The sequence below is a fragment of the Psychrobacter sp. T6-4 genome (assembly GCF_052258425.1).
In the GTDB taxonomy this organism is placed as follows: domain Bacteria; phylum Pseudomonadota; class Gammaproteobacteria; order Pseudomonadales; family Moraxellaceae; genus Psychrobacter.
This window is the reverse complement of the sequence record NZ_JBQQEZ010000006.1, coordinates 115,344-173,014: the sequence shown is the minus strand read 5'-3', so window position 1 is coordinate 173,014 and position 57,671 is coordinate 115,344. Positions and strand designations below refer to the sequence as shown.

The following is a 57,671-nucleotide window of genomic DNA, read 5'->3' as shown; positions in this document are numbered from 1 at the left end:
CCTGACCTTGTCGCACAAAAGGGTGAATTTACAAGCGCCGATATTTATCAGCGCTTGTATTAACCACACAGATTGATATTTACAGTGATTGATGTTCACGATGAATAATATTACCACGATGACCGTTTTTGAGCATCAGCGTTTAACAGCGCGTGACTTTGCGTGGACGACAGATTTTGATTGGTTGCTCGGTGAAGAGCTAACGGTGTTTACTATCAAGCGCAAACAGGGACAATGGCAGCTCAAAGTTGGGCATTATATCGGTATTATCTTGTTGCCAAGCGGGAGTATGCTGGAGATTTTACCTAAACCTATTCACATAGACGATGAGAGCGCAAGCAGTACAGATCATAGCCTTGAGCAGACGCGGCGCTGGGTGCACAATATGCTCGCCGCTCTAAGCCCTTCGTCAATTAGTAGCAAAAACTTTGGTCATATCAGCACCTATGTAGCACCTATATCAGACTATGTGCCGCCAGCAAAGCCTCCGTTATCAGAATGGTTAATCGCGCAGTTTGTTCAATATTTATCGCAATATCGGCCTAGTAGTCGTTATCAGCCGCAAACTCGTAATGATACGGTGATGCAAGGCAAGCTCATTATCAAAGAGCAGCTTAAACGTAATCGTCATCAGCCGCACAAGTTTGTCTGCGAGATAAGCCAATTAAATCAAGAGATTATCGCCAATCGCTTAATCAAAAGTGCGCTTATACTACTTGCGCCTTTGTTAGATCAGCAAGTTTGGGCCTTACTACCTTGGCAAGCTATAACCGCACTCAATCATCAAGAGCGGCGTCAGTTAGAGGCAGTATATCAGCAAGCAAAATATCAGCTTACCAGTCAACCGCTAAGCCTGCATCAACGCCGCGGAGCCGAGCAGCTGCTAGATTTGGCATATTGGCTGCTTAAACAGTCAAACATTGAGGCAGGTCATGGCCTTAATGTACAACCTGTGTCAGCGCCAAAGATGCGCTTGTGCGTTCTTTTGAATATGAATCAAATGTTTGAGCAGTGGGCGAGTATAAGTATCGCAGCTACCCTTAAAACTATCGACTCAGATTATCAGCCCCTGTACCAAGCACAAAGTATTTGGCTTAGTGACGACACTGGACAGACGCAGCTCTCTATGCGTCCAGATCTGTTAATCCTTCATCACAAATCACCACTGTCCACTAGTACACAAACCAATTACAGCCACGTCATCGATATAAAATGGAAGTCGCTCACGCAAGCAGGTGCGATCACCTCTAGTGACGCCTATCAGCTCAGTAGTTACGCGCAGGCTTATCAAGCTGAGCACGTATGGCTGGTATATCCTGTCCTAAATAGTCGTCGGCCTGTTGCCCTCAAGCCGCAAGGGAATATAGCACTGAGTCAACCGAGTGCATCGCCGCGTAAGCTATGGCTGATGCCATTTAATGTGTTAGAGGGTACGCTTAACCTTAATACTTAACGTAAACGCTGGCAATAAAGCGCATACCACATCCATAATCAATGAGTGCCATCGATAAGTATTATTCTATAGGTTAACAAGACGCCAAGCCCCTATTTATAAAATACTTATAAATAGGTGTTGACACTATCCGCCTTAGCGCTTAATATATGCACCTCGATAGCGATGATCATTAATGAGTTAGCAGCTTTGCTGGTAGTGCATTAAAGAGAGTCTTATCGTAGCAAAGATAGAGTTTATCGGAGTGTGGCGCAGTTTGGTAGCGCATCTGGTTTGGGACCAGAGGGTCGTAGGTTCGAATCCTATCACTCCGACCATCTATTTTGAGAGCCTTACAGGCTTTTTTTTATGTATAATGGTTTAGTTACTTACAAACCTAAGTAGATAAAAAGCCCTTAAGAGCGCCTGTAGCTCAGCTGGATAGAGCATCTCCCTTCTAAGGAGGTGGCCGCAGGTTCGAATCCTGCCAGGCGCACCATTTAGCCTGCAAATCTTGCCTATCATAGGCATCAGTTATGGCGGTTGTAGCTCAGTTGGTAGAGCCCCGGGTTGTGATCCTGGTGGTCGTGGGTTCGAGTCCCATCAGTCGCCCCAATTATCTCTGTACTATCCTCTTCAAATAATGCTTAAAACGCTTGCCTCTTGTGGCAATTTTTTGCGTCTGCTTTTTATTCCCTCCTTAGTATTTGATATCGTTTTTGTAGCACTCTTTTAATGCTAAGCTTTATGGCGCAAGGTGCAAAACTACTTTCTTCTTAAACAATATTTTTAGTCAGCTAAGATAAAGTGATTATGTGCTCAACGTATTTATATTTTTAGTCTCTATCCACTCGAATTGATTTATATGGTTTAATATCAGCTCGTTGGTTATCTTAATGGGCTTATTTACTAACTGCTGAACCACTAAGGGATAAATAGATGGACGCACTCAGTGTGTTGTTACAAAATGTGCATTTGTTTGAAACTAAATATTATCGCCTCAATGGCACGGGTGACTGGTCCTTTTCTATGGATAGACAGGACTGTATCTTGTTCTACGTTGTGCTATCAGGTAGTTTTTGTATTGATGTCGGAGACGAGATTCGACAGGCAAAAACTGGCGATACGATCATGCTATCAAACTCTCATCATCATAGAAGCTATGCTGTTAACCATAACGGTAATTCGGCAACGTCATTAGATGATAGGCTCGCTAATTGTATCAATAACACACTTGATCTCGATAGTGGCGGCGATGCCAACGTCTCTGTGATCTTGATTGAATGCAAGTACGATAAAGAGATGGTACGTCCGATACTCTCTGTATTGCCCTCTATATTGCCAGAGCTCAACGCAAGCTCTGATGCTAGGTTTGAAGTCGTCGATGTCGAGATTAGACTGCTGACTTTAGAATCACAGCGCGAGCGTATGGGCAAAACAGCCGTTATCAATCATTGGGCGAGCATTATGATGATTGAATGTCTGCGCACTTATATAGAGAGCCTACCCGAGGCGACCGACAGTTGGCTTGGGGCTATGAAAGATCCGTTTTTGACTAAAGCGTTAACCGTTATGCATGACGCGCCAGATTACAATTGGACTATCCATGGCCTCGCTGAAGTGGCGGGTATGTCGCGCTCAAGTTTTGCTCAGCGCTTCAAAGACGTCGTAGGCATGCCGCCTTTGACTTATCTAACAGATTATCGTCTACGTTTGGCGGCGCGCTATTTGCGCCTGCAACAACACAGTATTAGCCGCATCGGCGAGCTGGTAGGCTACGCGTCGGACTCCACCTTTAGTCAAGCGTTCAAGCGCATTTATGGGATATCACCAAAGGCTTATCGTCAGGAACACTTTAGAAAACTAATTAATAAGAGTTAAGCAGACACGAACAAGAATGCCAAGATAGATTATCTTGGCATTCTTGTTTGTGTCTTTAGATAGTGACACTCAAAACGCTTGCCGCTTTGATATTAGACTATGACAATCTGCCGAGCTTGAGGTACTATAAGACATAGAGTTCTTTTGCTTTATAGACTGACGCTTATTCAATTTTGCTACAAATGGTGTGTTATGATCCAATCAACTTCTAGACCTGATAATGAAAGTTTGCATCAAAAGTCAAGCTCTAGCGCAGCAGAGCACAATCAGCAAATGGTCAGTGAGGATACGATTGACAAGGCAGCTTTACTAGCGTTGTTTACAGTAAATGATGGCGATGACCATAACGATGAATACAACGTTGTCACTCGTACAGACGTTACTGTAGCTGATGCGCGCCTAGCGCTTTATCGCACTCAGTATCAGCGCACGCAGCTACTATATACTGTTGCAGCCAGTACGCGTCCGACGTATCTAGTACAGACACTCAAGTCACAGTTTGCTGAATATCAGCAACATCTGCTTGCACAAAATCTCGATAAACGCGGTCTTATCGATACCCAGCCTTTAGAGCGGCTATGGCAGCAGTTGCACGTGGTTGATGATATTATTGCCGATATTGTGCGTCACATGCCTGCCCAGCAGCCCGCAGGATGGCAGCTGACTTCGCAAGATGGTCAAAACCCGTTACGTCTGCCCACTATCGGCAAGCTCAAAAGCTCCAAACCGATAGCTGACAAGGCAAGTCTTAACAATTATGTCCTCAGTCACTTTGGTGTCAGCAGCTTTAGCTATGATCGCGGTTATTACATCGGTCATGTGGTCGGATATTTATTCAGCTGTTACTTTTGCGCGCACTTATCTGTTAGCTACAATGTGACCGCACTTGATGAGCACGCGGTGAGCGGTTATGACTACGCTAGCCTTGAGACGCCATATATGGTGAGATTGCTGCAAGGATTGGATGGCTATTGCAAAAAACGTATCTATCAGTTGGCTGTTATTTGCGCGCGCCTAAGCGTTTATGCCTCAGATAAACGTATTGAAAAAATGCTCATCGCTGAGGTCAATGATTTTGACAAAAAACTGCAGCAGCAGCATCTAGATGTTTTATTGCTCCAAGGCATGATGCCTGAGAGTAATGATTCCACTCCGCTATTTTAATTCACCTGTATTTTTGATGCTCGCTTAGGATACTGCTGTTATGCCCGCTTATCATTACAAGGCGCTTGATGATCAAGGCAGTATGAAAAAAGGCTTGTTAGAAGGCGACTCTGCACGCCAAGTACGTCAGCAACTGCGGGACAAAGCCTGGACACCAGTCGAAGTCAACGCCGTCAATGATAGGCAACAAAGCAAGAGCCGCTACAAAAAACCCTCTGCCTATGAGCTTGCACTGTTGACCCGCCAGCTCTCTGTCTTGCTCGCCGCCGGTATCCCGCTTGAGGAGACTTTAGCCGCTGTTGCCAAGCAATCCCCAAAAACCCATATCAAATCCTTGATGCTTGCCGTGCGCGCGCATGTGCTTGAGGGTTTGAGTCTGGCGCGTGCGCTACAGCAAGCGGCGAGCTTTCCGCCGCTGTATATCGCCACTATCGCAGCAGGGGAGAAGTCTGGTCACTTAGATCTGATTCTCAATCAATTGGCCGATTACACCGAAAACCGCTTTGCCCTACAAAAGAAAATCCAAGGCGCTATGGTCTATCCCATTGTGCTGATGGTGATGGCGGTCGCGGTTATTATGGGACTTATGAGTTTTGTAGTACCCAAAATTGTCAAAGTGTTTGAACAATCAGAGCAAGCGCTACCTCTTATTACCCAAGTCGTTCTGACCCTATCGAATGTTATTACTCAGTGGTGGTGGCTGATGCTACTGGTATTAGCGGGCGCCTCCTTTTTGTTTTACCGCTTTGCGCAGACGCAGGCGGGTAAGCTTACGATAGATAGTATTGTACTTAAGTTACCTATCTTAGCGCGGTTGTCCAAAGGCCTAAATGCGGCGCGCTTTGCTAGCACCTTAGCGATATTAGTGCGCTCAGGGGTGCCGCTGATAGAAGCGCTGCATATTGGCGCGGCAGTGGCGACCAACCTACATATCCAGCAAACCATTATCACTGCTGCCGACAGAGTGACCGAGGGCGCCAGTCTCTCAAGCCAGTTAGAAAAGTCTGCTTATTTTCCACCGATGATGGTACAAATGATCAAAAGTGGAGAGAATTCAGGCGAGCTTGAGAATATGCTCAGCCGCGCCGCCAACATGCAAGAGGCAGAAGCGACCAACTTTATCAGTACTTTGTTATCTTTACTTGAGCCGTTGATGCTGGTATTTATGGGCGTAATCGTCATGATTATCGTTATGGCGGTGATGCTACCTATCGTCAATATGAACGATTTAGCAGGCTAATTTAGCGCCGCGCTTTTGCTAAATGACATATCACTTAACTCTATCTAAGGTTTCGCAAGTTTTGCCCGCTGTTGTCTATTGACAGCGATTAATGTCGTTAAAGGAGTAGGTGGGCTATAGTAGATAGCACTGATGTCGTCGTTGAGATATTGGATAAGCGGCGGTTTGTGATGATAATTTGTTTGTCTTAGACAACTGTACTATAGTAACGTTAATTTAATCCAAGCTATAACCGCTTAATGAGGCTTTACTCTTTGCAAATTAAGCAACGACTACAACTGAGACCACACCTATGGCTGATACCCTACAGATGACTAAAACCAACAATACGGCAATCTTAGCGCCGCTTAATAATGATAATTTACCCTTAGCAAAAACGACGCCAGTTGTAAGGCGTCAATCAGGCTTTACCTTGATTGAGATCATGGTCGTCATTGTTATCTTGGCTATTTTGGCAGGCTTAGTCGTACCTAGAGTGGTTGGACAAAGCGATAAAGCTCGCGTCAAAACCACAGAAACAGCGCTCGCTACGGTATCGAACGCCCTTGACATGTATAAAGTGGACAACTCTCGCTATCCGACGACGGCGCAAGGTTTAGAGGCGCTAACAACGCCGCCCGCCGACGCCAAAAACTATCCAGAAGGCGGCTATATAAAAGGCGGCTATCCGACTGATGGCTGGGAGAACGAGCTGCAATATGTCGCCCCAGGCAGTGAGAATCGACCTTATGACTTGTTCTCATTAGGCGGCGACGGTCAGCAAGGCGGTGAAGGCTTAGATGCTGATATTTATGCCCAGCTATAAGTGTATTTAGTTATATTATTACTTAGTGCATAAGTAAATATAGCCATACCGATAGTAATAGCACGACATATCAATCAATAAGGTTTTATTGGTTGATATTTTTTATATTTAGATGTAATGGATAGATCGCTTTTTATTTATGACAATAAAAACAAACAAAGCGCAAATTATAGGTCAACGTTTATGTCATTAAAGAGTACCACGACCAAAAGCCAAACGACGAAAAAGTCCTATGCGCTTGCTATCGTATTGGCTAGCAGCTCGGTCGTGGGTGCGCTTGCTATGAGCGCGGCGCCGACCCAAGCCGCCAGTTTGAGCGATTTATTCGGTAATAAAAGCGCCGCCCAGAGCAGCTTTTTGCCAGTAGATGAAGCGTTTCAAGTCAATAGCACTAGCCAGGCTAAGACAATAGGTACGCGCTTAGCAATAAACTTTGATATCACCCCTGAGCATTACGTCTACAAAGATCAGATCAAGCTCACGTTGCCTGCAGGCATAAGCGCGGCGCCATTTACTTACAGTCAATCGCCAAAATCTATCGACGATCCTACCTTTGGGCAAGTACCTGTATTTGATCAGCGCAATATGGTGGCAACGACGACTTTGACAAATGCCACAGGTCAACCTATCGATAATGCAAAAATTGTCATCGGTTGGCAAGGCTGCGCTAAAGCAGGTCTATGCTACCCACCAGAAACAATTAATACGACCGTCAGCGTTGCGGTGACTCCGCAAAAAGCGCCGGCTAAACCAGCGGTGAGTGCAGCTACCAAAGCCGCTACTGACAAAAAAGTTGTTGATAATACTGATACTAAAAGTCCTGCTACGCCAGCTAAGACTGTAGCCGCGCCAGCTGATAATGAGACTGATACTGAGCAAAGCAATCTGAACACCAATGCGGCTATATCTGAAGCAGAGGCGACGGCGAATGATAAAGCGGTTTTTGTAGATGGGCAGATACTTACAGACGAAAACGAAGTATTAGACAGTAGCGCAGAGCCGATTGATAATAATGCTACGAGTACCCCTTTAGTCTCAAATAGCAGTACTAATGATGCTAGTTCAGAGACCATAAATAACGCAGATCCTAATGCTTTGGTTGATAGTGATCCATTTGGTTTGGCGACGCATCCTTGGCTGGCACTGATGCTATTGTTTGTGGCAGGGCTGGGTTTGGCATTGACCCCTTGTGTACTTCCTATGCTCCCTATTGTCGCTAATATTGTCGCTCGCCAAGAAAACCCAAGCGTCAAAAAGGGCGTGATATTGACGACCAGTTATGCGTTAGGCGTAGCAATAGCCTACGGGTTATTGGGCGCGGTTATCGCCATCTTTGGGGAGTCGCTCGGTATCATAGGCTGGCTACAAAACCCAGTTATCTTACTGAGCTTTGCCCTAGTGTTTGTGCTACTTGCCTTGCATATGCTCGGTGTCTTTAGTATGCGTATGCCGCGATTTGTCAGTCAAAAGATGCAAGGCTTGAGTCAGGCAGGTGATAGTAAGCTGGGGAGTACGGGCGGCAGCTTGGTTGCAGGGTTTTTGTCAGCGCTGGTAGTATCGCCTTGTGTATCAGCGCCACTATTTGGTGCGCTGCTGGCGGTCTCAACGATCGGTAGTCCAGGGCTCGGCTTTGCTGCGCTATTTATGCTGGGCTTTGGCTTGTCCGCACCGCTTATTCTTATCGGTGCTACTCAAGGCAAGATCATGCCAAAGGCCGGCGTGTGGATGGATTGGATCAAGCAAGGCTTTGCGCTGCTGTTATTTGCAGTCGCTTTGTTACTGATTGAGCGCGTGTTTGTCTCATCAGTGATGCTACTGGTATGGGCGTTGTGGTTTATGGTGGTGGCGATATGGGCATGGCGCTGGATCGGTCGCGGGCGCATGCTTACTCAAGCACTAGCACTCACTACTGGAGTTTGGGCGGCTTGTCTCATCATAGGTGCCGCTTTGGGTAATGAGGATAGCTTATATCCGCTAGCGTCTTTGAGTGCGACATCTGCCACCAGTGCAAGCATCGTTAATAGCACTGCTCGTGATGATAAAATGATTACCACACTGGCGCAATTGGATGCTATTACTGCTGCTAACCCCAAAGTTATCGTCGATCTCACCGCCGACTGGTGCGTCGAGTGCCGCATTATGGACAAAAACTTATTTCAAAACCGCCCCGCGCAAATGCAAGATTGGCAACTGGTACGCTTAGATATTACACAGACCACTGAGGACTCCAAAGCGATCTTGGCACGTTACCAACTCTTTGGCCCTCCTGCGCTCTTGTATTATCAAGATGGTCAACTGGTGACCCAGCAAGTAGGTGAAATTGGCCGTCAAGAGTTTGAACAGACGCTGACCACATTGAACACTCAGCTTTGATTTTCATTAAAGCCGCCCGCGATAATTTATTTATCGCGGGCTTCTTTAACTGGTTTGATATAAGACAATACAGCGAGATTAAAATAGTTTTTTGCAGCATCAAGCAGCGTAAGCGCAGCCCGTAAGAAAAAACTATTTCAATCGCGCTACAACGCGATGTCTCTGTTTTATTTGAAAGCTAAAAACTACCACATCAAATCATCTGGAATCACATAAGCGGCATAAGGATCGTCTTCGTCAAGCTCGGTATCAGACTTGTCATTTGAGACGACGATGAAACCTTCAAGCTTGGCATTGATACGATCCGCCAGAGGCCTTGGCAGCAAGGCATAACTGTCCTCAAGTCGTGCTATCACCACGTGACCGGCGACGATTTGCTCATAGAACTTTTGGGTCACGTGAATCTTTTTAATCTTAGCGTGATCAACGAACTGGTAGTCCACTTCTCCCTGCGTATCATGGATCTGATGCTGCTTAATCATCTGTACAATATTGGCTCTTAGCATCTTATCTTCTAACGCTTGTTGTTTTTCTTGATTGAGTTTTTGGTCTTTTTCTACTTTTTTTGCTTGCGCTGCAGCGAGTGCTTTTTTGCTCTCTGCATTTAAATCGTCGCCAGTACGTTTGGCATGCTCAGACTGTTTGCTTATTTTTTTGGCCTTTTTACTATCGACCAGTCCTGCTTTTAACAGCTGTGCTTGGAGAGCGTTTTTAGCCATATCTGATCACCTAAGTCTTTTATATAAAACGTAGATAGTAACAAATTTTGCAATAGCCTGTCACAAATGCCTGTAAACCCTAAGAGCGCTATCGTCTATATAAAGAATAAACAGGCTTAGAAAGTTTCGACTTATTAGTATTAATACTGGTATATCGTCAGCAATTTCATTACACTAAAGCAACAATATTAATGCATAGCAATAAAGACATCTCATATATAGTCTTTGGCGTTTATTAGCAGCTCTAATTTAAGTGTCACCTTTATTATCTATATCTTAATTATCTCAACCTTCTACTGGCAGCACCTTTAGGTTTATTGCCATAAATAAAGGACATCTATGCTTGCCCATTCATCTTCATCCTATCTGCATACTGATTCAAGCGAGCACCACCTTATGACCTCTAAGCGCCGACTGCCTACAACCTTAAGTGTCGCTATCACGCTAGCTTTAAGTGGCTTTACCATGCAAGCTTATGCACAAACTTATAATGAGCTATCCGTTGACGATGCATCAGTTGAGTACCCAAGCACGCGTACGTCACCCGTGATGGACGAGGTTTTGGGCAGCTCAAGCGCCCCTGCTGAGCGCAAAACCTTTGTAGCAAACCAAACCCAATTGTTCTTAGAATGTCAGGACTTGCAAGTGAGCGCCGCGCGGTTAGCCTGTTATGACAAGGTGGCATCGCAAGGCAAAACGCCTACCTATACAGAGACCAAGCAGCCTGTCGATCTGGCAAAGACGATTAAATCTACCATATCAGGCAATCCGCAAGTGGTACTGGCAAAGGATAACGGCGTAAGCAAAGTCAGCGAGGATACAGCAGCCTCCACTGAGTCCTTGGATACAGTGGGACTTACGCAAAGAGAAGCTGAAGTACTAGAAAACATAGGGGTGACGCAAGATGATATCGAAAAATATAGTCCGCTAAGTCTTGCCTATGATTTAGACCAAAACAGCGAGCGCGGCACTTGGACAGTCAGACCTTATCGTCCCAACTACGTATTGCCATTGTTTTATAGCTTTGATCCTAACTTGAATCCAACCTCGAGCAATCCAGATGAGCCAGGAGAAGAGTACACTTCAAACGATATCCGTAACACTGAGCTAAAGTTTCAGTTGTCGCTCAAGACCAAGGTGGGCGAGGATCTGTTCGATACCAACGCTGACCTCTGGTTTGGTTACACCCAGCAAGCGCACTGGCAGGTCTACAATGAGGACAACTCTAGACCATTTCGTGGTACCGATTATCAGCCAGAGATTTTTTTGACGCAACCTGTCACAGCCAACTTGCCGTTTGATGGGCGTTTGCGCATGCTTGGCGCAGGATTGGTGCATCATTCCAACGGACGCTCTGATCCTATCTCGCGCTCATGGAACCGCGCTTATCTAATGGCGGGCGCTGAATGGGGCAAATTCTCAATCGTGCCACGCGTTTGGGCGCGTATCAATAACGAAAGTGATAGTAGTGAGGACAACCCAGATATCGAAGATTTCTTAGGATATGGTGATATCAAATTCTTATATGATTTGCCAAAACAGCAAAGCCTCAGCGGTACGCTACGCTACAATCCGAGTACCAATAAGGGTGCGGCGCAAATTGACTATATCTATCCGCTATCAGAAAATGTCAATGGCTATGTGCAGCTGTTCCAAGGCTATGGCGAGTCGATCATAGATTATGATCACGAGAATACTGCGATCGGTTTTGGTATTGTCCTCAACGATTGGAAAGGGTTCTAATACGGGTGAATAAACCAAAGAGTGCCTTATGCATGCCCTAGCGTCTTATTTAAAGGCGCTTTATCCAAAAGTATCTTATTTAAAAGCACCTTACCAAAGTGGCTTGTGGCTGGCAGAGTATCTAAGCGTACACTGCCAGCTTTGTCGTCTTTATCCTAGTACATCAAAGCACCATCTAGATTATAATCATTCAAACTCACAGACCCTCAACAAGCGCTTTAGTCGTGGTCTACTATGCACGCACTGTCATCACGATATTGTCTGGCTACCAGCGCCATTTTTTGTAGATATCGCACCTAGTATGACGCTATCTATTCAGGCGGCGACCTATTACGACTATCCTATACGTCAAGCCATTCGCGCTTTTAAGCATCATGAGGATATGACAAAACTTGCTATCCTCGTCCATGTCTTACGTCAACTGCCGCGCCCGCATGGCTGTCATTATGCCAACAGCGTTATCATACCTATGCCAACGACTAATGCACGCCTAGTCAAGCGCGGTTTTGATCCTGTGAGTATCTTGTCGATACAACTCTCCAAACACTGGAACATACCGCTGTGGCATGGCGCCAAGCGTATCGACAGTACCAGTACCCAGCAAGGCCTGACCCGTAGCGAGCGTTTAAGTAACCTAGACAATGCCTTTGCGTTAACTCAGATGCCGCCAGTCAAACGCCTTATTTTATTCGATGATGTCGCAACGACAGGGGCAAGTCTACAAGCGCTTGCACGTACCTTTTATGAGCAAGTACCGCGCTCACATGCATCTACGTCCTCTAATGATAGCTATCAAATCCTAGCTTATGCCTTGGCACATGGCAGCCAATAGCAGATTTATCATTCCTAATTATTTTGTTGCTTATATGTTACCTTGTCGTTATATTAAATGCTCAGTTCACGTTATTAATGAAGTAGTTAACAGATATAACAAGACTCAGGCAGTATCAGCTCGTAGGCATGATGGAACAAAAATTGCACTGATATAAGCTATACCATTTTAGTCATCAAAATAGATGATAATAAAACAAGTGCTTATCAATAGGAATCAAGTGTGAACGTCTCTACAACACAGTTAGCACTTAAGCAGTCAGGATTTACTTTGATTGAGCTGATGGTCACCATCGCCGTCCTCGCTATTATTGTCAGTATCGCCGCGCCCAATATCAGCACGCAATTGGCCAATCAGCGAGTGAAGTCGACAGCTGCAACGCTTGAGAGTGCATTAAAAGAGGCAAAGGTTGAGAGTATTATTCGTCGGCAGAACATTACAGTTGCGTATAATAGTGCTTTGAAGACAATTACTGTAACTGATAGAAGTAATAGTGTTATAGCTAGTTATAACGTTAATAGGCAGAGTACTGTCAGTCAATCTATTACGCCTGCTAGTACTACTCAGGTCGTATTTCAACCGAATAAAGTGATAAGCGGGGCAGGCACTGAAGTTGTCTATACTATCTGCGATGATAGTTCTACTAACGAGACCTCAAGACATGTCACAGTTAACAAAATCGCTAATATCAGTGTTACAAACACTGGGAGCTGTTAATGAACAGTAATACTACACAGACAGGGGTAGGTTTAGTAGAAGTAATGGTTGCTCTGCTTTTATTAGCAGTAGCCGTATTAGGTTATAGTGCGTTACAAGGCCGAGCTATAAAAGCAACCAATGAGTCTTTTGAGCGTTCGCAGTCACTGGTCATGATGCGTAATATAGCAGAAAAGATTCATGCCAATCCTTTTGCTATCGAAACTTATGAAACTCAAATTAATGATATCGATTCTGTCACTGCGCCTAGTACTCAGTGTGGTCTTGATGGTGCGGCAGTAACGACTTTGTGTACCTCTGTCCAGCTTGCAGAGGCCGAAAGTTATAAATTTAAACTTGATCTACAGAATTATGATTTTCAGATACAGATGCATCCTTGTCCTAATACGGGTGGTAATGGCACTGATCCAACAACTAATATTATGTATTCATACTGTCTAATTTCCGCATGGGGTGATACTACAGCGACTATTGGTAGTGATGATGAGACAAACTGTTTAACGGCGCAAGTGGCCGCTACCGAAGATGTAGCCGAACAAGCGGGTGGCAATTATCATTCTGCAGCTACCTGTATGATGATGGAGATATAAGATGAATTCAAAGCATCATAACTCTATACACTCATGCGCTTCAAATAATAGTGTACCTACTATGCAAATTCTAGCTTTTACTAGAGTAAAAGGCTTTACTTTAGTAGAATTAATGATCTCTTTAGTACTAGGTTTGCTCGTTTCCGCTGCAGCATTGCAGATATTCTATACCAGTTCAGTCAACAGTCGTAGACAAGAAGCCAGCTCTCAGATTCAAGATAATGCTATTTTTGGCTTTTCTCAAATGCAGCAACACCTGAGACGTACTAACTATGGTGCCAAATCAACAGGGGCTTTTAATGAGTTTTTTATGAATCATTTGACCCCGCAGGGCGGAGTGGTACTCACAGCGCCAACGGGGGTCGCTCCTGTTACGACTCCTCCTACACCAGTCAGTTGGTTACAAGGTAATTTATCTGGATTAACACTAGATGGTGCCGCTATTCCAGTAGCTTTGTTATCTAGCAATGCCTCTGCTAACAGTACTAGCAATCTAAAAGGTATCGCCAATAGTGATCAGCTAACGATTCAATATCGATCGGATAGAGAAGGTACTTTTGACTGTGAAGGTGATGTGATACCACAAGGGTTCTATGTCATTGAACGCTATTTTGTGCGAACGGATACGACAGTTACTCCTAATGCACCAGGGTTAGCCTGTGCTTCAGCTATTTATAGTTATAACGAGACAACTGCTGGAGGCGCAACTGGTATAGATATAGCCAGTTACATCGTACCTGGTGAAACAGATGCCACAGCAAACAACTTAGCAGGTACAGGCACTATCATTATTCCTAATGTTGATTATTTTAGAGCAACGCTAGGGATATCCTCTAGCAGAGACTTCGCTACTGATCCTGCAAATTTAGATATAGCTTACGTACAGATTCCCGCAGCGGCAAATCTGGCAACAGTACTCGACACTAGGCGTATTGTCAGCTTGCAGATAGGTATATTAGCGCGTTCAAATAATCCAACCGCGACTGCGCAAAACAATAGTGATTTGACGTTCACAGTGTTGGATAAAGTCGATGCAGAGCTTAGTGACACTGTCGCAGCTGGGCCAACCTACTTACGTAATATTTACGAGACGACTATTTTGTTACGTAATGCTAGAGGAGGTCTATAATGAAACCTGAAACTATGAACTACCCTAAAGTGTCCACAAGTTTGCATAATCAATCTGGTGTCGCGCTAATTGTGGTTTTGTTAGTGCTTATTTTAATTATGATAGTAGGAGCAATCGCTGTTAGGCAGAGCACCACCGATCTCAAAGTGGCAACGGCTGATCAGGTTAATAAGTTACTGTTTCAAGCCAATGATGCTGCTCTATTAAAAGTTGAAAAAGAAGATCGCATCTTGAGTGCTGCTAGCCGCGAAAAGAACGATACTCTCAAAGGCTATATATCGAGTAGTGAGCGTGAAGGTCATAAGATCAGCTTTTGTGTTAGACCGCGTAGTACTAAGCTATTTAGTATTCTTGAGATTAGCGAACTCAATGAAAGTAATGCTTTATTGACTGACAAAAATAATGGCTACTGCAATCCTAATGATAGTAATGACTATGTTAGTGAAGGTCGGGTGATTACTCAGATGACCTTTGTACGACCTGAGAGCAGTGGTATTTTCTCTCAAGAAGGCTCAGGCACCTCGTCTAACAATGTTGAGCCTGCGACAACTGGGGTCAATGCCGCTATTGGCTGCACTACCTTTATCGGTTACGTCACTTCAGTCATACCAGCATTATCTAGTGCCACATTAGGCAATGCGAGTAGCAACGATACTACCTCTATCGCGGGCTGCTTTAAGCAGATGCGTACAGGATCTACTACTGTAGACAGCTGTCTAGCCGCACTGAGCGTGCCGTATCAGACCCAGCAACAGACTTATATCAACCAGCCGGTTGGAGTGACCTGTGTTTCTGGTAACTAGAATTATTTAAGCGACTGCTACTTTTAGCATGTCAGCTTAGAAGTAATAGATGACTAGCAGTTTATTTATAACAGCAATCAATATTTAGGGATGATTACTATGAGAGTCTTGAACAGAATCACAACTGATAGAGTCCACCCTATTATGAAAGGCTGGCCTATCAAAGTATTATCGACAGTCGTTTTGGCCTGTATGGCAACGAGTGCTGGTCATACTAGTGATCGTGAGATCTATCAAGCGGCGCAAGGGGGTAATGCCTCTATTCTGATGATGCTCGATAATTCTATAAGTATGAATAACAATAGTATTCTTGAAGACTATCCAGATATTAGGTTTCGCTTTAGTGGTAGTGATGAGATAAGAGAGCGTTTCTATAATGATGATGGTACGGATATTGGATACATTCCATACTCAGTAGAGTACTATAGACCATCAATAAATGGTGACAAATACTACAGTCGAATATCACGGCTAAAAATGGCACTAATTCCATTATTTGCCAATCCTAAAAGCTCTTCAGGATTTGGTGCAGACATTGATTTGACTAAATATAAAATTGGTTTAGGTAGCTTTTTTGGAGGAGCTCGGCAAGGTGGTGGTCAAGTTGATGCTCCAATATCAGATTTGACTCAAGCAAACAGAATATCACTAATTTATAAGATTGCAGGGTTAACGCCATCGACCTATACACCAATAGCGAATGCCTATGCTGCAGCAGGGGCATATATGTTAAAAGGCAATACCTCTTATTCATCTCCTATGCCTACGACGCCAGCCCAGTGCGATGGCTACGGGGTATACTTCTTGACCGATGGTGAGCCCAACAGTGTTTATTCAGAAAACACTACTCGTAATTTGATGAATAGCAGTCTATCGGGCAGTTCGCTGTCTGTTAGTAATATTAGTGATCCCAAGCTTCCCTCTGCAAGAACATATTACGCGTCAGGCGTAGACGCCCCTACTGGAGCATATGTCGGTACGCCTGGATGGGAGCTAATCGGACAATATGCAAAAGCATTAAACAATGACAATAACTCCAAAAAAGATGCCATCGCAACTGCAACTGTAGGTTTTGGTAGTGTATACAAAGAGTTATACGACAGACGGACGATAGTAGGAGGAAAAGATAACTACAACTGTAATGATCCTAGTGTCGAGAGTCAAGATGCCAAAAACTTATGTAATTTTGGCAAAAAAGATCAAGGCTTTGGTGAAGGTGGGTTTTATTACACTGCAGAGTCTGAAGATATTGCCAAGAGTGTCAAGTCATTCATAAAAGAAGTTGGTGAAACTGAGATTGAACCAATATCAGCAGGCACGATGTCTGTACCTCTTGACAGTCTAGGGGGACTAGAATCGCGTCAATTTGCTTATCTACCTATACTTGAACCTGTTCCTGGATCATCACAGCTATGGAACGGTAATCTCAAAAAATACAAGGTTAGAAATGCCACTTTGCTCGGTGGTAATAATAATTTTGTCTTCTCTGATAACAGTGGTCTGTTTGCAAAAAATACTTATGATTTATGGAATACTGTTGCTGCCTCAAGACCTGACCGAGGTTTGCCGCAAGTGGGCGGTGCTTACCAAAAGGTATTTGAAAATACAGGTGCAACCGCATCAGGCAGTCGCAATCTATTCGTAAATAACGGCAGTAGTTTAGTCAATCTAAAAGTCACCGCAGACAAGAAACCTGTAAACTTTAATAATTTGACGACGGCCAATGGATATACCAACCCCAAAAAAATCGCGCTACTAAATTTTATGGGATATGGTGAATCTACAAGCACGACAGTAACTGATGGCACCGCAATAACTGCCTCATTAAATACTGATCTGAAGAATGTCGGTGGTGTGCTGCACTCTATACCGCAGCTGATCACCAAAAAAGTAGCTGTCGATGCTACGGGCAAGTTTGATACTAGTCAACGTGAAGATTACGTAATATATGGTTCTATGGATGGCGCTCTGCATATGCTCGATGATAGCACGGGTAAGGAGGTCTTTACCTTTGTGCCCAAGCAGATCCTTGACTTACAACCCAAAGCACTTGCTGGCAATGGTACTGCCGAAGATGGCAGCTATCCTTATGGTGTCGATGCGCCTTGGCTAACGTACGCCTCTTACACTACAAAGTCTAATACGACAGGTACGGGCGATGCAGCTACCACTACGAATACTTTTGAAGCGGAGCAGAGCTTTGCATTAGGTGGTCTACGCATGGGCGGCTCTATGTATTATGCCCTAGATGTCTCAACTCCTAGTACTCCTAAGATGATATATAGCGTCGGTTCTAACTACGCTAATAAGCTACAAGATCAACTTGGAGCCACTCCAACAGTGCTAGCAGGTACTACAAGTAGCACCGTAGCAGCAGAAAAGCTAGCCTTCGCAAAAATGGGTCAATCATGGGGCAAGCCTGCTCTAGGCTACGTTAAAAGCGGCGGTAAACGCGTCATGGTGAGCTTCTTACCTGGTGGTTATGATACCTGCTACGAAGATCCAAAGTTTAAGCTTGGTTCTACTGTCACAACCAATACGGTTACAGGCTGTAATGGTAAAACGACAGCTCAAGGTAATGGCGTCTATATGGTGCAGATGGGTGAAGTTGAAACCAAAGCCAATAACGAAGAAAAAGTAAATGTCTCAACTGGTAATGGCAAGTTGTTATGGTGGGCTAATAATAGTGATACTAGTGTTACCGCTGCTTCTACTGCTACTAGTGCCTCATTACAGTATTCAAAAGCAGACGATCTTAAGCATAGCGTCGTGACTCAGATTAGAACCTTAGACCGCAACTATGATGGTCTGACTGATCATATCTACTTTGCTGATTTAGGCGGACAAGTTTGGCGCGCTGATATCAATAACAATGCAGATACCAATAACTTTAAAGTAGATCGAGTCGTTAAAGTGCTCGATGTCAGTGACCAAGTGGGTACTGGCGATGCGCCACCACGTATTTACGAGCGCCCGCTAATCACTTTTTATAATGGCAGGTACGGTTATATCGATGCGGACAATCAGTCAGGCACTGCTAGTGGTGTACAAGCTATGGTGACAGTAGGCACAGGAGATCGTAGTAATCCAGTAACTGCAACAAGGAGTGTTCCTAATGCGCTATACAGCGTCATCGATAAGGACGTGTCTCGTAGTGATCTATTCTTCTATGGAACAGGAACAGCGCCGACAATCAGTTTACGCACACCAATTAACAAGGTAGCAGGTACGACTTCTAGAAACGACAAACTACAAAAACTGACATTTTCTGCCGCTGATATTAGTGCAGCAGCGGTAACAGGAGGCGCACCTGCTAGGGCAGGCATTAAAGAAAACATGGAGAGAGGTATTGTCCAAGGCTGGTATATGCCGTTTGATACTTGGTTAAATGAGGCAAAGCAGACTACAGGCCCTTACAAGATGAAAATGTTCAATGAGCCTGATGCACTAGCTGGTATATTAGTGTCCTCTTCGTATAACCCTGATAAAGGTCAAGCTGTTCAAGCTTGTAGCGCTGGTGTCAAAGGGGCGACTCAACGCGAACGCACTTGTTTGCCCTTCGGTACCTGCCTAGATAGTAGTGGTAATGCAGTAGTAACTGCTCGCTCTACCTTCAATGCAGGTTCAGGTATTGTCGACAATATTGTCACCCAGTTTAATGATACCAGTATATTTAGTGGACTAGTGAACCGCTGTGAGGGTGACGACTGCACACCCAAACTCATCTGCCCAAATGGTGACTGTGATCCTGAGCCGCCTGCGTGTACGGGTATAGATTGTGACCCTCTAGCTGGCTTCAATACGGACAAACGCATCAACCCATTAAGCTGGATTGAGCATTGATATGGCTATACAAATGAATGATAAGAGCACACGACAAATAGGCTTTACGCTTATAGAACTTATGATTACTGTCGCCATACTCGCTATATTGGCAGCCATCGCAATACCAAGCTATCGCGCCTATATCATTCGTAATGCGGAGGCCGATGTGCAGAGCAAGATGCTCGCACTGAGTAATGAGCTTGAACAGTGGCGAGCCAAAGCCTTAACCTATAAAGGTTTTAAGCCTAATACTATTGCCGATACTACGGGCGCGATAAACTCACCGACTACTAATCCGCGTTATGTGATCACGCTGGGACATCTGACAGGACCGACGACTTTTAGCACCTTGCATCAAGGCGGCGGGCGCGCTAATAATTGGGTTATGATAGCAACGCCCATCGATATGGTAGGTGCAGACAACTTCATGCTAACCAGCCAAGGCGTACGCTGCGCTAACAGTGCTGATTTTGAGATCACGGATGCCGATTGTGGTACGGGACAGACGACATGGTAATTTACTATAGTACTACTACACATAGCTCGTCGATCAAGGCGGCGCCGCAGACAGGCTTTACCTTAATAGAGCTAATGATCGTCGTTGCCATCATTGGTATATTGGCAGCCATTGCCTATCCTAGTTATCAGGGCTACGTTGAGCGTACAAATCGCGCGGATATGATGAGTGAGATGCAGCAGATTGCAACCCGCATAGAGTCGAGTAAAACCAACTATAAGCGTTACGATAGAATTCCACTATCCTCTGTATTGTCAGGTACACCTGCTACGGATGGTAGCGTGAATTTTCCATCATCGGGTACAGCTTTATATATTGTTACTGTCACGCCTAATGATGCAACTACCCTTACTAGTAAAGATTGGACAGTTACGGCGGCCCCTATAACAGGTACACGCATGGCAGGCGATAGTAGCCTGACTTTAGATAGCACTGGAGAGAAATGTAGAGGGACTTATTGCGGGTCAGGTAGCGAATGGCAATAATGAATAAGTCATTGACAAAAAACGTCAGTAAATAGGATGCAAAACACAAGACAACTATCCGTACTGACAATTTTGAGTAAGTAATGGGTAACATAGGGTAGTATTTCGATGTTACTAGACTTAAATTTTTGATTTAACGACTATTTAAGAGCGTTCAAGACAAATACATATATACATAGAAGAGCATAGAGCTATAACTTGGCACGCTACATGCAACTATTATAATAAGAAAGCATTACCCCTATAACTGAAGATAAAGATATCTTCGTACTATCCCTAAAGGAGTTCCTATGAACGCTCAAAAAGGTTTTACCCTAATCGAACTAATGATCGTGGTTGCTATTATCGGTATCTTGGCTGCTATCGCTATTCCTGCTTATCAGAATTATACTAAACGTTCTGTTGATACTCAGTGCTTGGCAACTACTAAAAATTATACTGGTCAGTTGAACTTATATCTCAACGATCCAGCTCCAACAGATGATACCAAAGTAAGTAAAAAGCCTGCTATATTAAACTTCAATACAGCTAACTGCATCATTGCTGAACCAGCAGCTAATGCTACAGCAGTATTTGCTGAAGTTAAGAACGGTGAAAATAAAGAGGTGGAATGCACTTTAGCTTCAGGTCAATGTAAATTAAATGCAACAGCTACAACTTAATCTATGCAACTCATTATGAAGAAACCAAACGCCTTGTTTGGTTTTTTTATGCCCAAACCTGAAGTACAAAGTGTGGAACGATTATTATAAGGTGTTTGCGGTGATAGCAAATGCAGTAGCTAAACGAACATAATAGAGTTTGTCATTCATATGTATCCAACTTCAAGTTATTATACAGAAAAACAATCAGGCTTTACCTTAATCGAGTTGATGATTGTTGTTGCTGTTATTGGTATTTTGGCAGCTATTGCTATTCCTGCCTATCAAAGTTATGTAGGCAGAGCGTACAGTAATGCTTGTTTGTCAGAAGCGAGGAGCTATAGTATACAAGTTTATCTCGCTATTAACGATCCAAGGGTAGGTACATTGCCAGGAGCACCAGTTATTAGTTCTTGTCAGTCTATTACTAACGGTATTGGCTGGACGTCAGTTACACAACAAAAAATTATAGCTATTGCAAAATCTCCTTCTAATGCTCGTATAGAGTGCGATATCCCCAATGGGTCACCTTGTCGAGTTATCCCTTAATTCAAATCTCAAATAACTCTGTTCATCTCTACAAAATCACTCACCGTCCCATCTCACACAGAATAGTGTAAAATCATCACAAAATATTGTGCTGATGAGTCGTGCTATGCAAAACAAAGTCTTGGGTATCTGTCTAGTCATAGCGCTACTAGAGGGCTTTGCCGGTCTCGGTATCGAGATCTATGCCATTCGTATTTCCGCGACCTATATCGGCTCGTCGATCTCGATCACTGGTGTCATCCTCGCAATGGTGCTAATCGCTATCGCGGTGGGCTACTGGTATGGCGGACGCCTGTCACAAGATATCCATACACCAAGACAAGCGCTACTCAAGGCAGGACACGTCTTATCCTTGTCTGCCATTTCACACGCGATTGCTTGTATTATTCAATTACCACTACTGGCAGTGATGACTGCTAGCACGGATAGTCCCATCATAGCCGCTATCGGCGTCGGGTTATTATTCGGGGTAGGGTTAGCGTTTGGCTCGACCGCGATTCCACTGATTACCCAGTTTTTATCATTGAAATATAAAAGCTTGGACAATAATGGCAGTGTCGATGCAGGCAAGAACGCGGGGATGATGGTAGCGATTACCACCATCGGTAGTGTGCTTGGCTCGACGCTGACGCCGATTATACTACTGCCTTATATTGGCCTGATGAGTAGCTTGGCGCTATTTATCGCCGCCCTTGCGATCAGTAGCTATCTATGTACCAAGCTCGCTATACATATACATAGCGACGAGTCTACGAGCCCATCCGCGCCGACGCTCAACTATATGTTAGCGCTATCGGCGTTTGTAATGACCGCTGGCTTTATACTGTTGAACAAAACCGATACAGGCTATCAGACCGCGACGGGCGCTTGGTTTATCAACCAGACGGTTATCGATCATCAGCTGGCAGTGACCATCACTGATAAACCTGGACTGTCAACGAGTAGCTGCTGGATATATTTGCCCAAAAAGAACTGTCACTGGTATGGCAAGGTTACCGTAGAGGCTATCGATGAGATTGCACCCGAGACGCTTGTGTTCTTAGGCGGCGCGGGTATGGGGACACCTAGTGAGGTGGCGCATCATAATCCAGATATGGCGCTGACCGTTATCGATATTGACAAAGGCTTACCTAAGATTATCGAAGAACACTTTTTAAAAGCACCGATTGCGTCCAATATCAAGTTCATCGGCGATGATGCGCGCGGCTATTTGACGCGTAACGCGCAAGCACGTTATGACTTTATGCTGATTGATGCCTTTCAAGGGCGATTTGTCGCGAGTAACTTATATACCCTAGAGGCGCTGACTGGGTTTAAAGCCAATAGCCAATACATTATGGCAAACGTCATTGGCATGCCCAATAGCGAGCACGGCTACACCCAAACCATCTTAAAGAACTGGGTTGAAGTGTTTGGCGATTCCGCTTATATCCTGACTCAAAACGACAGCAGCAATTTACAAAACCTGATACTTTGTAATTTTGCTTGTCCAGATAGTCAAAAGCTTGCGCAAGCTGAGTTTTTAAATAAACATCAACATGTCCATACTGATGACGTACCGAGACTCGATCGATATTTATATCGCTCTATTGAGCGGTTGTGAGATATTTGACTAAAGGAACGTGTAGGGTGGACGATAGCGTATAAGTCTATTCGTTGAATGGCGGGTTACGTTTTATAAAAACTCTCGTTCAGAGTTTGGTAAAACTAACCCACCCTACGAAAAACTAACTTTGAAATATATCTGTCGTAGGGTGGGTTAGCGCAAGCGTAACCCGCCTATTAAGTATTATTAAAGGGTAGGTTACACTCTATCGAAATTTTCGTTAAGAATTTGATAAAACTAATCCACCCTACAAAAAATTAACTTTGACAATATAGCTATCGTAGGGTGGGTTAGCAACAGCGTAACCCGCCTTTATTGACGATAACAGGAGTATTTGATAAAGCTTTGGCTATTCTCCAATATCGCTATCATCGAACGCATTTGTAGCCCAATCTTTAGCATACCTCCCTTTTTTTACCTCACGTAAAAAACTAGAATATTCCCAATCAGCGGCACAACTTACTAGCTTGTGTTTGACAGGGTTAAAATGAATATAATCCATATGGTTATTAAAATCTAACTCATCACGTATAGTATGTTCCCAATATCGACGTTGCCAAACGCCAGTTTCTTTACGATTGATGCGACTGATACTGCCCGTCTGCTTTACCGATTGAGGGAGTTGACGACTAAAGTGACTTTTAAAAAGCCTGATACGGGCAGGATAATTATCATCATTGTCAGGCATCGTCCATAGCGCATGGATATGATCAGGCAGTATTACCATGGCTTCACTAGTAAAAGGTAGTTTTGATTGGGTCTTACTATAAGCCTGTCTTAATTCATCGATGTAGTCGGTCAAAAGGCAGCGGCGTCTATCATTTAAACAAAACGTGAAAAAGTAAGTTGCACCGACTTGTCTATTTCTACGATAGTTTTTCATAGATTCTACAAAAAAGTTAATGATAATAAAACAATATCATTACGATCGAAATTTATCTATGTCTATAATTTCATTTTGAATAACGTTTGGCGGGTTACGCTTTGCTAACCCACCCTACAATACAATATGGCTTATCAAAAGTTTCTCAATAAAAAAAGGCTGTAGCAAAAGCCACAGCCTAATGAATACCGAATGGATTATCTATAGCAAAACACGCTATTTTTCAAGATACTGAATCTTGCCTTCAACGCCGTCCCATTTTTCGGCGTCTTCCATTGGCGGCTTCATCTCTGTGATGTTTGGCCACTTTTGTGCCAGCTCAGCGTTAAGCTCAATAAAGACCTCTTGACCCTTAGGTACTTCGTCCTCTGAAAAGATTGCATTGGCAGGACATTCAGGCTCGCATAGCGCGCAGTCAATGCACTCATCAGGATCGATCACCAAAAAGTTAGGACCTTCATAAAAGCAGTCCACCGGGCAGACTTCCACGCAGTCCGTATGTTTACAAAGAATACAATTATCTGCAACGACAAAGGTCATAGGAAATCCTGTTATTGATTCGGCTTAAATAAAGAAGTAAAAGGAAATAAAATAAAGCGTATTTTAGCGCTTTTATCCTCATTTAACAATTGTCTTTAGCGACTACTGCGTTGTTTGAGCTCATAGAGTAAGTCATGTGCTTGTTTGGGCGTGAGGCTATCAGGATCGATCGCATCAAGCTCGTCATAAAGGCTAAATAACTGATTTTGTTGTTGATTGTGCTGAGTTTGATCGTGATTGGGTAAGGGTGCGTCATAAGCGTTATCAAGGTAGCTGCGGGCGCGTTTGTCGGTTACAGACTTAGCTAAGTCATTTTTGTCATCAGCACCTTGAGTGTTGCCTTTAGTGTTGTCAGGCATACTTTGAGAAGAGGGCTTATGAGGCGTCAAGCTATTGGCTAAATAACGTTTGGCATCTTCTAATACTGCCGTAGGAATACCTGCCATCTTGGCCACATGTAATCCAAAGCTGGAGCTGGCAGCGCCCTCGCGGATTTGATGTAATAGCAAAAGCTGCCCATCGACTTCGCTGGCAGCAACATGAACGTTACGAATGCCAGATTGATTGGTATCTTTATGGCTCTCATCACTAGTCTTGCCAGCCTCGATAGCCAATTGCGTCAGCTCAAAATAATGGGTGGCAAATAAGGTCAAACAGCCGATATCCAGCAGCTTATTGACGCAAGCATGAGCAATCGCTAGGCCATCTGTCGTCGCGGTGCCGCGGCCGACTTCATCCATCAGCACTAGTGACTTGTTAGTGGCTTGATTAAGAATAGTCGCGGTTTCGATCATCTCAACCATAAAGGTCGATTTGCCGCCTGCTAGATCATCAGCGGAGCCAATACGAGTAAAGATACGATCAATATCACCGATATACGCGCTTGTGGCGGGTACAAAACTGCCGCAATGCGCAAGGAGTACAATCAGCGCAGTCTGGCGCATATAGGTTGATTTGCCTCCCATGTTGGGCCCAGTGATCATCAGTAATCGCTCAGGATGATCAAAGGTACCAAGCGTACAGTCGTTGGCGACAAAATGGCTGGCTTGTTCCGTACTCGCGCCGTTTTTTTGACTCAGTGCGGCTTCGACGACGACGTGCCGTCCTTGAGAGATATTGATACGGGTTGTATTTTCATTGGTACTGGTTAAGCTTGCATTAGTATCACATTTGCCATCAGGGTTCATGATCGGGCGCTGCCACTGATAAGTTATCGCTAGATGCGCCCAGTTAGTGAGCACATCGAGCTGCGCGATGGCGGCGCTCAGCTGTTGCAGCTCTGGCAAATGCGAGCTCAGCGTTGTGAGCAGGGCTTGATATAGCTGCTTTTCGCGTGCCAGCGCTAAAGTTTGCGCGCTGAGATATTCGGTTTCGAGCGTCTTTAGCTCGTCTGTGATAAAGCGCTCGCTGTTTTTGAGCGTTTGCCTGCGGATAAAATGCGCGGGTGCTTGTAGCGCTTGTACTTTTGGCAACTCAAAATAAAAGCCACTAACTTTGTTATAGCCGACCTTTAGGCTCGGTAGTTTGTTCTCAATACGGGCGCGCGCCACCATGTCATCGAGCGTCGTTTGAATATTGTCATGCAGATGCGTGAGCCTATCGAACTCCTCATCAAAGCCTGCTTTTATCATACCGCCATCACGAATATGAGCGGGCGGCTCTGTAATGATAGCGCGTTCAATCAAGGCTGCAACCTCTTGTACGCTTGGTAGATGTGCGGGCAATTGTTGTATGAGCATAGCGAGCAGACCTGCCTCCTCATGATGAATACTGGCATCACTTAGCAGACCAGTTAGCTCAGCGCTACTGTTGATGCCATCCACTAGCTTACGTAAATCACGCGGCTTGGCACTCATCAAACCAATACGGCTACTGATGCGTTCGATATCGCCAATACTGTTTAATGTCTCACGTAGAGCGATGACGAGAGGTTTTTTAAAGCGTGATTGCTCGGTCGTTCGTTCATTATTAACCAATAGCTTGTCTATGGCCTCAAGGCGCATATTGATACGCGCGTGCTGACGTAGGGGGCGCTTCATCTGCTGCACCAGCAATCTGCGTCCCATCGGTGTTTGACAGTGGTTAAGTACAGATATAAGAGAGGTGCCGTTACTACTGACGGGAGTGAACAGCTCAAGATTTTGTTGGCTGCCTGCATCAATAATCAAATAGTCATCAATGTATTCAACAATGAGCTGGTTGACCTGCGGTACATGGCGCTGCTGCGTTTGCCGAGCATAATGAATGAGCGCCGCGCAGCTGGACTGCGCCAGTGGCGCGTCACCGATGCCCAAACCATCCAAGCTTTGAACCGCAAACTGCTGGCACAAGGTTGCTGGTGCATGTTGCTTATGAAAGTCAGCGGCAGCAACTTCGATAATGGGACAATCAAGGCGTGCGCGCAGCCATGCCAGCCACGTCTCATCGATAGCCTCACTGATGATACATTCGCTGGGTGCAAAACGTGCCAAGATGGTTAGCATCTGTGTTTGTAGCTCATCGAGGTTGTCTTTATCAACATCAATGGTTTGCGTGGTCAATGTTCCAGCCGCTAAGTCCAGTTGACTGATCGCAGCTTGCATAGGCTGAGCGCTGTTCTTTATTTTAGCGATATCGATAGCAACGACCGCTGGCGTATGATTAGGTGCGATGAGGGCGTCATCAGTGATTGTCCCTGCGGTGAGAGTTTTGACTACTTCGCGGCGCATAATGCCGCCGCCTTTGGCCTTATTTTTTTTACTTTTATCACCGACGCTTGGTAGGTTTGATCCACTACTATCTTTTGAGCCATTACTATTTTTTAAGCCCTGACTATCAGCCGCCTCATCAATTTGCTCGCAGACGACGACCGTTTGCCCTGCTGCAATCAGCCGCGCCATATAGCTATCTGCGGCATGAAAAGGCACACCTGCCATGGCAATGGTGTTGCCCGCTTTGTCGGTGCCGCGGCGAGTCAAAGTGATATCTAGTATCTGCGCGGCGCGTTTGGCATCGTCAAAGAATAGCTCATAAAAGTCGCCCATACGGTAGAGGAGGAGCGCATGCGGATACTGGGCTTTCATTGTTAGGTATTGAACCATCATTGGCGTGTGATGCGCCAAATCAAAGACGCTATCCCCTATGATAAGGGGCTCGGTCATGCTTGAATTTGAGTCATTGGTGTGATTAAACGGCGCAGCAGGCATAGCGTATCTCTTAGTTTTGTATTTCTTAATTAAATAGTATTTGTTATATATTGGGCGCTATTTTACCATGACAAGCGCACCTTTCGCGTTGCCAAATCTACGCTCCACCCTTGTATCCATCGTCAGCATAACCATATATAATGACGGCACACTTAATTGGGTGGTACTTATATTGAATCGTACTTAAATTAGGTCGTACTTAGTCAGGCAAAGCATACTCAGGTAAAATTAAGCCAAGTAGCGATAGAGCACCCATTTGTTTGCGCTGATTATCGAATATTTCCATAGGTCAAAAATTATGTTATCAAAGATTGTAGGCAGTGTGGTTGGCACCAAAAATGATCGTGAGCTCAAGCGTATGCGCCGCGTGGTTAGCAAAATAAATGCGCACGAGGCGAGCATTCAAGCCTTGTCTGATGAAGAGCTACAACAAAAAACAGAAGAATTCAAAGCGCGATTTTTGAAGGGTGAGAGCTTAGATGCGCTATTGCCTGAAGCGTTTGCGGTTTGCCGTGAGGCATCCTTACGTATTACAGGTATGCGTCACTATGATGTGCAGCTGATCGGTGGTATCACCTTGCACGAAGGCAAAATCGCTGAGATGAAAACCGGTGAGGGTAAAACCTTAATGGCGACTTTAGCCATTTATCTTAACGGTATTAGTGGTAAAGGCGTGCACGTAGTTACGGTCAACGACTACCTAGCTGCCCGTGATGCCGATTTAAACCGTCCCTTGTTTAATTTTTTGGGTCTAAAAGTTGGCGTCATCTACTCACAGCAGCCGCCGCAAGAAAAGGTCGATGCTTATCAAGCTGATATCACTTATGGTACCAATAACGAATACGGTTTTGACTATCTTCGCGATAACATGGTGTTTAGTCTAGGCGAGAAAAAACAACGTCCGCTCAATTTTTGTATTATCGATGAGATCGATTCTATCTTGATCGATGAGGCGCGTACGCCACTGATTATCTCAGGTCAGGCCGAGGACTCCTCACGCATGTATGCGCTGATCAACACGATTATTCCCGTACTCATTCGCTCAAAAAATGAAGAAGCGAACAAGAACAATGAAGAAGAGGACTTTTGGATTGACGAAAAAAACCGTCAAATTGAGATTAGCGAAAAAGGCTATGAGAAAATTGAGCGCTTTTTAATCGAAGTGGGCGAGCTAGGACCTGAAGAGAGTCTGTATAGTCCAAGTCGTCTGCCGCTGCTCGCGCACGTACAAGCCGCTATTCGCGCCCATCATATCTTTGTCAAAAACGTGCATTACATCGTCGATGAAGGCGAGGTAGTCATCGTTGATGAAAACACGGGGCGTACCATGCCTGGTCGCCGCTGGTCAGAGGGTCTGCATCAAGCGGTAGAGGCCAAAGAAAACGTCGAAATCCAAGCTGAGAACCAAACGCTGGCGACGACGACTTTTCAGAATTTTTTCCGCTTGTATGACAAATTATCTGGTATGACAGGTACCGCTGATACTGAGGCGGCAGAATTTAAATCCACTTACGATCTTGATGTTATCGTTATCCCAACCCATAAGCCGATTGCGCGGGTGGATATGGATGATCAGATATTTTTGACCAAACTGGGTAAGTACCAAGGCATTATCCGTGAGATTAAAGGCATTCAAGAAAAAGGCGCGCCAGTACTGGTCGGTACGGCAACGATTGAGGCCAGTGAAGAGTTGTCCTACTTGCTTGATCAAGAAGGCGTCAAACACAACGTTCTAAACGCCAAGCAGCATGAGCGCGAAGCTGAAATCATCGCGCAGGCAGGTAGTCCTAAGTCGGTCACTATCGCGACCAACATGGCAGGTCGTGGTACTGATATTATCTTGGGCGGTAACTGGCAGTCGTTTATTGAGGACATCGACAACGTCAGCCCTGATGAGATGAAACGTCTAAAAGAGCAGTGGCAGGTCAAGCACGATCAAGTGGTCGCAGCAGGCGGCTTGCACATTGTAGGCTCTGAGCGTCACGAATCACGCCGTATCGATAACCAGCTACGAGGCCGTGCCGGTCGTCAAGGAGATCCTGGCATGTCACGTTTCTTCTTATCGCTTGAGGATGATCTGATGCGTATCTTCGCAGGCGATCGCGTGGTCAACATGATGAAGGCTATGGGCCTCAAAGAAGATGAAGCCATCGAGCATAAGATGGTGTCAAAATCTATTGAAAATGCTCAAGGTAAGGTTGAGAGCCGCGATTTTGATGCGCGTAAAAACTTGCTCAAATACGATGATGTCGCCAATGAGCAGCGTAAGGTTATCTATAGCCAGCGTGATGATTTGCTTGCAGATATGGATTTGCAAGAGGCGATTGAGGCGATGCATTACGACGTGTACAACGCTATGATCAGTCAATTCATTCCGCCAGGCTCTATTGATGATCAGTGGAATATTGACGGGCTTGAGGATGAGCTTGAAGATGAGTTCAAGCTTTATATGCCAATCAATGACTGGCTGGATGAGGATCGCCGCCTTGATGAAGAGGCGTTACGTGAAAAAATCATTCAAACTGCGCTGGATCATTACCGTGGTCGACGCGCGCAAATGGGCGAACAAAGCGCCGCTCAGCTCGAGCGTCATTTTATGCTCCAGAGCCTAGATAAGCACTGGAAAGAGCATTTAACGCAAATGGATCAGCTGCGTAAAGGCATTCACTTGCGTGGTTATGCCCAAAAAAATCCAGAGCAAGAGTATAAGCGAGAATCGTTTGAGCTGTTTCAAATGATGCTAGGGGCGATCAAATCTGAGACTGTACAAGACTTATCACGTGTCCATATCCCAACCAAAGAGGAGCTTGAGGCACTAGAGGCGCAAAAGCGGGCGGACGCTGAACGCATGCAGATGCAGTTTGAGCACGATGACGCAGGCGGCATCGGTGGCGGTGAGCGCAGAGCGACCAATGAGCAAAATCAGGTCAATCAAGGCGCACGCGCCAATGGTCAAATGCGCGTCAATCTAGGCGGTACTGCGGCGGCTAGTGCTGTAAGCGGTGCTGAGGCAGAGCCAAATCCTTACGCAGGTATGAATGTTAGTCGTAACGCGCCTTGTCCTTGCGGCTCAGGTCTCAAATATAAGCAATGTCATGGCAAGATTTGATCGCCCCTTGCTTGGGTGATACGGTCTGTTCAGCTGACATACTCTGATTGTTATTTAAACGAGAGTGCCTGTTTATTAGTGCCCATCATTTCATTAGTGCCTATCATTTTAATAGTGTCTATAGTTTATTAGCTATGGGCATTTTGCGTTTTGCAATAGCTATAAAGTACAAGGATCAAAGAGCGGTCGTGCTTTTGAAACATAATCTTTGTATTTATTACTTACAAATTGCGTATAGGCGTAGATATGCGGACACGCTATAGTATTTAGCATACAAAATCAGGAGCAAATCATGAAGTTTCAGTCATTAAAAAAGAGCCGTACCTCCTTTGTTGTCACAGGTCTATTAGCAGCTATGCTAAGTCTCAGTGCTTGCCAGCAAGATCCTGAGCCTGAACCTAGTTTAGAGGATACTATTAGCGAAGAGCAGGCAGCTCCTATGTCCGCAGAACCTGCTGAGCCAAACGATGCAGTCGTTGCAGATGCTACTTTAAACGAAGTAGAAGGGGATACAGTAGCAACGGTTGATGACAATATCATGCAAAGAACATACCTATGTGCTCCTACGCTAAAGGTTGAAGCGACCTATCTAGAAGAAGACAATCAAGTGGTGTTAGAGACAGACAAGGGCACAGTAACACTAAACAAAACTAATGAAGGCACCAATCCTGAAGCCTATGAAGTTAGTACAGATCTAAGTGGCAATCAGGGTTATACCCAGTGGCGTACTGCTCACCAGACCCGTGAAACCGGTGTGCTGCGCACCAACAGTAGCAGTGATGAAGCGAGCATCGATACTTACGAGTGTAATGACTCTGAATAAAACGAACTATCTTTAACCAATAAAAAAGCAACGTCTCGTTGCTTTTTTTGTGCGCAGGTTTAAATTTGTGCGCAGGTTTAAATAAGTAATTTACGACGACTTATGATTAACACGTGAACTCTCATGCGCCAAAAACCCTTCTTCAGTGACATCTAGCTCTTCATGCTTAAGCTCAACCTGAATATTGTCAGTATGCGTATGAATGGTCTTTTTGACGTCTACTTCTTGGATCGCATAAGTGTCTTTGGTAATCGTTGCCACCTGACGAGAGATTATAATCTCAGTGGGCGCGTCACCGAGCTCCACTTGTGTGCCATTGATCGTAATGACCGCCTTACTATCTAATGAAGGCTCAACGTGGCGCAATATATCTTTGTCATCATAACTGCCTGATAGCAAGTCTTGGCTTTGCGCGTCATGATGTTGGGTCTCGATAGTGATGTACTCTTCAACCAGCTCAATAGGGACATCGATAGTTTTGGTACGAGTGTGCTTAGTCACGGTAACTTTGCCGACATCCAGACGCTCTTTATTGACGACTGGGCGCTCCTCTAAAAGCTCTAAATGTCCAACGCCTTGTCTAACGACTGCATCATCTTGCGTATCTAAAACATCGTTTTGATCTGTGTATTGATCATTTATAGCAGGATCAGCTGCGTCGTTTATTTGTCCAGTTTTGCTATTGTTGTTGTCCATAATCGTAGTCCTTATCGAGTAATAATTTATATCGTCGTTAGTAGTTACTACTATACCTTAGATTTGGTTGTATGCTTTGGCACAAAAAAGGCCAGAGACAAGCTCTGACCTTAATGACTAAGCAAATATACTTAGCTGCTTGTTATTATAGTTTATAACGATAAAACTATAATTATTCTGCGTATTACATGCCACGAGCACGGCGTACATCGTCAGCAGTAACGTCATTGCCTTCGTACAAGTTACCTTTACCGTCTACAACATTACCGTCACGGTCAATGTCTAACTCTTCACGTTGAATAGTCTCAACGATAGTCTCTGTATGACGCTCAGTTGTTTTACCAACGTTAACTTCTTCAGTGACGTACGTCTCTTTACCAACGCGAGCACGCTCAGCTTCTAGCTCTACAGCGATAGTCTCTGTTGTGCCAGTTTCGCCGATACGGCGATCTGTTGGACGATCTACGTTAGTGCGTTCGATATGAGCATGCTCTTCTTCTAGCTCTACGTCAACGTTACGCTCTTCAGTCACAACATGCTTACCGACTTTAACTAGACCTGCTACGATACGATCTTTATTGACTGTCAGACGCTCTTCTAATAGCTCTAGGGTGTCTGGAGCATTGTAAGCCGTTTCATTTATTTCCATACGCTCTTCGGTAGGAATAGTATCTGCAACAAATGCTTGACGGTCTTTCTCGTTTTGCTCTTTATAGCTATACTGATAGTCATGATCATAAACTTCCATAGCTTCAACTTGAGATTTCGTTAAGCTATCGAAAAAGACATCATCACCAACAATACGAGCTAAACCTGCTGGAATTAATACTTCTTTTGAGCTAAACCAGCCGCCTACATCAGCAATTAAGTAGCGAATGCGACCCGTAGTATCTTCTACTAGAGCACCGTCGATTTTACCGATTTTTTCTTCATTGACGCCGTAGGCTGTTTTGCCTGTTGGGTCATAGTAATCATCACCGATGACGTCACGATGAGTTGCTTGGATATCTTGTAAACGAATTAGTTGGCTCATTATTATCTTCCTTTAGTATGAGTGATTAAATTAAAGTGTGCTGATAGCTTTAGTACTAAAATTAGTCATAAGCTAAAAACATCAATATATACCTGCTGTTAATGCTTACCGTTTTATTAAATACGATAATAGCAGTATGGTTTTTCTTATCTTTATTGCTAATTGGCTGATAAATAATGCGATATATTAGATGTACAAATTAACGTAACTCTAATAGGTCAGCCTTTGCATCAACCTGTAAATAGAGTACCAATAGGCCTAAGCTTATGATATATAAATGAAGTAGCAAAGTGTGCACTCAAGGTAAAAGCGTGTAATAGGCTGTAAAAGCTATAACAAGGTTAGGGTATAAATTAACGCTTTTTTACAACAATAGACAAATGCAAGTATTCTGAGGAGTTTGACCACAAAAAACCGCATGAGCTTATAGCCCATGCGGTTTTTAATTTGACATTAAATTTTAAAGTAGCTTACGTTATGCCATTTCGATAGCGACTGCAACAGACTCACCACCGCCAATACATAAAGTAGCGACGCCTTTTTTGCCACCAGTACGTTTTAGAGAATTGATAAGTGTTACTAAAATACGTGCTCCTGATGATCCTACAGGGTGACCAAGTGCACAAGCGCCGCCTTCAATGTTAACCTTGGCATGGTCAAGATTGAACTCGTCCATAGTGGCCATCGTCACCATAGCAAAGGCTTCATTGATCTCCCAAAGATCGACATCTTCAACGCTCCAGCCAGCCTTTGGTAGTAGATTTTTAATTGCGCCGATATTTGCGATAGTAAATTCACTCGGATGGCGTGAGTGAGAAGCGGTCGCTACAATACGAGCTTGAAAGTCTAAACCTTCAGATTGCGCTTGTGACTCTTTCATTAGCACCACAGCTGCCGCACCGTCTGAGATAGAGCTTGAGTTAGCGGCGGTAATCGTACCATCTTTAGCAAAGGCAGGGCGCAAGGTAGGAATACGTTCTGCATTGGCAAGACCTGGCTCTTCATCGGTATCGACCGTTTGCTCGCCTTTACGGGTCTCAAAAGTCACTGGCGTGATCTCATCTTTAAAATGACCGTCTTTAATGGCTGTAAGCGCGCGATTGAGCGATTCAATAGCAAATTCATCCATCTGCTCACGAGTATAGCCTTTCTCATTTGCCATTTCTTGCGCAAAATGTCCCATCAATTTGCCCGTTTCGGCATCTTCTAGGCCATCGATAAAGATATGATCTTTGACTTCTTTATGCCCCATACGATAGCCGCTACGAGATCCAGACATGACATAGGGCGCATTCGTCATTGATTCAAGACCGCCTGCAACTGCAATATCGATACTGCCAGCCTTGATACCATCATGCGCCTGCATGACTGCTTTTAGACCAGATCCACATAGCTTGTTAATAGTAATGGCACCAGTAGCATCAGGTAGACCTGCTTTGCGCATCGCTTGACGAGCAGGGCCTTGACCCAAACCTGCGCTTAGAATACAACCCATGATGACTTCATCAACTTTATCAGGGCTAATACCAGCACGCTCAACCGCCGCTTTGATGACAGCTGCGCCTAGATCTGGAGCGCTTACGTCTTTTAATGCGCCTTGAAAACCGCCCATTGGGGTGCGCGCACCGTTTACAATTACAATCGAGTCATTTGACATTTTATTTATCCTATACTTATATTATTAAAAAAACGGTACCATTATAATGCGTACCGCTTGAGTGTAAATCAAGTAAGCTGACTATCTAGTGGGCTAAATGGTACTGATCTTGACCAAAAGCCTCAGCCACAAAACTAATTTAATTATTTATGATAATTCATCAAGGCGAATACGAACCACTTTATCTGTGATAGATTCAAGCTGTTCTATTTTTTCAATCGCGACGTTCATTTGCGACTCAACGACAGGCAAAGTCAAGATGATAACAGGCACTTGACCTAACTTATGCGCAGGCTTTTGCAAGATAGCATCGATATTGATACCAGCATCACTAAGTATGCGAGTGATATCGGCCAACACGCCTGGGTGATCAAAAGCATGGACACGCAAGTAGTAGCCTGTTGTCATCTGCTCTGCACGTAGTATTGTCGTATCAGAGAGCTGTTCTGGAATAAAGGCCAAATGCGGAACATATTGGCTGTTGTTAGCGCTATTTGAGTCATCATTACTGCCCAAAACGCGTACCAAATCCATAACGTCTGCCATCACCGCAGAGGCTGTCGCGCCTGCGCCTGCGCCATCACCACAGTACAAGGTTTGCCCCAGCGGGTGCGAGTTGACTAGCACGGCATTTTTGACGCCATTGACATTGGCAAGTAAGGCATCTTGTGGAATGAGTGTTGGGTGTACGCGCAGCTCAATACCGGCATTATCTTCATCTGCATTGCCCTGACTTGCATTGTCTTGCTCGCCTGTACGGCGTACTGCAAAACCTAAATGTTTGATACGGTAACCGAGCTCTTCGGCGTAATTAACATCTTGTAAGGTGATACCTGTGATGCCCTCACAGTATACTTTGTCAAACTGTAGCGGAATACCAAAGGCGATGGAGGCAAGTAGCGCCAATTTGTGCGCAGCATCGATACCTTCAACATCAAAGGTCGGATCCGCTTCTGCATAACCTAGTGCTTGTGCTTCTGCTAATACGTCATCAAAGGGGCGGCCCTTATCGCGCATTTCAGTCATAATAAAGTTGCCTGTACCATTGATGATACCTGCAAGCCAATCTACTCTATTAGCGGCGAGCGCCTCGCGCATAACTTTGATAATCGGTATACCGCCTGCGACTGCGGCTTCATAAGCGACATGTACGCCGTTTGCTTCTGCTAAAGCAAAAATCTCGTTGCCGTGTTCTGCGAGCAGCGCCTTGTTAGCGGTCACTACATGCTTGCCGTTTTTGATCGCATGCATAATGACGTCTTTGGCAAGGGTAGTACCGCCGATGAGCTCTATGACGATATCAACATTATCGCTACTAGCGACCGTCATCAGATCAGCATTTTGCGTAATGCTGCTATCTATATCATCACGCTGACGGCGCGTACCGACCTCGGTAATAATAATGTCGCGACCGCTGCGGCGTTTAAGCTCGTTTAGGTTGTCGTTGATTAGGTGGACTACGCCAGTGCCTACAGTCCCTAGGCCAAGTATCGCTAATTTGATGGGTTTACTCACAGTATCCTCAAGAGGTAGGTTTAGGTTATTAAACAGAACTAAATAATGCTACTAAAAAAAGTATTATTTTAGCGCGATTAGCGGCTCTATCGTATCATACCGACGAGCGCTAATAACGCCTATTGTATACCATTTATAGATGATGATTAATTGGCAGCGGCAACCGCTTGCGCTAACTGATCGGCGGGCAAGTAGCCACCCACTTGTTGACCTGATTCGGTAAAGATAGCGGGCGTTCCACGTACGCCAAGTCTTGCGCCAAGTGCCATTTGATCGGCTACAGGGTTAGTACAGCTTGGCGCTTGTACATTAGCGCCCATCTTTGCCTGATTCATTGCCGCTTTGCGATCTTGACTACACCATACAGACTCCATCTTGGGGACTGACTCCTGACTACGCGGCCATGCTAGGTAGCGCACCTCAATACCGCGCGCATTGATATCTGCCATCTCTTCATGTAGCTTGCGGCAATAGCCACAATCAGCGTCAGTAAAAGCATAAACGACAGATTTTGTCTCCCCAGTAGCAGGGAATATAACCATATCTTTTTTATCGACTGCGGCTAATGCCTGTTTTGCTGAATTGGCAATGAGAGCGCCGCTAATGTCGATAGGTTCAGCGCCGCCCACAGCGACAATCTGCCCTTGAATGATATGCTTGCCCGCCTTATCGGTAAAAAATGCTGGCAAGCCTTCAGCTGTCACCCAATAGATGTCGTCCATATCTGTAGGGATAGCCGATATAATAGTGCCTTCAATACCAGAGGTCTGTAAGTTGCTTTGTAGTGCTTGCACGACTGAGGCGTCGCTATCGGTTGCAATAGGCGTTTGACTCTCTTGCGCTTGTGCGCTACTAATGATGCTAGAATTATTAGTAGTATCAGCCGTATTGTTTGAACAACCCGTGATAGCGACTGTCAAAAGCGCCGCCACCATAGCGGCAGGTAGATTTTTTTGAGCAAAAGATTTTTGAGTCATAGATGGCTTAGCTTTGATAAGAGTTGATAAAGAAAATAGGCTCATAGAGATGTCCTGTAGGTCTATAGACCTAGGCGATTAAGTATAAAACAGTCGTAAATAGTTATGAGAACAAGGGGTTGTAGCGATTATTACAGCCGCCCCAGTACTTGCAAAAGACAGCGCTTGCAAAAAACAAAATAGAGGGAATATATTAGCATAGTTTAATCTATTGAAACTAAAGGCTATTGTATTTTGCCTGCAAGTATCGTACCCAGTGTCTCGCTTTAGTTACCGCTATTAGATACATTTATACTATGTCATATCGCTTTGTGCCTAGGTAATCTGTTGCAAACAGCGATGTGGTTGTAGTACAAAGGATTAAAAAGCACCATATCAGTAAAAGTGTATGTCGTGAGTGTTGCGCTGCTACAGCACTTTTAATTCTAATCTAACTCTCATATTTTAAGGAACGTCCATGGCAGGTGCCAGTTTACTAACTCTTCTCGATGATATTAGCGTGATATTAGATGATGTGTCAGTCATGACAAAGGTCGCTGCCAAAAAAACCGCTGGCGTATTGGGTGATGATCTGGCACTTAACGCAGAGCAGGTCAGCGGCGTCAAAGCAAACCGCGAGTTGCCAGTTATTTGGGCGGTGGCAAAAGGCTCCTTTATCAATAAGCTGATTTTGGTGCCTGCTGCCCTCTTAATCAGTGCTATTTATCCGCCTTTGGTGACCTTTTTGCTGATGTGTGGCGGTCTATTCTTGGTGTATGAAGGCGCTGAAAAAGTTATTCATAGGTTTTGGCCCCATGCCCTGCCGCATGATGAGGAGCACGAAGCACGGCTCGCTGCTAATGCGGATGAAACCGTTGATCTGGTCGCTTTTGAAAAACAAAAGATCAAAGGCGCTATACGTACAGATTTTATTTTGTCAGCTGAGATTATCGTCATCGCTTTGGGCTCTGCTGCTGGTGCCACGTTGTTGCAGCAAAGCTTGGTGCTGTCTATTCTCGCAGTTGCGATTACAATAGGTATCTATGGCCTAGTAGCTGGTATCGTCAAAATAGACGATGCAGGCTTGCACTTAATGGAGCAAGAGGGCACGTTCAAACAAAAACTTGGCAAAATTATGTTTGCCGCTGCACCAAAACTTATGAAGTTTTTGTCGATTGCAGGTACGCTAGCTATGTTCTTGGTTGGTGGTGGCATCTTAGTTCATGGTATTGATTTTCTGCATCATGGCGTAGAGGATTTGGCACACTTGACGGGTATATTTGAGAGCGTAACGACCGCATTATTAAATGGTGTTATCGGCTTTATCATCGGTGCTATCATTGTTGCTATCTTTACTATTATCGGTAAAATGCGCGGTGGTGATAAGTCGGCGGCTCATTAATTATTACCAGATTTTAGACGTTTTTTTATTTCTATAGAGCACAAAAAAGCCCCAAAACTCATATGAGCTTTGGGGCTTGGTTTTGTCAGTTAACGATTAGCTTGTGCTATCGTTGTCATCTGAGCGCTCCTCATTTGAGCCGTTAGCGTCCGCTTGTTCTGCCTGCGTTGGCTTCTTATGCTCTGTTTTTGGCTTACGCGTGCGTGCCTTTGGCACCTTTGGCGTCGTCAGATTAAACATGCCCGTTTGCGGCAATAATTGCTCTGCTACGTTTTCAATCATGTTTTTGTAGCTGGCGATGGTTGTCTTTGATTTACTCGCTTGCGCGTCATCGACAATGTCAGCCGCGTCACTAGAATCGGCTGCGTCTTGCGCCTCATCAGTCTCACTCTGATCTGCATCTGCTAGTAGTGCCTGCTCGCTATCTAAAGTCACGTCGTCTGCCTGTTCTTGACTACTAAGCGCACTCGCCGCAACCTCATCTGCCTCCACATTTTTCTCAGCTTCAGTCCGCTCAGCTTCCACTGAGTTTGATGACTCGCTATCAGTAGTGATATCTGCCTGGTAATCAGGGTGCTGACCGCGTGGATCATTACTGGCACGTTTACCGATAGCTTTAGGCGTTGCTTTCGTCTTGCCTTGGGCTGCTGCAAATTGACTGACAGCCTGAGTCATCGCCTCAAAACGCGCTAAGTAGTCAGCGCTCAAAGGCTCATAACCATAATTGCTAAAGTCAAAGTCAGCATCAATAGCTTCAGACTTGCTATCAGCACTTTGTTGTTCAGCACTTTGTTGTTCAGCACTTTGCTTGTCAGTTACGGGCTGTGCTTTGGCTTTATGTATCGCAATCGCTTCAATAAAGCAGTGGATGACGCCATCTTCAGCTAAACGCGACTCAGCTTTTGGTAGGAGCGCATGAATAAATCGACCAACCGTACCGCTGATAGTTGGCGTAGCAGCAGAGACCTCTGTGACTTGCATGTCTGCTGGTTTTGCAGACTTTGCTTGCAGGCGACGTACAACGCGCGGATCGTTGCCGGCTTGACCGAACTTATTGGCCGTAACATAACGCGCGGCAAAAAGATTCTCACGATCAAAATCAAGCGTGCTACTGGTTTTGTCTTCTTTAGTAGCATTATCGGACGTCTTTGACGCTTTTGTTGGGGCAGACGTCTCTAGCGTTTGAACTGCTTTGGGTGCTGCCTCTGTAGGTGCCGCTTTAGATGCTAACTCTTTAGCCTCTTGAGCGTTTGCATCCGACTTATTATCAGCGCGCTTGTCTGCCTGCTCGCTCGTTGTCTGCTCTTGTTGCGCCAAGCTTACCTGTACTGACTGACTCTCAGCATCATCAGCAACCTTGTTATCAGACTTGTGATCGTGCGTCGTATCCTCGCGATTCACCTCATCGATAGCCGCTTTTTCTTTGACTTGGCTATCATCAGCTTCTTTAGCTGTAGTCGATTCCTCTGTCGTCTTTGACTTACTATCATCTAAGGATAAATGAACGACCTCTGGCGTCTTTAACTTAACAGGTGACTCATTGATCTGCAAAGTTACCTCATTTGGGTCTTGATGGTCACTTTTACTGCGCGCCTGACCAGATGTTTTACTCTCAGATCTTTGAGTTTGCTGGGCCGCGTCAGCGCTTAGCGTTTCACCGCGTTCAAGATTACCACGTGAGCCGCGCTGGCTGTGCGACTTGCGTTTGCTGCGCGTTTGCTCATCAGAGTTATCCTCTTTTTGTTCTGCATTTGAGCGCTCGTTTTGGTTTTGACGAGTGCTAGCGCTTTGACGGCTGTTGCGATTGCTGCCACGACGATTGTCTTGACGCTTGGTTTGAGTATTGTCGTCATGAGCGCTGTCAGCTTGATTGCTGTTACTGTCATTATCGCTTGTGTCATCACGCGAGTCTTTTCTTTGGCGTGGTTTTGATGATCTTGACTTGCGCGTTTTGCGGCGGCGTCTATCATCACTGCTCTCATCATCGCGGTCACTGTCAGAGCGACGCGCTTGCTGAGATTTATGATTATTATCAGTCTGAGATTCAGGCGCCTCTTTGCTATTTAGAGCCTCGTTGTCAACTTGACCAAAAGCGCCCCGACTTTGCGCGCCTGTGTTAACGATGGCTTCGATCGCTTCGGCTGCATCGCGGCTACTGACACTACGCGTAGTCTGTGCTTGCGGCGCTTGTGAGAACAGGTTTGATAACCAAGCAACGGCTTGCGGCTGGGCGGCTACGGCGACATTGCTTGCTTGTTCAGTTGGCGCTACTTGAGCACTAGCTTGATGGTTTGCTACTGGCGTGTGGTTGCTTTTGCCGCGATGATCATTGCTACGCTGGGCGGCGCTATCTTGAGTCGCACTTTGATTATTGATGCGCTGATTTGCTGATCCACCTGAGGGTTGGCGTACTTGCTCATTAGTCGGCGTGGTTGGCTTTTGCGCACTTGAAGCGCTTGATGATGCTCGCGGCTGGCGAGTAGGCTGCTGCTCTGGACGCGCTGAATCAGCGGTCTGCCAATCAACATCGTAGCCCAAATCATTGTGCTCTTGCTGCTGCGTATCAGTGATGCGCTCATAGCTTGAGGGCGCAAAACCGTCGCGGTTAAAGTGCAATTTAAAGTTTGGCGACTCAAGGTGGGCATGCGGCAAAATCGTAATGCGCGTACCGCTATCTTGCTCAAGATAGACTAAGCTATCGCGCTTCTCGTTGAGCAAAAAGGCGGCGATATCTGTTGGCACTTCAGCTTGTACTTCGCCTTGACGCTCTTTTAGGGCGATTTGCTCAATTTGGCGCATAATAGAGAGCGATAATGAACGCAAGTCACGAATCATACCATTGCCATGACAGCGCGGGCAGATATAACCTGTTGATTCCTCTAGCGAGGGGCGCAAGCGCTGGCGGCTCATCTCCATCAAACCGAACTTGGAGATCTCCCCAAACTGAACACGGGCGCGATCGTATTTGGTCGCATCAATCAGACGTTTTTCGACCTCTTTTTGGTTCTTGTTGTCATTCATATCGATAAAATCAATGACAATAAGGCCACCCATATCGCGCAGGCGCAATTGACGAGCAATCTCATCAGCGGCTTCTAGGTTGGTATGAAAAGCGGTTTCAGAGACATCAGCACCTTTGGTCGACTTAGCTGAGTTGATATCGATAGAGACCAAAGCTTCGGTTTGATCGATAACAATAGAGCCACCAGAGGGCAGACGTACTTCGCGCTGATAGGCGGTTTCAATTTGTTTTTCGATATTAAAGCGTGAGAACATCGGCTCATAATCGGTATATTTGCGCAGTTTCTCCGCCTGTTTAGGCATAACCGCATCAATAAAACCCGCCGCTTCAATGTAAGCGTTTTCGTTATCGATCCAAATCTCAGTGATATCATCACGCAGATAATCACGCACCGCACGCGTGACGACGCCTGCTTCTTGATGTACCAAGCGCGGGGAGGGATACTTCTGATTTTGTTCTTGAATGGCTTGCCAGATATTGAGCAGATGGTTCAAATCATGTTGCAGATCTTCTTGCGTCTTGCCGATACCTGCCGTGCGTATAATAACGCTCATGCCTTTTGGCAAATCAAGATTGCTGAGCATACGCTTCATATCTTCACGAAGCTTTCCTGAGATTTGACGAGAGATACCGCCGCCACGTGGATTGTTCGGCATCAGTACCAAGTAGCGACCAGCAAGTGATACGTAAGTCGATAGCGCAGCGCCTTTATTACCGCGCTCTTCTTTTTCCACTTGTACGATCAGCTCATCGCCTTCTTTGATGAGTTTTTTGATGTTTTCATCACGTGGATTACCGCTTAAATACTCGCTTGAGATTTCACGAATCGGCAAAAATCCTTGACGCTGTGAGCCGTATTCGACAAACACAGCTTCTAGTGACGGCTCAACGCGAGTCACATGACCTTTATAGATGTTAGATTTTTTTTGTTCGCGGGTACGGTTTTCTAGATCAAAATCATACAGATGATTGCCTTTACATAGGGCAACACGAATCTCTTCGTTTTGAGTGGCGTTGATTAAAATGCGTTTCATATTTATATCCTATGAGGACGCACAGTAACGACAATATACAGATAAGCTCAGTGGCAAGTGCGATTAATTATCGCGATGATAGACGTTAGATTGTAGAGCAGTAAAACCTATTGGGTAATTACGCTGGTCTTAAAATGCAGACCTAAGCGGAGCACAACGTTATTGATTGGCGCTTTATACAGAGATTATAAAGTGTGAGTCTATAATTTGTCTGTCTGTTATACCGCCTGTAGGGGCTATAAATATCTCGCTCATTTGAGCGCTATAATCAGTTGGGCATAACAGCTGATAATTTTTTGCATGTGTTGTTAGCAAATGCAGTACATACTGGTTGTCAATCAATATGTCGGTAATAAAACATAATAGCGCTACTTGATACTTTTAATACTAAGGATCATTAAGTAGTGCTGTTAAAGGAGTTATCAGGAAGTACCAGTAATAAAAATCAATAGTTTTAGTTGTTCTGTCGCGCTAAGGGTCGTAAATATTTGAGACTCAGCGTTAACTTCTATAGGGTTATCTATTATTCTTACGAATAAAATATCCATCAAAGGCAGTTGGGCGACTCTCTATAGCTTTGCTATTATCAGCGGGGCGTACTTGGCAAACAAAATAAAAGTCTTTGAGACTAAGCTTGGGTTTAAAACTAAGCTTGGGATAGGAGGGTTGTCACTATCTACTATCAAATATGTTTGACCGCCAATACGTAGGCAGCTAAAGGGTAATCGCTTATCTGCTTAAACTTGCTCAACTGCGCCGCTTAATTGATCAAATATCAAAGGCTTGTAAGGCCATAAAATATATCAAAGTGTCGTTATGCGCGCGTTAAGTAAAAAAAGGGTGTCACGGTTGTCTTTTAAAAGCGGATGAGACGCGTAACGTTACCGTAATTAGCGCTCAACATGCTAAACTATAACAAATCTTTGTGTAAACACCTAACTAAAAATGACAAATCAAGTAATGACAGACAACGACACCCTTCATAAAGCCCCTGCTATCTTCAATAGCAAAACTCGCCCGCAAAGCGCAGATGATGAGATTGGCAACTTTGAAAAAGTAAATTATCTTGAGGTGACGCGTCATCAGCACGATCAGCGTTTGGATAATTTTTTGTTAAACCGTCTCAAAGGTCTACCCAAATCGCATATCTATAAAATGATTCGCTCCGATGAGATTCGTGTCAATAACAAGCGCTGCAAGGCGCATGATAGATTACAGCGTGAGGACGTGGTACGTATCGCTCCTGTACAGCTCGCGACCCGCGAGAAGCCTATTATCAGTACCGAATTTGCCAATAGCTTGCTGGCACGTGTGGTGTATGAAGATGAGGGTCTGATTGTACTGAACAAGCCCTCAGGCATTGCAGTTCACGGCGGTAGCGGACTCAACTTTGGCGTTATTGAGGCCATGCGCGAGGTTACGGGCAAAAAATATTTAGAGCTGATCCATCGTATCGACAAAGATACCTCAGGTCTGCTGATGATTTCCAAAAAACGCTCAACGCTTAAAACCTTGCAGCAGCATTTGGTGGACAAAACCATTCAAAAGCATTATTTGTGCCTAGCAAAAGGTCAGCCTGCGATGAGTGAGCAGCGTATTGATGCGCCATTGCTGCGCTATACGGTGGCAAGTGGCGAGCGCCGCGTCAAGGTCGACGCGCAAGATGAGCTAGCCAAAGAAAGTCAAACGGACATCAACGTTCACGCGCGCTTTACCCTGAACAATCAGCCAGTAAGCTTAATAGAAGCTAAGCCGCTGACTGGACGCACGCACCAGATCCGTGTGCACCTAGCGCATATCGGTCATGCGATCTTGGGCGATGATAAATACAACGTCCATGACAAATCAGGCGTACACCGTCTGTGCTTGCATGCTTGGCGCTTGGACATTCCAGGCTATAAAACTATCACTGCGCCGCTTCCTGAAGAGATGCTTGCTTTGGTACCTGATAACCAGACATTACCACAATAATCAGGCGAGCAAGACGACTCACACCAAAATCAATAATGGCTTGCTCACTATACGGACAAGCCATTTTTATAGGCTATAAAGGGTAGTTATGAATAACGCTACAACGCAGACTGCACCGCTATCAGTAGCCAATCACCCCTCAGACAAATCTTTGATAATCTTTGATTGGGATGGCACTTTGATGGACTCAATAGGGCTTATCGTTACCTCTATGCATGTTGCAGGAGAGGCGCACGGATTTGATACCACAGATGACGCTGTAAAGGATATCATCGGTTTAAGCTTAACTAAGGGTATTGAAATCTTATACCCGCAAGCAACTGATACGCAAAAACAATCTATTGAGCACCGTTACGCTGAGTACTATATCGCCAACAGCCATAAAACGCCGCTCTTTGCGCCTATAGAGGCTATGCTAAAAACATTGTGCCAGCGCGGCAAAACGCTTGCTGTAGCAACAGGCAAAAAACGTCAAGGGCTTGATAGGGTGCTAAATGCGTCAAACAGTCAGCACTACTTTGCGATTACGCGCGGCGCGGACGAGTCAGGATCTAAACCTGATCCACAAATGCTTAACGATATTTTGATGCATACCCAGCAGCAGGTAGCTGATGCGGTGTTTATCGGTGATAGTATCCATGATATCCAAATGGCTAATGCGCTTGGCATGATGAGTATTGCGGTCAACTACGGTGCCGCATCCAGCGACACTCTTGCTGAGCAAAATCCAACCTATCAAGTTGACTCACCGCAGGCATTGGTTGCGCTTTTATACGGATAACCTTATCAACTAAAAAATCTTAACCAAAAAAGGGGTTATCGTTAATAGCGATAACCCCTTTTTATTATCTACATGATGAACTATAGTTTTACTTGGCATATAGTTTTACTTGGCACATAGTTTTACTTGGTATCTGGCTGTTGTTCAATCGTGCCTCCACTATCCAAGAGCGCTGTATCATCAGCTTTGGTAGGGTATTCAAGGACATTATTCTTGCCTAGCTTGTACTCATACCAGTGTCCCATTACCCCTGCTAATTCATCAAGGCCTTCTTTTCTAAGGGCGGAGAACAGCTGAATAGTACAATCAAGCCCCAGCTCTTTTAGCCTTTTGCGAGTATTGAGTAAGGCGTTTTTAGAAGCGCCGTATTTAAATTTATCCGCCTTAGTGAGTAAAATGTGTACTGGCAACTCGCCGTCTTTGGCCCAGTGCAGCATCTGCTCATCAAAGAACTTGAGCGGGTGGCGAATATCACTCATCAACACCAAGCCTGCCAAACTAGAGCGCGATACTAAGTACTCCTCAAGCTCTACTTGCCACTCTTTTTTCATCTCAAGCGGCACCGCAGCATAGCCATAGCCTGGCAAATCAACCAGACGGGTATGCGTATCACCAATACTAAAAAAATTAATCATCTGCGTGCGTCCAGGTGTTTTAGACGAGCGTGCCAGCTGCCGCTGATTGGTCAAGGCATTGATCGCTGATGATTTACCGGCGTTTGAGCGCCCAGCAAAAGCCACTTCAAAGCCCTCATCAGGAGGGCAAAGACGAAAGGTAGGCGCTGAGGTCATAAACTCAGTTTGCTGAATACGCTGGCGAGATTTGGTATTGAATGCTGCATTTTCGGCAGCGACATCGTTGAACGGGGTACTCATAAGTGACTCGTTACTCTAAAAATAAAATTTGGGTTATCTGAGTTTAAACACCAGATAAATTATAAGTGCAGCATAACATTAAACTAGATAATGCCTTCAAAATTATTTTGGGTAGGGTAATAAGTCCATTTGAGATTTACCAAAGCCAAACTTGATAAACCTACTTAAAGTCGACATATATGGTTACAATGATAGTTGAGAGATTATAGAGCAATAAAGGAGGTGTTCCATGTATGCATTCACCACACTTTTAATCAAATCACTAACCCGACTCAAACGCGTGTTCATAGGTAGTAGTGCTATCGTCATACTTAGTTTGAGCGCAGCAACAACGGTTCAAGCTGCTGATGTAGAGGCTATCTACAACGACTCGTGCGCGGCGTGTCATGATAGTGGCGCCCTAAGAGCTATCAAAAAAGGCGATAGTGCTAAATGGCAAAAACTCATACAGCAAAAGGGTATGCCCGCTCTGATTGATTCGGTAAAGAACGGCATGATTCAGATGCCAGCTGGCGGATTGTGCGAGACCTGTAGCGACGAGGATTACAGGCAATTAATAGAACATATGGCTAAATAATATTATCACGACTTAAAAGTCATGTAATCTGCGAAGTAGGTGGCGCAAGATCGTCGTTGTTATAGAGTCAATAATTTGTCATAAAATCAATCGGCACAAAAACCATATGGTGCTAGGATTAAGTAGGCAAATACTACAAAGTCTTGCTATAATATTTATAAATAAACCCTGATATCAGTAAGTCATCTGAAATAGTATAGAACTAAGACTTTAGCATAGCCATGTTGCGACATAAAAGTTGTCGCTGATAACGATTAAGTACAGTTTGATCCGCCGAATGTCTAAAAGTTACTTACTATCTCATATTAGTCTTATGCCGAGCCAGTAGGATTGTTATCAATGAAAAAGTTAATTGCTGCCGCCAGCTTATGTGTTGCAAGTTTTAGCGCTCACAGTGCCATTATCGTTCCTGAGCATGACATTAATGCTGGTAAACAAATCGCTGAGACCGTATGCGCGGCCTGTCATGGTGTCGATGGCGTCAGTCCGATCCCATCACAGCCTAACCTTGGCGGTCAAAATGTCAAATACCTCTATAAGCAACTCGTCAACTTTAAGTCAGGTTATCGCGTTAATGGCATTATGCAATCACAGGTCGCTAACTTATCGCAGCAAGATATGGCAAACGTTGCCGCATACTATGCTAATCAAGCGCCGTGGAGCGTAGGCTTTGGCAATCCTGCAACGCACCAAGAGGCGACTAAGCTATATCTAGGCGGCGCTAAATCACGTAACGTGATTGGCTGTGCTGGTTGTCATGGTCCTGATGCCGCTGGCAACGCATGGGCGGCGTTTCCACGTCTGGGCGGACAGCATGCCGAATACATCTCAACGCAGCTCAAACTATTCCGCGCTGCAGGCCGTGAAGATGAGGTCGATGGTGATGCTCAGATGCGTTACAATGATGCGGCCAAAGAAGGCGAAAAAGGCATGATGCAAACGGTCGCTTCAAGATTATCCGATCGTGATATTCGTATCTTGTCAGATTATATTAGCGCCGTTCACTAATATCTTTGGTGCCCAAGTTTTAAAATCTTTATGTTAAATTATAAAGCCCCGTTATCGGGGTTTTTTTATCATTATAAACCTACTCTTATCTGCTATTTTGGTTGAGATTATCATGATTCGCTACGCTTCTTACTTTATCGCCGCGCTTTTGCCCTTATTGCTCTTTCGTTGGTTTGCGCCTAGCGCTATTGGTGAAATTGACTTTTGGCTATTGTGGCTACTGGCTATGGTATTAGTATCCTTGCCTGTGGTCTACGCTGAGATTGCCTTAGCTTATCGCAGTATCGATGCGCCAATAGCAGGCATGCAAAAACTAACGCGTGAAGCTGATGCCAGTCCATTTTGGCGCAGCTTTGGTTGGCTTGCTGCACTCGTCTCTATTGTGATTGCTGCACTGGTCATTTCAGGAGCAGCTGAGGGTATTATCACAGGGCTGATGGCGCTCGATAGTGACCCTGCTATTCCAAGCTTTGCTATTGCCGCAGGTTTGATGGTGATAGCGGTACTATTGAGCTTACTCGGGGTAGCGCCATTACCTATCGGTCTTGGGCTTATGATACTTGGCTTGATACTTGGCGTAGCTAATGGTTTGCCGCAGATTGAGTTTGCGATGACAGGTATTAGCTTGAGCGAATGGGGACGCGCGGTGGCGTTAGCACTGGTCAGCGTAGGTGCAGGTACTGGCCTATATTGGTTCGGTCAAAATCTGGCGGCTCGGCAAATAGGGAGCGCGGTGGCAGCTTCAAATAGCGCTGCCTCAAATCGCCCTGCGATTCATCGGGCGACCAAGAGTCATAGAGCAAGTAAGCTGGTACTACCGATATGGATACTACAGCTCGTCGTTGGCGTGATAGCTTTGTTTATAAGCGGGCTTAGCTTACCGCCGATCGGTCAATTACTATATTGGACTGGGGTTATTTTTGTGGCCAGTTACCTGTTGCATTACGCCGCTGGGCAGTTAAGTCACAAGTTTGGTGTGATGGTTAGTTTAATTGTTACTCTGGTTTTAGGGCTATTGCTAGTGGTACTAATACCTGCAAGTTGGTTGGTTGGGCTACTGGTTATCATTAGCACGGTAGCGGTTTTGCTATTGTCTATATTTGCAGGCTGGCAGATGAAGATCAGTCATCTACGCAAATCACTTAACTTTGCTAATGAAGGGTTTTATAATCTATGGCGCGTGGCGATACGCCTCATCGTCCCTTTAGCACTGGTGCTGGCTTTGATAGGGTGGGTATTGCAGTGGCTGAGCTGATAGCTAATCCTATAACGGTGTACTTAGCTTATGCAGAAAAGCCGCAGCGCCAGCACTACACAACGCTTGTGGTTGAAGAGGGGACAACACTGTATGAGGCACTCATGCAAGCAGGATGGCTGGCGAGATTTGCCTCTTTGGCGTCTTGGTGCGAGCAAGCTGTAGACATAAAAGTGCCAACGGCTAAGCGCTGGCATGTGGGTATCTATGCACAAAAACAGCCGCTTAATTACCGCTTGCAGCCCTTTGATCGTATCGAGGTGTATCGTAGTTTGAGCGCTGATCCAATGTCTCAGCGCAAAAACAAATCACGTCATTAAACGTAGAGTAATGACAACGTTACACTATGAATTATGATGCTGGAAGGGTCTCTATACCTTCAATACGCGTAACAATACCGCGCTCATCAAAGTATACAATCAGATGCTGACTGGCGTTTTTGACATCAGCGATTCCCTTACGCTCGCCCTCAGTACCCGCCTTGTAATCATAGATGTAGTCCCAGCGGTTAGGCGCTAGGGTATCTCTGATGGCAGGGCTACCCAACACATAGAGCACCTGGTTTTGGTTCATACCGACTTTAAGCTTTTGCGCTTGTACTTGAGTGACAGGCGTCCCTTGCGGCAAATCTATTTTGTATACACTAAGCAAAGAGCAGCCAGACATTGCAACTGCTGCGCTCAACATGCCAATAGTAGCCGCTCTACGTAACAGGCTTTGCGGACGATAAAACAAACGAGTGGTCAATGACTGTATCATGATAAGATGACTCATTAAAAAATGGATTAGGCGCGGTAGTGTTAAGTACTGCCAAAAATATATATTATCGACAATAAGTACTATCAATGATAAGTACTGCTATCAACAATAAGTACTACCGACAATCTTGGACAAATGATACGTCATTTAGAACCTATTGCCTACCATTTACCACATTATTTACCAAACCTACTCTAAGATGATAAACTGTTTTTATCGTAAATTCAGGGACTTGCGCTTTGGTACTTAATAAGCCCAAATTAAGAATAAAGGCGTCCAATCAGTTGCTAAAATCTGACCGTTAAAAGGAATATTATGTCTTTAACTAATCAAGATCTACGTAAAGCGGGACTAAAAGTAACCTTGCCTCGTATCAAAATATTGGAGCTGCTTGAGAGCGCTGAGATGCATCATATGAGCGCAGAAGAGGTATACAAGGCACTCATTGGACAAGGTGAAGATGTAGGCCTTGCAACCGTTTACCGCGTGTTGACTCAGTTTGAGCAAGCAGGCATCGTTGAGCGGCATAACTTTGAAAATAATCTATCAGTGTTTGAGATTACCCAAGAAGAGCATCATGACCACTTGGTCTGTGATGGCTGCGGTAAGATCATTGAGTTTCATAATGAAATTATCGAAGAAGAGCAGCTCAAGGTAGCCAAAGAGCATGGCTTTAAGCTCTCAGGTCACTCGCTAGTGCTGTACGGTATCTGCAATAATAAAGAGTGCCAAGACAATGCTAGATAATAGGCGTTAAAATAAATTTTGATTATAACGTAAAAAACAGCGTTCAAGATGAGGGCTGTTTTTTTGAGGGTTAATTATATAAGCACTACAAGAGTAGGTATGTCAAAGAAGAGGATACTAAAATTAAAGGGCTCTAATTGATAACCAGTGATAGCCCGTCAGAATCTTCATCAACTTTTTCGCCGCGGTTTTTGCCGCTGAGTTTGATTTTTAGGCGCAGATCATTGGCGGAGTCCGCATGCATAATCGCATCTTCGTAAGTGATTTCGCCTTCTTCGTATAAATCAAGTAGCGCCTGATCAAAGGTTTGCATATTGCTGTCACGCGAGCGCGTCATAACTTCTTTAATCTCGTGAATATCACCTTTACGAATACAGCTACTGATTAGTTTTGAGTTCAATAAAATCTCTACCGCAGCGCGGCAGCCCTCACCATCAGGGGTCGGTATCAGTTGCTGGGCGACGATGGCTTGTAAGTTTAGCGAGAGATCCATAAGCAGTTGACTGTGGCGCTCGGACTCAAAAAAGTGAATGATACGATCAATCGCTTGGTTGGCGTTATTGGCATGTAAGGTTGCAAATACCAAATGACCTGTTTCGGCATATTGAATAGCGTAGCTCATAACCTCAGGATTACGAATCTCACCAATCAAGATAACATCGGGCGCCTGACGCAAGGTGTTTTTGAGGCCCGCTTCAAAGGACAAGGTATCGATACCGACCTCGCGCTGAGTGATGATACAGCCGCGGTGCTCATGAATAAACTCGATAGGGTCTTCGATAGTGATGATATGACCATGAGAGTGCTGATTACGGTGACCGATCATGGCAGCTAAGGTAGAGGATTTGCCCGTTCCTGTGGCACCGACCAATAGGATAATTCCGCGTTTTTTCATCGCCAGCTCTTTTAGCGAGGGCGGTAAACACAGCTCTTCAACCGTTGGAATCTTGTTTTCGATCTTACGCAGGATCATACCTGCCATATCACGCTGAACAAAGGCACTAACCCGAAAACGGGCCTGCTGCGCTTTATCGGTAATGGCGAACTGACACTCGTTAGTCGTCTCAAACTCTTTAACTTGACTGGGTGTCATCACGCTTTTGACCCAAGCCATAGATTGCTCAGCGCTAAGCGGCGTTTTGCCAATCGCTAATATCTGACCATTGACTTTCATAGAAGGCGGAACATCAGCGGTGATAAAAAGGTCAGAGCCGTTTTTTTTGACCATCAGTTGTAATAATTTATCAAAATCCATAGTGATCTATCCTTGTCCTTAAGCTTGTCATGTCATGCTGATTTAAATGTGTTGTATTAAATAAATGCTTCTGGTTGCTTGGCGTAAGGACGAGCAACGTCTTTACTTATAACGCCTTGCGCTACTAGGTTTTTGAGGGTTTGATCTAAAGTGATCATACCGTCGCCAGCTCCCGTCTGAATAGAGGAGTACATCTGTGCAATTTTGTTTTCGCGAATCAAGTTACGAATAGCGGGCGTGCCAAGCATAATCTCGTGAGCGGCAATACGTCCGCCGGTTTGACGACGTAGCAGGGTTTGTGAGATAACCGCTTGTAGCGACTCTGATAGCATCGCGCGAATCATGTCTTTTTCGGCGGCAGGGAAGACGTCGATGACGCGGTCAATGGTTTTGGCCGCAGAGCTTGTGTGCAAAGTGCCAAAGACTAAATGCCCCGTTTCAGCAGCGGTAAGCGCTAAGCGTATGGTCTCAAGGTCTCGCAGCTCACCGACGAGAATAATATCAGGATCCTCACGTAGTGCTGAGCGCAGCGCAGGCTCAAAGCCTAAAGTATCTCTATGCACTTCGCGCTGATTGATCAGGCTTTTTTTGGACTCATGTACAAACTCAATAGGATCCTCAATCGTTAAAATATGCTCTTTGCGGCTCTCGTTGATATAATCGATCATAGCGGCAAGGGTCGTTGATTTACCTGAACCCGTAGGGCCTGTCACCAAGACCACGCCGCGTTTAAAGTCAGAGACGCGCTTGAACACCTCACCCATACCTAAGTCCTCCATCGTCAATACTTTGGAGGGAATAGTACGAAATACGGCACCTGCGCCGCGATTTTGATTAAAGGCGTTGACCCGAAACCGTGCTAAATCTGGAATCTCAAAAGAAAAGTCGGTCTCAAAAAACTCCTCAAAATCAGCGCGCTGCTTATCGTTCATAATGTCGTAGATGAGCTGATGTACCACTTGATGCGTCATCACAGGCATATTGATACGGGTCATCTCACCATCGACGCGGATCATCGCGGGCATACCAGCTGATATGTGTAAATCTGATGCATTGTGTTTGACTGCAAAACGCAATAAATCTTCAATATTCAAGGTGTTCTTTTCAGCCATAATTGGGTATTCCTATCGGTAAGGACAAATCAGTAGCACCTAGCCAGTCGTTAAAAGTCATCAGTAAAGACCAACCATGCAAAGCTGACAAGCATTTGATTGTTAAGTGGTTGAGATAACAATATCATAACCACTCAACTAATATTTAATTTAAGAGCAAAATATATGCCATATTAAGACAAAATTTAAAAATAATGCCATTATAGGTAAAGAGAATAGACTGACCATCGCAAACGAATAAATGAGAGAGTTATGAGCAATAATTACAATGATAAAAGTGAGCATGTTGTAGAGCTCGGCTTTGATAGCGAAGCTTTGGTTGAGCGCTGGGGACAAACGCTTGAGCAAGTTAAAGGTGCCTGCAAGTTAGCAAACAAGAACAACGTCACTTTACTTGCGGTCTCAAAGACTAAGCCTGCGCCAATGATTGCCACTTTAGCTGAGCAAGGACAGCGCCATTTTGGTGAAAATTACTTGCAAGAGGCGCTTGAAAAAATAGAAGTGCTAAAAAATGAGTCCAAAACGAGTGACATCGTTTGGCATTATATTGGTAGCATTCAGCGCAATAAGACGCGAGATATCGCTGAAAATTTTGATTGGGTACAGACGCTTGAGCGTGACATTATTGCCAAGCGCTTAAATGAGCAGCGCCCTGAGAATATGGGCGCACTCAACGTTTTGATTCAGATAAATATTGATAACGAAGACAGTAAGTCAGGATGTTTGCCAAGCGAGCTACCAGAGTTAGTAACCGCGATAAAGAACTATGAGCAGTTATGTCTGCGCGGCCTGATGATTATCCCGTCCAAAACAGATACCGATGCTTTTAAGCGTACTAAAACATTATTTAATGAGATTAAGGAGGCGCATCCAGAGCTCATCGCTTGGGATACTTTGAGTATGGGGATGAGTGGCGATATGGCGGAGGCGATTGCAAGCGGCTCGACTATGGTACGTGTGGGTACAGCGATCTTTGGCGCACGCGATTAGCTCAAAAGGCTTTTAAACTCACTTATCAGCTGTCGTCAAGTTTGGTAACCAGTAGCTGATTGATCTTAAGATTATCGGTTGCCAGAATCTCAAACCGATACTGCGCGTATTCGATAGTATCTGTCTTCTTTGGAATTTTGCGCAGCATATAGGTCATAAAGCCGCTGATGGTTTCATAATTTTGACTAAAGGGCAGGTTGACGATACCCAAAGCACGTATCACATCCTCGATTGGCGTCATACCGTCCACCAGCCAAGAGTTTTCGGTACGTTGTACAATAAGCTGCTCCTCTAACGTCACAAGCTCGCCCATCACAATGCTCATCACATCCTTTAAGGTGATGACGCCCACAACCATCGCATACTCATTAACAATAACCGCAAAGTCAGCGCCGTTTGACTTAAATGTCTCTAACACCTCAAACAGTGACAGCGTATCTGGGATAAAGAGCGCCGGTTTTAACAATGCCTTGTCAGTTAACTCCACTTTGCGCTGCTCAAGCACTGAGGCCAAAAAGGTGCGCGATTCAACGTAGCCAATGATATGTTCCAAATCATCATTGCGACAGACCAAAAACTTATTGTGTGGCTGCTCTATCATGACCGAGACAGCTTGCTCAGTTGTGGTATCGCTATTGAAGTAGACGATGTGCTCGCGCGGATTCATCACTGAGGTTACCGTGCGCTCTTGCATCTCAAAAATGTTCTCAATTAGATGGTGTTCTTGTTTTTTGAGAACGCCGGCCTCAGCACCAGCATCCATGACCGCGTAGATATCCTCTGGTGTCATGTCGTCGCGGCGTACTGTTGAGATGCCAATGAGTTTAAAGACTAAATTGGCCGCGCCATCAAATACCCAAATCAGCGGCTTTAGAATAAAGATCAAAAAGATCATCGGTCTAACTAGTCTGATAGCGATATGCTCAGAGTTCGACATCGCCAAACGCCTTGGCATCAAGTCTGCAAATAGGATAAAGATACTAGTGACGAGTACAAATGATACGATAGACGCCAAGGTTTCATGACCCAATAGTATTTGCAAATAAGAGCTGATCGCTGACTCGCCAATAGCACCAGCCAAAATGGCGACAGCGTTGAGCACGACTTGGACCACGGTGATAAAGCTACCAGAGTGCTCTTGCATATTGAGCACATCAAGCGCGCGTACCTCGCCCTCTTTTGCCATGACTTGCAGCTTAATTTTGCGTGCTGAGGCAATCGCCATCTCAGAGCTTGAAACAAGCGCGGCTAATATAATAAGTAAAAGAATAAAGACACTAGCGCTTAACAAGCTCATGAGAGACTCAAATAAAATGATGATAACAAGGTGAAGTGTGACGTTAAAATTAGCCACTAAAAAAGCTGGGTAAGCACCCAGCTAATCATAAAGTATTAGGGCGTGTTTGATTGTTCAACGCGCCCCAGAATAAAGCGTTATAAGTTAGCCTTTTATCGACCACTTATTGACTAAAGGATAGCGGCGCTCACGACCAAAAGCTTTGTGACTGATTTTGGTGCCAAGCGGTGCCTGCGCGCGTTTGTATTCGCTACGATCCACCAGAGAAATCACGCGGGCAGCGACGTCAGCATCATAGCCTTTATCGATAATGTCTTGATAGCCCATATCCTCATCGATATACATCGTCAAGATACCATCTAATACGTCATAATCAGGCAAGCTATCTTGATCTTTTTGATCAGGGCGCAGCTCAGCTGATGGCGGGCGAGTAATCACGCGCTCGGGAATAACGGGCGTATCCTCTAAGCGGTTGCGATAATTTGCCAAATCGTACACTTGCGTTTTGTAGACGTCTTTTAGCACATCAAAGCCGCCTGCCATATCACCATATAAGGTGGAATAGCCTACCGCCAGCTCAGACTTATTGCCTGTGGTAATAACCAAATGACCAAATTTATTGGACAAAGCCATGAGTACTACGCCGCGCGCGCGGGCTTGGATGTTCTCTTCGGTCGTATCAGCTGGTGATTTGTTGAATAAAGGCGCTAGCGTATGGCGAATGCCTTCGACCGCATCGAAGATAGGGCAGACGGTGTAGGACACATTAAGGCGGCGCGCTTGTGCTTGGGCATCCTCTAGGCTGATTTGCGAGGTGTACTCGTACGGCATCATCACCGCGTACACCTTGTCAGCGCCCAAAGCATCAACCGCGATACAAAGCGTCAATGCCGAATCAATACCGCCTGATAAACCGACGATGATACCTGAGAATCCTGATAGATTGACATAATCACGCAGACCGACAACTAGGGCCTGATACATCTCAGACTCGCGGCTTAGCGATAACGGCGCTTTGTTTTGGGTATTAAAGGAGTTGCTCTTGATATCTAAAGTTGCGAGCAATAGCTGATTCATAAAGCGCGGGGCCTCATGAGCGATATTACCATCGGCTTGCATAATAACAGAGCCGCCATCAAATACCAAGTCATCTTGCCCGCCGACGGCATTGACATAGACGATAGGTAGATTATGCTCGCGGCTGCGTTTAGCTAGCATATCTTTACGCTGGTCTTGTTTGCTGATCTCAAACGGTGAGGCGTTTAAGCTTACGATAAGATCTGCGCCTTGTTTTTTGAGATCGGCAATCGGGCCTTTTTCCCACAAGTCTTCGCAGATAAGCAGACCGATAGTGATACCTTTGTAATCAAACAAAACTTGATTGCGGCCTTTATCGAAGTAACGACGCTCATCAAAAACGCCATAATTGGGCAGTACTTGTTTGTGGTAAAAGCCTTTTTGATGACCATTATGCAAGATAGCAGCAGAGTTAAAGGTGCCGTGATGATCGACATGAGGGTAGCCGACGATCATGACGATATCGTCGATATCACTTAGGCTGGATAAGGCGCTTTTGATGCGACCAGACAAGCTTGGACGTAGTAACAAGTCCTGCGGCGGATAGCCTAATAATGCTAGCTCTGGAAAGACAATGACGTCGGCACCTTGCTCGCGGGCTTGTAGTGCTAAAGTGCGCATTTTTTGAGCATTGGCGGTGATATCACCGACCAAAAACTGCGCTTGTGCTAATGCAAAGGTTACTGTATTCGCTGACTTATGACTATTATTGGTTGAAGGGTTGGGGTTATCAGTGTCTTTTGACATTGTTATTGTTCCTATTTATGTTTATATATACAAAATTATTATTGGGCTAAATATATAAGTTCAAATATTGAACTCATAAGCGATAAGACGCTGGCGTTTTCTATAATAAAAGCTCTATTATTGGCTTTTTCTACATTTAGCGTTATAGGCGCTTAAGATATCTGTCATTATTTTATGTTTAGCAGCTGCCGCTTAAATATAAAGCACCGCTTAAACCAAAGCAAAAAAATCCTTTTTCGCTTACTAATGATCAAGACTAAAAGTATCTAGATCTGACAGACAACCGCTCTAGTATAACATCAATTAGAAGCGCT

General features: G+C 44.9%; 46 protein-coding genes and 3 tRNA genes (1 of these 49 only partly in view). 33 read left to right on the top strand and 16 right to left on the bottom strand.

What is annotated here, in order from left to right:
* The 10 genes from ACTXGE_RS06205 to ACTXGE_RS06160 form a co-directional block, all read left to right on the top strand.
* Positions 1-63, top strand: the 3' portion of a protein-coding gene (locus ACTXGE_RS06205; protein ID WP_443560291.1) for an McrB family protein. 1,302 nt of this gene lie to the left of the window's left edge; only the last 63 of its 1,365 coding nucleotides appear in the window; its start codon lies beyond the left edge, outside the window; it ends in the stop codon at positions 61-63.
* Positions 64-100: 37 nt separating this feature from the next.
* Entirely contained in the window at positions 101-1,453 is a 1,353-nt protein-coding gene (locus tag ACTXGE_RS06200; protein WP_443542369.1) for an McrC family protein, read from the top strand.
* 240 nt (positions 1,454-1,693) lie between these two features.
* Positions 1,694-1,770: transfer RNA gene (locus tag ACTXGE_RS06195), tRNA-Pro, on the top strand.
* Between the two features lie 84 nt (positions 1,771-1,854).
* Positions 1,855-1,931: transfer RNA gene (locus ACTXGE_RS06190), tRNA-Arg, on the top strand.
* Positions 1,932-1,971: 40 nt separating this feature from the next.
* Positions 1,972-2,047 (top strand) — tRNA-His (locus ACTXGE_RS06185).
* Between the two features lie 324 nt (positions 2,048-2,371).
* The gene (locus tag ACTXGE_RS06180; RefSeq protein WP_443542370.1) at positions 2,372-3,313 is read left to right on the top strand and encodes an AraC family transcriptional regulator; all 942 of its coding nucleotides are present in this window, start codon (positions 2,372-2,374) and stop codon (positions 3,311-3,313) included.
* 192 nt (positions 3,314-3,505) lie between these two features.
* Entirely contained in the window at positions 3,506-4,477 is a 972-nt protein-coding gene (locus ACTXGE_RS06175) for a hypothetical protein (protein ID WP_443542372.1), read from the top strand.
* Between the two features lie 40 nt (positions 4,478-4,517).
* Positions 4,518-5,717 carry a type II secretion system inner membrane protein GspF gene (gspF, locus tag ACTXGE_RS06170; protein WP_443542374.1) on the top strand — a complete coding sequence of 400 codons (1,200 nt, stop codon included), beginning with the start codon at positions 4,518-4,520 and terminating at the stop codon, positions 5,715-5,717.
* A 292-nt stretch (positions 5,718-6,009) separates the two neighbouring features.
* Positions 6,010-6,522 (top strand): type II secretion system major pseudopilin GspG, encoded by a 513-nt coding sequence (gene gspG, locus ACTXGE_RS06165; RefSeq protein ID WP_443542376.1) that lies wholly within the window; start codon positions 6,010-6,012, stop codon positions 6,520-6,522.
* Between the two features lie 183 nt (positions 6,523-6,705).
* Positions 6,706-8,895: a cytochrome c biogenesis protein CcdA gene (locus tag ACTXGE_RS06160; RefSeq protein WP_443542377.1), complete on the top strand. Its 2,190-nt coding sequence runs from the start codon at positions 6,706-6,708 to the stop codon at positions 8,893-8,895.
* Between the two features lie 185 nt (positions 8,896-9,080).
* Here the strand turns inward: ACTXGE_RS06160 and ACTXGE_RS06155 are convergent, their stop codons facing one another.
* Positions 9,081-9,614 carry a DUF2058 domain-containing protein gene (locus ACTXGE_RS06155; protein ID WP_443542378.1) on the bottom strand — a complete coding sequence of 178 codons (534 nt, stop codon included), beginning with the start codon at positions 9,612-9,614 and terminating at the stop codon, positions 9,081-9,083.
* 339 nt (positions 9,615-9,953) lie between these two features.
* Between ACTXGE_RS06155 and ACTXGE_RS06150 the strand changes: the two genes are divergently transcribed.
* The 12 genes from ACTXGE_RS06150 to ACTXGE_RS06095 all read left to right on the top strand — a co-directional run bounded on the left by ACTXGE_RS06150 (position 9,954) and on the right by ACTXGE_RS06095 (position 23,048).
* Positions 9,954-11,357, top strand: coding sequence for a phospholipase A (locus tag ACTXGE_RS06150; protein WP_443542380.1), 1,404 nt, complete (start codon positions 9,954-9,956; stop codon positions 11,355-11,357).
* 28 nt (positions 11,358-11,385) lie between these two features.
* Entirely contained in the window at positions 11,386-12,189 is an 804-nt protein-coding gene (locus tag ACTXGE_RS06145; protein WP_443542382.1) for a ComF family protein, read from the top strand.
* Positions 12,190-12,411: 222 nt separating this feature from the next.
* Positions 12,412-12,906, top strand: a complete 495-nt coding sequence (locus ACTXGE_RS06140; protein ID WP_443542384.1) for a pilus assembly FimT family protein — start codon at positions 12,412-12,414, stop codon at positions 12,904-12,906.
* Positions 12,906-13,496, top strand: a complete 591-nt coding sequence (pilV, locus tag ACTXGE_RS06135) for a type IV pilus modification protein PilV (RefSeq protein WP_435950172.1) — start codon at positions 12,906-12,908, stop codon at positions 13,494-13,496. Before ACTXGE_RS06140 ends, pilV begins: the two co-directional genes overlap by 1 nt.
* Before the next feature lie 61 nt (positions 13,497-13,557).
* Entirely contained in the window at positions 13,558-14,625 is a 1,068-nt protein-coding gene (locus tag ACTXGE_RS06130) for a PilW family protein (RefSeq protein ID WP_435950173.1), read from the top strand.
* Complete coding sequence (locus ACTXGE_RS06125) at positions 14,625-15,428, top strand: PilX N-terminal domain-containing pilus assembly protein (RefSeq protein ID WP_443542386.1); 804 nt, start codon at positions 14,625-14,627, stop codon at positions 15,426-15,428. The genes ACTXGE_RS06130 and ACTXGE_RS06125 overlap by 1 nt, the downstream gene beginning before the upstream one ends.
* Positions 15,429-15,527: 99 nt before the next feature.
* Complete coding sequence (locus ACTXGE_RS06120; protein WP_443560289.1) at positions 15,528-19,271, top strand: pilus assembly protein; 3,744 nt, start codon at positions 15,528-15,530, stop codon at positions 19,269-19,271.
* A gap of 1 nt (position 19,272) precedes the next feature.
* Positions 19,273-19,770 carry a type IV pilin protein gene (locus ACTXGE_RS06115; protein ID WP_443542389.1) on the top strand — a complete coding sequence of 166 codons (498 nt, stop codon included), beginning with the start codon at positions 19,273-19,275 and terminating at the stop codon, positions 19,768-19,770.
* The gene (locus ACTXGE_RS06110) at positions 19,764-20,255 is read left to right on the top strand and encodes a type IV pilin protein (protein ID WP_443542391.1); all 492 of its coding nucleotides are present in this window, start codon (positions 19,764-19,766) and stop codon (positions 20,253-20,255) included. Before ACTXGE_RS06115 ends, ACTXGE_RS06110 begins: the two co-directional genes overlap by 7 nt.
* A 290-nt stretch (positions 20,256-20,545) precedes the next feature.
* Entirely contained in the window at positions 20,546-20,917 is a 372-nt protein-coding gene (locus ACTXGE_RS06105) for a prepilin-type N-terminal cleavage/methylation domain-containing protein (RefSeq protein ID WP_443542393.1), read from the top strand.
* A gap of 150 nt (positions 20,918-21,067) precedes the next feature.
* On the top strand, positions 21,068-21,445 hold the full coding sequence (locus tag ACTXGE_RS06100) for a pilin (RefSeq protein ID WP_443542395.1): 378 nt from the start codon (positions 21,068-21,070) through the stop codon (positions 21,443-21,445).
* Positions 21,446-21,551: 106 nt separating this feature from the next.
* Positions 21,552-23,048: a fused MFS/spermidine synthase gene (locus ACTXGE_RS06095; RefSeq protein ID WP_443542397.1), complete on the top strand. Its 1,497-nt coding sequence runs from the start codon at positions 21,552-21,554 to the stop codon at positions 23,046-23,048.
* 352 nt (positions 23,049-23,400) lie between these two features.
* Here ACTXGE_RS06095 and ACTXGE_RS06090 read toward each other — a convergent pair whose 3' ends face one another.
* The 3 genes from ACTXGE_RS06090 to mutS all read right to left on the bottom strand — a co-directional run bounded on the left by ACTXGE_RS06090 (position 23,401) and on the right by mutS (position 27,659).
* The gene (locus tag ACTXGE_RS06090; protein ID WP_317199485.1) at positions 23,401-23,934 is read right to left on the bottom strand and encodes an REP-associated tyrosine transposase; all 534 of its coding nucleotides are present in this window, start codon (positions 23,932-23,934) and stop codon (positions 23,401-23,403) included.
* Positions 23,935-24,150: 216 nt separating this feature from the next.
* Positions 24,151-24,474, bottom strand: coding sequence for a ferredoxin FdxA (fdxA, locus tag ACTXGE_RS06085; RefSeq protein ID WP_317199484.1), 324 nt, complete (start codon positions 24,472-24,474; stop codon positions 24,151-24,153).
* A gap of 95 nt (positions 24,475-24,569) precedes the next feature.
* The gene (mutS, locus tag ACTXGE_RS06080) at positions 24,570-27,659 is read right to left on the bottom strand and encodes a DNA mismatch repair protein MutS (protein ID WP_443542399.1); all 3,090 of its coding nucleotides are present in this window, start codon (positions 27,657-27,659) and stop codon (positions 24,570-24,572) included.
* A gap of 298 nt (positions 27,660-27,957) precedes the next feature.
* On the opposite strand from mutS, the gene secA reads away from it, so the two are divergent.
* Both secA and ACTXGE_RS06070 read left to right on the top strand, forming a co-directional pair.
* A complete protein-coding gene (gene secA, locus ACTXGE_RS06075; protein WP_443542400.1) occupies positions 27,958-30,768 on the top strand; it encodes a preprotein translocase subunit SecA in 2,811 nt (936 codons plus the stop codon).
* A gap of 292 nt (positions 30,769-31,060) precedes the next feature.
* A complete protein-coding gene (locus tag ACTXGE_RS06070; protein WP_443542402.1) occupies positions 31,061-31,591 on the top strand; it encodes a hypothetical protein in 531 nt (176 codons plus the stop codon).
* A gap of 90 nt (positions 31,592-31,681) precedes the next feature.
* Here the strand turns inward: ACTXGE_RS06070 and ACTXGE_RS06065 are convergent, their stop codons facing one another.
* The 5 genes from ACTXGE_RS06065 to ACTXGE_RS06045 all read right to left on the bottom strand — a co-directional run bounded on the left by ACTXGE_RS06065 (position 31,682) and on the right by ACTXGE_RS06045 (position 37,469).
* On the bottom strand, positions 31,682-32,287 hold the full coding sequence (locus ACTXGE_RS06065; protein ID WP_443542403.1) for a YsnF/AvaK domain-containing protein: 606 nt from the start codon (positions 32,285-32,287) through the stop codon (positions 31,682-31,684).
* A gap of 184 nt (positions 32,288-32,471) precedes the next feature.
* On the bottom strand, positions 32,472-33,320 hold the full coding sequence (locus tag ACTXGE_RS06060; RefSeq protein WP_317200733.1) for a PRC and DUF2382 domain-containing protein: 849 nt from the start codon (positions 33,318-33,320) through the stop codon (positions 32,472-32,474).
* Between the two features lie 475 nt (positions 33,321-33,795).
* On the bottom strand, positions 33,796-34,977 hold the full coding sequence (locus ACTXGE_RS06055) for a thiolase family protein (protein ID WP_317200734.1): 1,182 nt from the start codon (positions 34,975-34,977) through the stop codon (positions 33,796-33,798).
* A gap of 147 nt (positions 34,978-35,124) precedes the next feature.
* Positions 35,125-36,492, bottom strand: a complete 1,368-nt coding sequence (locus ACTXGE_RS06050; protein ID WP_317200735.1) for a homoserine dehydrogenase — start codon at positions 36,490-36,492, stop codon at positions 35,125-35,127.
* Between the two features lie 146 nt (positions 36,493-36,638).
* The gene (locus ACTXGE_RS06045; RefSeq protein WP_443542406.1) at positions 36,639-37,469 is read right to left on the bottom strand and encodes a thioredoxin fold domain-containing protein; all 831 of its coding nucleotides are present in this window, start codon (positions 37,467-37,469) and stop codon (positions 36,639-36,641) included.
* A gap of 457 nt (positions 37,470-37,926) precedes the next feature.
* Here ACTXGE_RS06045 and ACTXGE_RS06040 point away from each other — a divergent pair, with 457 nt between their 5' ends.
* Positions 37,927-38,850 (top strand): DUF808 domain-containing protein, encoded by a 924-nt coding sequence (locus tag ACTXGE_RS06040; protein WP_443542408.1) that lies wholly within the window; start codon positions 37,927-37,929, stop codon positions 38,848-38,850.
* Positions 38,851-38,946: 96 nt separating this feature from the next.
* On the opposite strand, the gene ACTXGE_RS06035 is transcribed toward ACTXGE_RS06040, so the two are convergent.
* Positions 38,947-42,906 (bottom strand): Rne/Rng family ribonuclease, encoded by a 3,960-nt coding sequence (locus tag ACTXGE_RS06035; protein ID WP_443542410.1) that lies wholly within the window; start codon positions 42,904-42,906, stop codon positions 38,947-38,949.
* Positions 42,907-43,866: 960 nt separating this feature from the next.
* Between ACTXGE_RS06035 and ACTXGE_RS06030 the strand changes: the two genes are divergently transcribed.
* Both ACTXGE_RS06030 and ACTXGE_RS06025 read left to right on the top strand, forming a co-directional pair.
* Positions 43,867-44,877: an RluA family pseudouridine synthase gene (locus tag ACTXGE_RS06030; RefSeq protein WP_443560288.1), complete on the top strand. Its 1,011-nt coding sequence runs from the start codon at positions 43,867-43,869 to the stop codon at positions 44,875-44,877.
* Between the two features lie 88 nt (positions 44,878-44,965).
* The gene (locus tag ACTXGE_RS06025) at positions 44,966-45,658 is read left to right on the top strand and encodes an HAD family hydrolase (RefSeq protein WP_435950188.1); all 693 of its coding nucleotides are present in this window, start codon (positions 44,966-44,968) and stop codon (positions 45,656-45,658) included.
* Between the two features lie 122 nt (positions 45,659-45,780).
* Here the strand turns inward: ACTXGE_RS06025 and yihA are convergent, their stop codons facing one another.
* Entirely contained in the window at positions 45,781-46,533 is a 753-nt protein-coding gene (yihA, locus tag ACTXGE_RS06020) for a ribosome biogenesis GTP-binding protein YihA/YsxC (protein ID WP_443542412.1), read from the bottom strand.
* 229 nt (positions 46,534-46,762) lie between these two features.
* Here yihA and ACTXGE_RS06015 point away from each other — a divergent pair, with 229 nt between their 5' ends.
* The 4 genes from ACTXGE_RS06015 to ACTXGE_RS06000 all read left to right on the top strand — a co-directional run bounded on the left by ACTXGE_RS06015 (position 46,763) and on the right by ACTXGE_RS06000 (position 49,693).
* Positions 46,763-47,110 (top strand): c-type cytochrome, encoded by a 348-nt coding sequence (locus tag ACTXGE_RS06015; protein ID WP_435950190.1) that lies wholly within the window; start codon positions 46,763-46,765, stop codon positions 47,108-47,110.
* Between the two features lie 339 nt (positions 47,111-47,449).
* Positions 47,450-48,118: a c-type cytochrome gene (locus ACTXGE_RS06010; protein ID WP_317200743.1), complete on the top strand. Its 669-nt coding sequence runs from the start codon at positions 47,450-47,452 to the stop codon at positions 48,116-48,118.
* A 109-nt stretch (positions 48,119-48,227) separates the two neighbouring features.
* Positions 48,228-49,373: a hypothetical protein gene (locus ACTXGE_RS06005; RefSeq protein ID WP_443542515.1), complete on the top strand. Its 1,146-nt coding sequence runs from the start codon at positions 48,228-48,230 to the stop codon at positions 49,371-49,373.
* Complete coding sequence (locus ACTXGE_RS06000) at positions 49,292-49,693, top strand: RnfH family protein (protein WP_443542414.1); 402 nt, start codon at positions 49,292-49,294, stop codon at positions 49,691-49,693. The genes ACTXGE_RS06005 and ACTXGE_RS06000 overlap by 82 nt, the downstream gene beginning before the upstream one ends.
* A 31-nt stretch (positions 49,694-49,724) precedes the next feature.
* Here ACTXGE_RS06000 and ACTXGE_RS05995 read toward each other — a convergent pair whose 3' ends face one another.
* Positions 49,725-50,147: an outer membrane protein assembly factor BamE gene (locus ACTXGE_RS05995; protein WP_317200746.1), complete on the bottom strand. Its 423-nt coding sequence runs from the start codon at positions 50,145-50,147 to the stop codon at positions 49,725-49,727.
* A gap of 300 nt (positions 50,148-50,447) precedes the next feature.
* Between ACTXGE_RS05995 and fur the strand changes: the two genes are divergently transcribed.
* Positions 50,448-50,879 carry a ferric iron uptake transcriptional regulator gene (fur, locus tag ACTXGE_RS05990; RefSeq protein ID WP_317200747.1) on the top strand — a complete coding sequence of 144 codons (432 nt, stop codon included), beginning with the start codon at positions 50,448-50,450 and terminating at the stop codon, positions 50,877-50,879.
* Positions 50,880-51,012: 133 nt separating this feature from the next.
* Here the strand turns inward: fur and ACTXGE_RS05985 are convergent, their stop codons facing one another.
* Together ACTXGE_RS05985 and ACTXGE_RS05980 are read right to left on the bottom strand one after the other, a co-directional pair.
* Positions 51,013-52,134, bottom strand: coding sequence for a PilT/PilU family type 4a pilus ATPase (locus ACTXGE_RS05985; protein ID WP_317200748.1), 1,122 nt, complete (start codon positions 52,132-52,134; stop codon positions 51,013-51,015).
* 56 nt (positions 52,135-52,190) lie between these two features.
* Entirely contained in the window at positions 52,191-53,228 is a 1,038-nt protein-coding gene (locus ACTXGE_RS05980; protein WP_443542517.1) for a type IV pilus twitching motility protein PilT, read from the bottom strand.
* A gap of 270 nt (positions 53,229-53,498) precedes the next feature.
* Between ACTXGE_RS05980 and ACTXGE_RS05975 the strand changes: the two genes are divergently transcribed.
* Positions 53,499-54,236: a YggS family pyridoxal phosphate-dependent enzyme gene (locus tag ACTXGE_RS05975; RefSeq protein ID WP_435950193.1), complete on the top strand. Its 738-nt coding sequence runs from the start codon at positions 53,499-53,501 to the stop codon at positions 54,234-54,236.
* Between the two features lie 25 nt (positions 54,237-54,261).
* On the opposite strand, the gene paeA is transcribed toward ACTXGE_RS05975, so the two are convergent.
* Together paeA and ACTXGE_RS05965 are read right to left on the bottom strand one after the other, a co-directional pair.
* The gene (paeA, locus tag ACTXGE_RS05970; RefSeq protein ID WP_443542417.1) at positions 54,262-55,533 is read right to left on the bottom strand and encodes a polyamine export protein PaeA; all 1,272 of its coding nucleotides are present in this window, start codon (positions 55,531-55,533) and stop codon (positions 54,262-54,264) included.
* A gap of 144 nt (positions 55,534-55,677) precedes the next feature.
* Positions 55,678-57,357, bottom strand: a complete 1,680-nt coding sequence (locus tag ACTXGE_RS05965) for an NAD+ synthase (RefSeq protein ID WP_317200751.1) — start codon at positions 57,355-57,357, stop codon at positions 55,678-55,680.
* Positions 57,358-57,671 lie beyond the last annotated feature (314 nt).

What these genes read in the sequence shown, in the direction of transcription:
- gspG (WP_443542376.1), top strand. Translation starts at nt 6,010, where the DNA reads ATGGCTGATACCCTACAGATGACTAAAACCAACAATACGGCAATCTTA.
- ACTXGE_RS06095 (WP_443542397.1), top strand. Translation starts at nt 21,552, where the DNA reads ATGCAAAACAAAGTCTTGGGTATCTGTCTAGTCATAGCGCTACTAGAG.
- paeA (WP_443542417.1), bottom strand. Translation starts at nt 55,533, where the DNA reads ATGAGCTTGTTAAGCGCTAGTGTCTTTATTCTTTTACTTATTATATTA.
- ACTXGE_RS06070 (WP_443542402.1), top strand. Translation starts at nt 31,061, where the DNA reads ATGAAGTTTCAGTCATTAAAAAAGAGCCGTACCTCCTTTGTTGTCACA.
- ACTXGE_RS06145 (WP_443542382.1), top strand. Translation starts at nt 11,386, where the DNA reads ATGCATGCCCTAGCGTCTTATTTAAAGGCGCTTTATCCAAAAGTATCT.
- yihA (WP_443542412.1), bottom strand. Translation starts at nt 46,533, where the DNA reads ATGAGTACCCCGTTCAACGATGTCGCTGCCGAAAATGCAGCATTCAAT.
- ACTXGE_RS06040 (WP_443542408.1), top strand. Translation starts at nt 37,927, where the DNA reads ATGGCAGGTGCCAGTTTACTAACTCTTCTCGATGATATTAGCGTGATA.
- ACTXGE_RS05975 (WP_435950193.1), top strand. Translation starts at nt 53,499, where the DNA reads ATGAGCAATAATTACAATGATAAAAGTGAGCATGTTGTAGAGCTCGGC.
- ACTXGE_RS06150 (WP_443542380.1), top strand. Translation starts at nt 9,954, where the DNA reads ATGCTTGCCCATTCATCTTCATCCTATCTGCATACTGATTCAAGCGAG.
- ACTXGE_RS06130 (WP_435950173.1), top strand. Translation starts at nt 13,558, where the DNA reads ATGCAAATTCTAGCTTTTACTAGAGTAAAAGGCTTTACTTTAGTAGAA.
- ACTXGE_RS05995 (WP_317200746.1), bottom strand. Translation starts at nt 50,147, where the DNA reads ATGAGTCATCTTATCATGATACAGTCATTGACCACTCGTTTGTTTTAT.
- ACTXGE_RS06180 (WP_443542370.1), top strand. Translation starts at nt 2,372, where the DNA reads ATGGACGCACTCAGTGTGTTGTTACAAAATGTGCATTTGTTTGAAACT.
- ACTXGE_RS06125 (WP_443542386.1), top strand. Translation starts at nt 14,625, where the DNA reads ATGAAACCTGAAACTATGAACTACCCTAAAGTGTCCACAAGTTTGCAT.
- pilV (WP_435950172.1), top strand. Translation starts at nt 12,906, where the DNA reads ATGAACAGTAATACTACACAGACAGGGGTAGGTTTAGTAGAAGTAATG.
- ACTXGE_RS06105 (WP_443542393.1), top strand. Translation starts at nt 20,546, where the DNA reads ATGAACGCTCAAAAAGGTTTTACCCTAATCGAACTAATGATCGTGGTT.
- ACTXGE_RS06035 (WP_443542410.1), bottom strand. Translation starts at nt 42,906, where the DNA reads ATGAAACGCATTTTAATCAACGCCACTCAAAACGAAGAGATTCGTGTT.
- ACTXGE_RS06110 (WP_443542391.1), top strand. Translation starts at nt 19,764, where the DNA reads ATGGTAATTTACTATAGTACTACTACACATAGCTCGTCGATCAAGGCG.
- ACTXGE_RS06090 (WP_317199485.1), bottom strand. Translation starts at nt 23,934, where the DNA reads ATGAAAAACTATCGTAGAAATAGACAAGTCGGTGCAACTTACTTTTTC.
- ACTXGE_RS06120 (WP_443560289.1), top strand. Translation starts at nt 15,528, where the DNA reads ATGAGAGTCTTGAACAGAATCACAACTGATAGAGTCCACCCTATTATG.
- fur (WP_317200747.1), top strand. Translation starts at nt 50,448, where the DNA reads ATGTCTTTAACTAATCAAGATCTACGTAAAGCGGGACTAAAAGTAACC.
- ACTXGE_RS06155 (WP_443542378.1), bottom strand. Translation starts at nt 9,614, where the DNA reads ATGGCTAAAAACGCTCTCCAAGCACAGCTGTTAAAAGCAGGACTGGTC.
- ACTXGE_RS05965 (WP_317200751.1), bottom strand. Translation starts at nt 57,357, where the DNA reads ATGTCAAAAGACACTGATAACCCCAACCCTTCAACCAATAATAGTCAT.
- ACTXGE_RS06160 (WP_443542377.1), top strand. Translation starts at nt 6,706, where the DNA reads ATGTCATTAAAGAGTACCACGACCAAAAGCCAAACGACGAAAAAGTCC.
- secA (WP_443542400.1), top strand. Translation starts at nt 27,958, where the DNA reads ATGTTATCAAAGATTGTAGGCAGTGTGGTTGGCACCAAAAATGATCGT.
- ACTXGE_RS06175 (WP_443542372.1), top strand. Translation starts at nt 3,506, where the DNA reads ATGATCCAATCAACTTCTAGACCTGATAATGAAAGTTTGCATCAAAAG.
- ACTXGE_RS06100 (WP_443542395.1), top strand. Translation starts at nt 21,068, where the DNA reads ATGTATCCAACTTCAAGTTATTATACAGAAAAACAATCAGGCTTTACC.
- ACTXGE_RS06060 (WP_317200733.1), bottom strand. Translation starts at nt 33,320, where the DNA reads ATGAGCCAACTAATTCGTTTACAAGATATCCAAGCAACTCATCGTGAC.
- ACTXGE_RS06030 (WP_443560288.1), top strand. Translation starts at nt 43,867, where the DNA reads ATGACAGACAACGACACCCTTCATAAAGCCCCTGCTATCTTCAATAGC.
- ACTXGE_RS06045 (WP_443542406.1), bottom strand. Translation starts at nt 37,469, where the DNA reads ATGACTCAAAAATCTTTTGCTCAAAAAAATCTACCTGCCGCTATGGTG.
- fdxA (WP_317199484.1), bottom strand. Translation starts at nt 24,474, where the DNA reads ATGACCTTTGTCGTTGCAGATAATTGTATTCTTTGTAAACATACGGAC.
- ACTXGE_RS06025 (WP_435950188.1), top strand. Translation starts at nt 44,966, where the DNA reads ATGAATAACGCTACAACGCAGACTGCACCGCTATCAGTAGCCAATCAC.
- ACTXGE_RS06010 (WP_317200743.1), top strand. Translation starts at nt 47,450, where the DNA reads ATGAAAAAGTTAATTGCTGCCGCCAGCTTATGTGTTGCAAGTTTTAGC.
- ACTXGE_RS06055 (WP_317200734.1), bottom strand. Translation starts at nt 34,977, where the DNA reads ATGTCAAATGACTCGATTGTAATTGTAAACGGTGCGCGCACCCCAATG.
- gspF (WP_443542374.1), top strand. Translation starts at nt 4,518, where the DNA reads ATGCCCGCTTATCATTACAAGGCGCTTGATGATCAAGGCAGTATGAAA.
- ACTXGE_RS06065 (WP_443542403.1), bottom strand. Translation starts at nt 32,287, where the DNA reads ATGGACAACAACAATAGCAAAACTGGACAAATAAACGACGCAGCTGAT.
- ACTXGE_RS06015 (WP_435950190.1), top strand. Translation starts at nt 46,763, where the DNA reads ATGTATGCATTCACCACACTTTTAATCAAATCACTAACCCGACTCAAA.
- ACTXGE_RS05985 (WP_317200748.1), bottom strand. Translation starts at nt 52,134, where the DNA reads ATGGATTTTGATAAATTATTACAACTGATGGTCAAAAAAAACGGCTCT.
- ACTXGE_RS06115 (WP_443542389.1), top strand. Translation starts at nt 19,273, where the DNA reads ATGGCTATACAAATGAATGATAAGAGCACACGACAAATAGGCTTTACG.
- mutS (WP_443542399.1), bottom strand. Translation starts at nt 27,659, where the DNA reads ATGCCTGCTGCGCCGTTTAATCACACCAATGACTCAAATTCAAGCATG.
- ACTXGE_RS06000 (WP_443542414.1), top strand. Translation starts at nt 49,292, where the DNA reads ATGGCGCGTGGCGATACGCCTCATCGTCCCTTTAGCACTGGTGCTGGC.
- ACTXGE_RS06200 (WP_443542369.1), top strand. Translation starts at nt 101, where the DNA reads ATGAATAATATTACCACGATGACCGTTTTTGAGCATCAGCGTTTAACA.